Source organism: Paraliobacillus sp. X-1268, assembly GCF_003426095.1.
Classification (GTDB): domain Bacteria; phylum Bacillota; class Bacilli; order Bacillales; family Amphibacillaceae; genus Paraliobacillus_A; species Paraliobacillus_A zengyii.
Map to the genome: position 1 here is coordinate 57672 of NZ_QJSK01000009.1, position 51823 is coordinate 109494.

Genomic DNA, 51823 nt, shown 5'->3' on the forward strand with positions numbered 1-51823 from the left:
CAAAATGATAAGGTTCGCTCACTGAATCTCTCTAATACTGCAGCAATAATTGTCTATGATGTTTTAAAACAACAAGGGTTTCCAAATATGCATTAATAAAATAAGTGCGATTCATTTAGTGACAGACTAAATGAATCGCACTTATTTTATGCTAACAAGCATTCATTTTCTTTCGTCACCCGACATAGAATAAAAGTATCTAGTGAAAGGGATACTTAGGGAGGCAATTGGATGGACATATTGCGTAAAGTTAGAGAATATCGTGAAGAACAGGAAACATTAAAATGGGAAGGCACATTGGAAGATTATTTAGAACTTCTAAAGGAACGGCCTTATTTGGCTCAATCGGCACATTCACGGGTATATCAGATGATTCAGGATCAAGGAATAGAAGAAATAGATGGCCACAAACAATATAACTTTTTTAAAGATCAAATTTTTGGTTTAGAAGAGTCATTGGAACGGTTAATTGAAGAATACTTTCATCCAGCTGCAAAAAGACTTGATGTAAGAAAGCGAATACTATTATTGATGGGCCCTGTTAGTGGTGGTAAATCAACATTGGTTACTTTGTTGAAAAGGGGACTAGAGGAATACACTTTTACAGATAAGGGTGCAGTTTATGCTATCAAAGGTTGCCCAATGCATGAAGATCCGCTTCATCTAATTCCACATCATCTACGAGCCGAATTCGAACAAGATTATGGAATTAGGATAGAAGGTAATCTATCACCGCTTAATGTGATGCGTTTAGAAGAAGAGTATAAAGGTAGGATTGAAGATGTCTTAGTGGAACGAGTCTTCTTTTCAGAAGATAAACGTACCGGGATTGGTACTTTTAGTCCATCAGATCCTAAATCACAAGATATTGCTGATTTAACTGGTTCAATCGACTTCTCTACAATCGCAGAGTATGGTTCAGAGTCTGATCCGCGTGCTTATCGCTTCGATGGTGAATTAAATAAAGCAAATAGAGGGATGATGGAGTTTCAGGAGATGTTAAAATCTGATGAAAAATTCCTTTGGCACTTATTATCTTTAACACAAGAAGGAAACTTTAAAGCGGGAAGATTCGCACTGATTTCTGCAGATGAATTGATTGTTGCTCACACAAATGAATCAGAGTATCGCTCCTTTATTTCTAACAAAAAAAATGAAGCATTACACTCACGGATGATTGTAATGCCAATTCCATATAATTTAAAAATGAGTAAGGAAGAACAAATTTATCAGAAAATGATTCAAGAAAGTGATATCAAAGATGTGCATATCGCACCGCATACTTTGAAAGTTGCAGCTATGTTTACTACCCTAACGCGTTTAAAGGAATCAGCAAAAGGTAGTATAAGTTTACTAAAAAAAATGTATCTATATGATGGTCAAACCGTTGAAGGTTTTAGTGATACAGATGTACCAGAGTTGAAAAAGGAATTTAATGATGAAGGAATGAGTGGGATTGATCCAAGGTATGTTATTAATCGTATTTCATCTACTATTATAAAAAAAGAGATGAATTCCATTAATGCCTTAGATGTGTTGCGTTCTTTAAAAGATGGTTTAGATGCCCATGCTTCTATTTCAAAAGAACAAAGGGAAAGCTATTTAAACTTTATTTCTATTGCGCGCAAAGAATATGACGAATTAGCGAAAAAAGAAGTACAAAAAGCATTTGTTTATTCATACGAAGAATCAGCTAAGACGCTTATGGATAATTATTTAGATAACGTGGAAGCATTTTGTAATAAATCAAAGTTAGAAGATCCTTTAACGGGCGAGGAAATGCAACCAGATGAAAAGCTAATGCGATCTATTGAAGAGCAAATTGGTATCTCTGAAAATGCAAAAAAGGCGTTTCGTGAGGAAATTTTAATTCGGATTTCTGCCTATGCGAGAAAAGGAAAGAAATTTGATTATCAATCACATGAACGCTTACGTGAAGCAATTCAGAAAAAACTTTTTGCGGATCTAAAAGACGTAGTGAAAATTACCACTTCATCGAAAACACCAGATGAACAACAATTGAAAAAAATGAATGAAGTTGTTGCAACATTGATTGATGAATATGGATATAATTCAACGTCTGCAAATGATTTGTTACGTTATGTTGGAAGTCTTTTAAATCGTTAATCCTCCATATTGGGGGATTTTTTTTATTGTTTACAAAAAACACAAAAATTTGGACGAATATCACATTGTTTCCATGAAAAGAATAGGTTATATTAAGAAATAAGAGTTACTTAGAAGACATGGAGGGATTTCACGTGACGAAAAGAGAATCAAAGGAGCGATTCTGGCGCAATATTCATGCTGCTAACAGAAGCTACATCGAAGAACAATATCGCATGTTTTTACAAAACGCTACTAGCGTTCCTACATCCTTTCGTGACATGTTTGAGCAATATGGTGCCCCTAATTGGGCTGACCAGTCTATAAATGAAGAAAATAGAAAAGATATATCGTTTGATATGATAAAAAAGGTAACTGCCACCATACAACTTGTTGAAGCCATTCGGCGATATGGACATCTAGCAGCTAAGATCTATCCTGTAGGGAGAAAGAAAAATCGACATTCGACATTAATATTACCTGTGAGCTATGGTTTGACTGAAGAAGATTTAATGGCTATTCCTGCAACACTAATTTGGGAAACACCTCAACTTGGGCTTGAGACAGCACATGATATTATTGAGATGTTAAAAAGCTGTTATTCTAATACGATATCTTTTGAATATGATCATGTAAATCAACATGAAGAGCGGAAATGGTTACAGGACCAGATTGAATTAGGAGATTATAGGGTTCCTTTTTCAGAAAGTAAAAAAAAGAATTTATTAACAAATTTAATTGAAGTAGAGGGATTTGAAAAGTTTCTTGGGAAAACATTTGTTGCACAAAAAAGATTCTCTATTGAAGGTTTAGATGTTATGGTCCCGATGTTAAATTTACTTGTTCAACAATCTTTATATGATGAGACAGAAAATGTCATGATTGGTATGGCCCATCGTGGCCGATTAAGTGTCTTAACACATATTTTAGGTAAACCATTTGATTTGCTATTCTCTGAGTTTCATCATGCACAGAACAAAGCATTACTTCCAATTTCTAATACGCATTCTATTACGTATGGCTGGACTGGAGATGTTAAATACCACTTTGGGGCAAAGCGTGATATTGGTAAAGAGAAACCTTCTCCAACTCGAATTACGTTAGCGCATAATCCATCACATTTGGAATTTGTAAATCCAGTGGTAGAAGGTTTTACACGTGCTTGTCAAGATTATCGATTTCAATCGGGATACCCAAAACAGGACCAAGATAAAGCATTTAGTATTCTAATCCATGGTGATGCTGCATTTATTGGGCAAGGTGTAGTCGCTGAGACACTTAATTTAAGTGCTTTACCGGGTTATCAAACGGGTGGAACCATTCACTTAATTGCTAATAACCAAATCGGCTTTACAACAAATCATGAACAGAGTAGATCGACGCGTTATGCTAGTGACTTAGCCAAGGGATTTGAGATTCCAATTGTTCATGTTAATGCGGATGATCCAGAAGCGTGTCTTTCAGCAATGAAGTTGGCATGTGCTTACCGTAAGAAATTTCATAAAGATTTCTTGATTGATCTTGTTGGTTATCGTCGCTACGGCCATAATGAAATGGATGAGCCTAGAGCAACGCAACCAGCACTTTATCAAGAAATTGATCAGCATCCAACAGTCACAGCACTTTATGCTAATAAGTTAATAAAAGAATCGATTATAGATGCTGATGCATTCCATTCTATCCAACAAAAAGTATGGAATGATCTGCAAGAGATATATGAAAACATGAAAGAAAATAATAACGATACGTATGAACCAAAAGCTGCTCCAACAGCGTTAGCTTATGGATTGGAACAATTTAATACTGCTGTGCCATTTCAATTACTAGATCAATTAAATAGTAAGTTACTAAATCGTCCAGAAGGCTTCACTACATTTCAAAAGCTGGAAACAATTTTAAAGAAGCGAGCCAGAGCATTTGATCAGAATCAAACAGTTGATTGGGCAAGTGCAGAGGTTTTAGCCTATGCTTCGATTTTGACAGATGGTATTCCAATTCGTTTGACAGGTCAGGATACAGAACGTGGAACATTTGCGCATCGTCATCTCATGTTACACGATGTGCATACTGGCGATCGTTATTGTCCATTGCATGGTTTAGGTAATAGCACCGCATCATTTTCTATTCATAATAGTCCATTATCAGAAGTTGCAGTATTAGGATTTGAATATGGTTATAGTGTTGAAGCACCAAAAACACTGGTTATATGGGAAGCCCAGTTTGGCGATTTTGCAAATGTGGGTCAAGTTATGTTCGACCAGTTTATTTCGTCAGGCCGAGCGAAATGGGGAGAAAAATCAAATATGGTATTTTTATTACCACATGGTTATGAAGGGCAGGGGCCTGAACATTCGAGTGCTCGACTGGAACGTTTTTTATCCTCAGCTGCAGAAAACAATTGGATTATTGCAAACGTCACAACAAGCGCACAATACTTCCATCTATTACGAAGGCAAGCAGCCCTGGTCGACAGTGACGCAGCTCGTCCGCTCATTGTGATGACGCCTAAAAGCTTGTTACGACATGCTGCTGTTGTTTCGCACATCGATCTATTGTCAGAGGGTCAATTTGAAACTTGTATGTCAACTAGTAAAGTAGACGGGGATTATAGTAGCGTTAAACGTATTATAATTGGTAGTGGTAAAGTTATGATTGATTTGAATGAAGCGTTAATCAAATTAGACAATACAGATTGGGTACATGTGATTCGTCTAGAGCAAATCTATCCATTTCCAAAGAGTGAAATTGATTATATTTTCGCTGCTTGTGAAGGTTTAGAGGAAGTGATTTGGATTCAGGAAGAACCAGAAAATATGGGTGCATGGAATTTTGTGAAAGATAGGTTATACCGTCTATTGCCAGAAACAGTCAGACTACGATTTGTTGGCAGATGGGAAAGATCAGCACCTGCTGTAGGTGACTTGTCTATTCATAAAAACGAACAAAAGCATATTATTGAAACTGCTCTAGAAGACAGAACAAGTGCTTTTCAGAAACCTGCATATTTTGTTAAATAATCTTAGGCGGGAGGATGTCCTGATGATCGAATTGAAAATTCCAGAGTTGGCTGAATCTATTACAGGTGGAACAGTTGTAGAATGGCTTGTAGAAACAGGAGATACAGTAAAAAAGGGAGATCCTGTTTTAGAAATAGAAACGGATAAAATTAATGTAGAAATACCCGCAAATGCTAGTGGTGTCATAACATCTATTCATAAGCAAGTGGAAGAAGAAGTACTAGTCGGTGACATTGTTGCTATCATCAATGATAAGAAAGAATTAAGTGCTAGTAAACCAGGTAAAGATGAAAAAGAATCTACATTACGAGAGCGTGCCATTCATACTGGCGAATTTAAAAAGGCTGAGGATTACATTGTAGCAACGCCTTCAGTTAGGAAAAAGGCGCGACAGTTAGCTATCGATCTAAGAGAATTAAATGGACAAGATCACATTAAGAGGATTCAGCATAGCGACATAGAAGCGTTTGCTAAACAAAAAGATTTAATAGTAGGAAATAAACCTCTAACAAACGCTTCTGAAGAAGGAGAAAAACAAGTAACGAATACATTCATAAAAGAATCTACTAAAGAAATCGAAAGAGTTAAAATGAGTCCTCGTCGTCGTACGATTGCTAAACGATTAGTGGAAGCACAACAAGAGGCAGCGATGCTAACAACATTTAATGAAATTGACTTATCAGTCGTGATGGAGATTCGTGCTAAACGAAAGGATGCATTTTTTAAGAAACATGGTGTTAAGCTAGGTTTGATGTCATTTTTTACGAAGGCAGTTGTTATGGCACTCAAGGAATTCCCTATTTTAAATGCAGAGCTACAGAGTGATGAAATTTTATTGAAGAAGTTTTATGATATTGGAATAGCAGTATCTACTAATGATGGTTTAGTTGTACCAGTACTTCGCGAAGCAGATAAACTTGGATTTGCTCAAATTGAATCAGAAATAAGCCGATTAGGTGAGAAAGCAAAGGCAAGAAAGTTAGAAATAAGCGATTTACAGGGGGGAACGTTTACTATAACAAATGGTGGTGTATTTGGTTCATTATTTTCAACACCTATTCTAAATGCACCCCAGGTCGGGATTTTGGGAATGCACACCATTCAGAAAAGGCCGGTTGTATTAGAAGACGATACCATTACAGTTAGACCAATGATGTATGTTGCACTTTCATATGACCATCGTATTATTGATGGAAAAGATGCTGTTCAATTTCTGATGTATGTAAAACAATTACTTGAAACACCATATGATCTTTTATTAGAAAGTTAATTTCAAGAGTCACATTAGATGTGACTCTTTATTTTTATGTTAATTAAATTAATTGATTTTTCTAAAATCTTAATCAAAACAATATCTACTGCATATAATAAGGAAACACACACAATAAGGAGGGGATTTACACATGTCTAAAAGTTTCTTGATTTCAGAAGATGACTGGTCACTTCATCGCAAGGGATATGATGATCAAAAGCGTCATCAAGATAAGATTAAAGATGTTCTTAAGCAGAAGCTCCCCGACCTCGTAAGTGAAGAAAGTATTGTTATGTCTAGAGGGAAAAATATTATTCGAATTCCAATTCGTTCATTAGATGAATATAAAATCCGCTACAGTCAGGAGAAAAATAAACAAGCAGGGCAAGGTGATGGTGAAAGTAAGGTTGGTGACACTGTTGCAAAGGGTGGAAAGCCTAAACAAGGTAATGGAACAGGTGAAGGAGCCGGTGATCAACCTGGAACGGATTATTATGAGGCTGAAATATCTATGGAAGAGTTACAAGAAGCTTTTTTTAGTCAACTAGAGTTACCTAATTTACAAGAAAAAGAGAAAGATAATATCGTACTAACTGATGTAACCTTTAATGATATTCGGAAAAAAGGTTTAGAAGGTAATATTGATAAGAAACGTACATTATTAGAAGCCTACAAACGAAATGCAAGGCAAGGAAGTGCTGTATTTCATCCAATTTATCCCGATGATTTACGATTTAAAACGTGGAATGAAATTGAAAAACCACAATCTAAAGCAGTTGTCTTAGCAATGATGGATACGAGTGGAAGTATGGGGCAATTTGAGAAATATATGGCACGTAGCTTCTTTTTTTGGATGACACGTTTTCTACGGACTAACTATGCAACAGTAGATATTGAATTTATAGCGCATCATACGGAGGCGAAAGTAGTAGATGAAGAAGCGTTTTTTTCTAGAGGTGAAAGTGGAGGAACCATCTGTTCATCAGCTTATAAAAAGGCATTAGAATTGATTGAATCAAAATATGATCCTGCGCAATATAATATTTATCCTTTTCATTTATCTGATGGTGATAACCTTACCTCAGATAACAGACGTTGTGTAGCGTTGGTAAAAGAACTGTTATCATACGCAAGTTTATTCGGTTATGCGGAAGTAAATCAATATCAGCGTCATTCTACATTAATGCAAGTATTTAAAGAATTTGATCAACCAAATCTTGATCATTTTATTTTGCGAAAAAAAGAAGATGTTTATTATGCGATGCAACACTTCTTTAAAAATGATAAAAAGGAAGTATATGCATAATAGATTTGTAATAATATATCAATTTAAAAGACCAAATCGAACATTGATTTGGTCTTTTATTGATTGATAATAAATAGATAAGTTTCCTATATATATATGCTAAAATAAATTTAAAAGAAAACAAGGGAGAGCGAAAAATGTTAATACATAGGATTGATGGAGAAGTCTCATTGAGAATGTTTAATGAAAGTGACGCTGAAGAATTTTACAATTTAACGATTAGCTCAAAAGACTATCTAAGAGAATGGCTTGGATGGCTTGACTATATTGAAAGTATAGAAGATACTACTCAAAATATCAAAACGAGATTAAAGGCTTTTGCAGAAAATGGTGGCTACCCAAAATCTTTTGCGATAATTTATAAGGGAGATATTGCAGGAACAATTGGATTTAATACTCTTAATAAAAACGATAAAATGGGTGACATTGGTTATTGGTTAGGTAAAGATTTTCAAGGTAAAGGTATTATGACAAGGGCTTTTATGGCTATAATTGATTATGGATTTAACGAACTTGGACTTAATAGAATTGAGATAAGCGTCGCTACTGATAACAAAAAAAGTAGAGCTCTTCCTGAACGTTTTGGTTTTAAAGTAGAAGCTGAATTAAGACAAGCAGAATGGCTGTATGACCATTATGTAGACCACGTTATTTATGGACTTTTGGCGGAAGAAATAGAAAAAATCCATGTTTAAAAATAAAAACGCTCAACGTACTTGAAGAATTCCAAGTGTGTTGAGCGTTTTTCTAGTTTTTAAGGTGTCCAATATGTGTAATCATCGCTTTCCCATAAAGTAAGGAATAAATCATTCCATTCTGTTGCTAATGTAGTATTTTCAATGGAAAAAAGAAGTTCTTGATTTTCTTCACTAGAGTTGTCTGTATAATTAAATGAACCAGCCACTACTGTTGTTTGATCTGCAATTGTTAATTTTAAATGCATTTTAGTTTCGGTATTTATCTTGATTGGAATACCAGCTTCCCAAAATGAGGTAAAAATCTCCTCACTATCTTCATTCGTTATCTTCTCTTGATCTGTTATTATCTGAATAGCTACACCACGCTGATTTGCCTCAAGTATAGCCTCTGAAATAACTGTATCATCAAGATTATAAATAGCTATATCAAGGCTTTCGGTTGAATTGTTAATGATATCTAGCAATTGTTGTTCGGGATCTCCCTCCAAATTACTGAGAGAATAGGAGATTTTGCTTCCAGTTGCATCTATTTCATTTGTATTATTATCAAAGATGAAATAGACATTTAACAGGATGGAAAGTGCCAAAAAGACACTAATAATTTTATTCATAAAATGTTCCTTTCTTAGGTGAGATGATATCCTCTACATTACCGATTATAAGATTCATTTCTTAAAAATCCCTTAACTGCCAATAGTATATTTATTTAAAAGATAGTTTTTTCAGAATATTGTATTTACTTTTTGTCAGAAAGTGTTACTATATGTATACTTTACGATTTTAACAGGGGGAAATGGATATGGTAACATTTTTACTTGCATTATTTGCACTTATACTTGGTTATATTTTTTATTCTAAATTTGTCGAGAAAGTTTTTGTAGTAAACGATGAAACAGTTACACCTGCATATAGTAAGCGTGATAATTTAGACTTTATTCCAATGAGTTGGTGGAAGGGAAACTTGATTCAATTGCTAAATATTGCGGGATTAGGTCCAATATACGGAGCGGTTGCTGGCGCTCTGTATGGGCCAGTAGCATTCTTTTGGATTGTGTTAGGTAGTATATTTGCAGGGGGCGTACACGATTATTTTTCAGGAATGATGTCCTTACGTCACGGTGGGGCACAATTTCCAACGCTTGTTGGCCGATATTTAGGAAAGTATATCAAGTCATTTATTAATGTTATTTCACTTGTTTTAATGATTTTGGTTGCAGCAGCATTCACTGCTGGACCTGCACAATTGATTTCGCAAATTACACCATTAAGCTTTTTTGTTTCCTTAGTAATTATCTTTGCTTATTTTGTTATAGCAACTGTATTGCCAATTAATCGTGTTATTGGACGAATCTACCCAATTCTAGGAGCGATCTTGTTAATAATGGCAGCTTCTGTTGGAATTGCCTTGCTGTTTTCAGGAAAACCAATCCCTAATATTACATTGCAAAATTTGCATCCTGGTGATTTACCTATTTGGCCTTTATTAATGGTTACAATATCGTGTGGAGCAATTTCTGGTTTTCACTCGACACAAAGTCCAATTATTGCGAGTACAATGAAAAAGGAAACAGATGGGCGTAGAATTTTTTACGGAGCAATGATCACTGAAGGAGTTATTGCATTAATTTGGGCAGCTGCAGGGATGACTTTCTTTAATGGAACTACTGGATTACAAGAAGCATTAGCCGCTGGAGGTCCGTCAGGTGTTGTTAACGAAATTTCAACGTCATTACTTGGAGTTACTGGTGGGATTCTAGCGATATTCGGTGTAATTATTCTGCCAATAACAACTGGGGATACTGCATTACGATCATCACGAATGATTTTAACAGATATGCTTTCGAATATATTTGATATGAATAATAAAATTAAAGTACTACTTATTGCAATTCCAGTTTCTATTCCTGCATTCTTTCTAGCGACCATTGATTATACATTTTTATGGCGGTATGTTGGCTGGACAAATCAAGTGGTTGCAACAGTAATGCTTTGGACAGCTGCAATGTATCTAGTTGAAAGTCATAAATTTCATTGGATAGCAGCAATACCGGCTATTTTTATGACTGGTGTATCGACAACATACATTTTTTATGCTCCTGAAGGATTGGGACTTGATTATAGTCTTTCTTTAACAATTGGTTTTATTTTAACTTTATTAGTAGTAGCGTGGTATATAATCCAATTAGTTAAATATCAAAGAATTAAAAAAAGAAGTGCACAATTAAACATAGCATAACTAAAAGGTACCTTCTAAAGGTGCCTTTTTAAAGTTAATTTATTTAAATTAGAACTACTAATTTAGAACATATTATGATATTATATTTAAGCAATTATAACTATATACTTTGGCAAACTTATTGAAAAATGAGGACGCAAAGCCACGAATCTAAAGCTTTAGAGCAAAGATAGTCGAGCTGCATTTAGTCATTTAGCACGTATTAAAATGATTGTGAGCCTACAAATGTTTTTGTAGGCTTTTTTGCGTACATGGTATAAAACAGGGGGAAAGTGTAATGGAAAAGTATAGTATTAAGGTTGATGAAACAAATAAGAAAGTAGACATGATTGTAAGTGGTTCGTTTGAGCCTGCAGATGTGGAGCAGTTCGTGAAAGATTATCAAACAAAAATAGGTGCTATTACAACTAATCAATATACATTAGATGTTGATTGTACCACTATGAATATACTGACAAAAGATATGGTGCCGAGTTTAGAAAATTCATTTAAAATGTACAACCAATCAGGATTCGAAAAGATTCTTTTCACAATCAAGAAAAATCCTGTAATAAAAATGCAGTTGAAACGAATTGCTAAAAATTCAGGTTTAACAAATTCTGAAGTAGTCGAGATTGCGTAAAACTATTTAAATGATATTGGTTTAAAGGTGGGTATTGTTAGTGGAAAACATTAGAATTAAAGGGGTAGATGTTTATCATCCGGATAAGATTCTGGATAATGCATATTTCATTAATCATTTTGCTGAGAGAGATAAAGATATAGAGAGATTTTTAACACATATGGGTAGAGATAAGAGATATGTGATTGATAATTCAGAAGAAAATGGATTGACAATGGGAGTCGCTGTTGCACGAAAATTATTAAAAAAGCTAAATCTCACTGGTAAGGATATCGATATGATTGTATTTTCAACGCAAGTACCAGAAACTACTTTTCCTACTAATACGATGTTTTTACATGCTGCAATTGAGGCAGATAGTGAGACGATAATATTTGACTCTAATGCTAATTGTGCTGGCATGACAGTTGCTGTAGAACAAGCGTCTTATTATATGAAAGCAAATGCTCGAATAAATAAAACACTTGTTGTAGGCTCTGACTATAATTCGCTTATTAGCAATCCAGAAGATGAGATTACATATGCTAATTATGGTGACGCTGCTGCCGCTGTAGTGTTGGAGAAAACAAAAGAAGATTCTGGTTTTATTGATGCTATCTACCATACTGATTCAGTTAATCATGATAAAATTATGTATCCTGGAAATGGCTTATCGAATATAAACAGTGAAGAAGATAAATATATTAAATGGCTTCCTTTTAATGCCGATTTGGCAATGCCACCAACTTATAGAATGTTAGATAGACTATTAGAAAGAAACAATCTAACAACAAATGACATAAAAGCCTACTGCTTATCCCAATTCTCTTTAGCTAATATCTTGAAAATTCAAAATAAATTTGCTTTAGATCAGAAACAATTGATTTATGTTGGAGATCGCTTTGGTTATACAGGTACCAGTAGTCCATTTATTGCTTTACATGAAGCAGTAGAAACTGGAGTTGTAACACGTGGAGATTATGTTGTTTTTTGGACGATAGGTGCAGGTTTTCAACTTGTCGCAATGTTGTTTAAATATTAGTTTAAATGATAGAATGTTGTTAGAGGTGAATTATGTATGCGAGCAGTTCTTTATATATGCCATGGTAGTAAAAATGATCAAACGAATAAACAATTTCAATTAGAATTGGAACAGATGGAACAATACATCAATGCTCCAATCCAGATCACTGCTTTTCTAGAAGCAGAGCCATCAATTATTGAAGGTGTTACAAAATGTTCGGAGCAAGGTGCGACAGAAATTATTCTTGTGCCTATTTTTCTATTACCTGGAGTGCATGTAATAAAGGATATTCCTAATGAAGTGAAAATTGCACAACGCACATTTCCCGAGATACCTATCCATTTAGGGGAACCATTAGGTGCTAGGGAACAACTTATTTTAAATACTCAAAAGCGTATAGTAAATAAGCGTTTGAAGGGTAAACAAAAAAGAGAAGCAGTTCTCCTTGTTTCACACGGTAGTAGGTATTTAGAAGCAAGTAATACATTTACTTATTTTGCACGTGAATTAGAAAATAGATTGCTAGAATTACCTGTCTTCGAATCTTATTTGAATTCGAACAAACCAAATTTCGAATCTGAATTAAGACGTTTATTGGCAGCTGATTATGAGGTTATTTATCTAGTGCCACACTTTTTTTCAATAGGGTTTTTCCCTGAAAAGATAAAACAAACAGCATCATATGTTCAGGGGAATCAAGAACAGACAGAAGTTATTTATGTAGATCCTATTACGTTTGATCAGGATATTTATGCAAATATCAAAACTAATTATAACAGAACAATTATCCGATAAATGGATATTAGTTCTGTTTTTTTTATATAAACTGAAACGGATCGAACGATTTCTACGTCTAATAAATAACATGTTTTTTGTTGAAAAAATAGAAGGAGGGACGAAAATTAATGAAAAAATATGTTTTCTTGTGTATGATAAGTTTTTTTACACTGATTGGTTGTAAACAACAGGTAGCGATTCCTGAAGGTTATTATGCTTATGAAAATTCGGAAGTAGAAAAAGCTTTAGAGGGACTTTCATTCAATCCTGAAACACCGGAATTCGTCCCTATTCAAGTGGATTTTATTATTTCAGATCAGTATGTAGTTAATGATACAAATCAAGAGGCTGTAGATATTAGTTTTTATTCCCAAGAAAATGATCTTTTAACGTTTCAAGCAGTTGAGGGAGAATTTAAGAATCTTATTGACGGGGATCCGATTAAATTGGAAGGAGAAATAAGCGGCTCTTACATTGATAATAACTTCGCAAAAACACTTCATTGGAGTAAAGCAGGTATATCGTATAAATTAGTTTACCGTTCTGGTATTGTTAAAAAAGAAGAAGTTTCCAATAAAATAACAAAAAGTGAATTAGTAAGAGTGGCAGAATCATTTCAATCATAAAAATATCAGTTCTTTTTTCTAATAGTAATTGTTTCATACATATTTGCGTTCCTTTTATGATAAAATCCGTATAGAGCACTGTGAAAAAAGAGAGGATTTTATTAATGAGTAAAAAGTCTATTGTATTTACTGGTGGCGGAACAGCTGGTCATGTTATGGTGAACATTGCAATTATTCCTACCTTTTTAGAACAAGGTTGGAAAGTTGATTATATTGGATCGAAAACGGGAATTGAGCGTGAGCTAATTGGGAAATTAGAAGGTGTTACATATCACCCAATTTCAACAGGAAAGTTACGTAGATATATGTCTATGGAAAACTTTAAAGATCCATTTAAAGTATTAATAGGTATAGAGCAAGCGTATCGAATTTTAAGAAAAGTAAAGCCACAAGTTATTTTTTCTAAAGGTGGATTTGTTTCTGTACCGGTCTTAATAGCAGCTCGAATGAGACGTGTGCCAGCTGTGATACATGAATCAGATATTACCCCTGGATTGGCGAACAAACTGGCAATGCCGTTTGCTAAAAAAATTCTTGCAACCTTTCCTGAAACGATGCAACATTTACCTGAGAAAAAAGCTGAATGGATTGGAGCAGTTGTGAGACCAGAGCTTTTGCAGGGAAGCAAACAAAAGGGATTAGCATATGCTGGACTACAAGGTATAAAACCTACACTACTAATTATGGGAGGTAGTGCGGGAGCGCAGCAAATCAACCAAACTGTAAGAGCTGAATTAACGACACTAACCTCAGAATTTGAGATTATTCACATTTGTGGAAAGGATAATGTTGATCACACTATAAGTGTTTCAGGGTATAAACAGTTTGAATATGTCCACGAACAATTAAGTGACCTATTTGCTGCTACTGATTTTGTTTTATCACGAGCTGGCGCCAATGCGATTTTTGAATTTTTAGCATTGCGAAAACCGATGCTTTTAATACCATTATCTCGTCGAGTAAGTCGTGGTGATCAAATATTAAATGCTGATTCCTTTAAGAATCAAGGCTATGCACATGTATTAGAAGAAGAAGAATTAACGGGAGACACGCTAGTAAATGCCTTGCAAAAATTAAAAGAAGAAGGCCCGATTTTTGAAAAAAATATGCGCAAGTATGAAAGTCGTCAAGCAAGAGACGAAGTAATTACTATCATTAAAACTACAGCAAAATAGTAAGTAAATATAAACTCGCAAACGATTGGTTGCGAGTTTGCTATTTTTTTCATAGGATAAGTTCGATAATTCGTTTTTTTTCTGATAAAATTGTTGTTTATGATTAAATTTTTTTAGACACTGACGTAACAATCTGGTCTTACTCGCTACGTCAGCAAATAGTTTCGCTTTCCGTGGGCACAACCTCAGCTATCTATAGAAGCAAAGAACGCTTCTATAGAGGATCTTCGGTTCGTGCTATTCCCACAGGAGTCTCAACCATTTGCTTCCTTCGCTGATTAGTGGATCTATTTTTAAGTATAAGAGAGAATCATGTCGAAACATTTTCAAGAAACTAATGATTAATGTGTTTATTTGTAATTGATAAAATGTTTAATGACAAAACTAGCGGATCAAGCGAAATGGGCGAGACTCCTGCAGGAACAGCATGGGCTGAAGATCCACTCGGAAACGTTCTTAGTTTCCGAGTTAGCTGAAGCCGTGCCTGCGGAAAGGGAGCCCATTTCGCTTGAGGAGCGGGGCGAAAATTCTATTGCATTGCAATTTATATAAAGAATGCTATGTCGCAGTTTTATTTCTATTTCGATTTAAAAGTGATTAAAATTTAAGTGCAAGAAGGTTTTTTGATAGTTAATTGATTTCAGGAAGTTATTTAATTTTTAATAAGTTTAAAAAGATTGTTATAATTAACAGATTGAAGGGAGAAAAGTGATGAAATTAATTATATGTCCATATTGTAAGAAACCAATTGAAAAACGAGATGAACTTGTTACCGTAAGTAACATGTTTCGTATTCGACCTTATCATTATGTTTGTTATCAAAAAGTAGAACTAGAAATAAAGGCTATTTGGAGTCTTTGGACACCTTTAAATGGTATTTCAGGAACTGTCCGATTTATAATATTGTTAGGTATAGCCATCTGGTTACTAACGACTAACAAATTCGGTCTAGGTGGGGAATTATTAGGTTTATTTGCTATGTATAATGTTATTGTGCACATTACTGCTTACTTAATGTATGACCGACGTCTACCAAAGTTATAACTATACTTTAGCTAATAGCTTGTTACATAAAAATAAAAGGTGACATGCATAAATATAATATGCATGTCACCTTTTATTTTCTGATTAACTTTTAGTATCCTTTGATAACTAAATCCAACTTACCTGTATGAGGATCTATTACTAACCCATGAACAGGAATATCTTCAGGTAATAGGGGATGACTCTCTATAACGGAAACAGAACGTTTAACGGATTCGTCTACATGACTAAAACCTTCTAACCACTCTGAAGCGTTTACTGGTAATTGTTCTAAATTATCTTCTGTAATTCCTTTTGATTTCATTTTTGTTATTAGTGTCTCTGTGTCTAGGTTATTCATTCCGCAATCATGGTGCGCAACAACAAAAACTTCTTTTGCCTGCAATGCGTGAATAGCAATTAGGATGCTTTTCATTACACTGTCATAAGGATCTGTAAGGATTGCTCCTGCCGATTTAACTATTTTGACATCACCATTTTTAAAGTTTAGTGCTTTTGGTAATAATTCGACTAAACGTGTATCCATGCATGTCAAAATAACTGCCTTTTTATTTGGCAGACTGTCTGTTGCATATTGTTGATAGGATTTACTTTCAACAAACTTTTGGTTAAAAGTAAGTATTTCTTCTAATAACATATTTAGCCCCCCTTTAATTTAACACTCCTTATATAATAGTTGATACAGGCTATATGTTTCAAGTTTTTTGTCTTAAATTCTCATTATGGTGAATTTTTGCAATTTTCATTGACTGAAGAAATAGTTAAGCTTATAATATGTATATTGAATTCATGAGAGGAGGTCATTAAAATGAAAATGCATAAAACTTATTCAGTTGTAGTTTTCACTAATTTTATAAAAAACGTGACCTCCAAAGCGAAATTAGGATTTGATTGAATTGTTTGATCAATTCTATTGAATAAGTAATTGTATTACTTTGGTCACGTAACTAGTCCGTGACTTTATAGGTATTTGTGATAAGCACATACGTCTTCGGGCGTATGTGCTTTTTATATTATGTAAAATTTTTCTAATAATAGGTACAAAACTGGTAATGCAGTTTTTATCATAAATAAACAAAGAAGGAGTGAGGGTAAATGTTTAAATTTATTGGTTTACAACAACATGTAATGGTGAGGAAAGATGGCGGTTGACTAAATTGAATATTGGATGAAACGGGTGATTTTGTGATAGTTGAAAAAGAAAATAAAGAGTTTGTTTTAAATCGACTACTTAAACGATATGTATTGATATGCGTGATTTTCAGAAAAGAAAACCGAATAGGAATAGATAGAATTATTTTTATTATATGTCGAAAATAATAATTACAAAGGAGATATAAGAATGGAAACAGGTCATTTAATAAAAAGAGGAATAACAAAAACAAAATGTTGGAAAGATAGTGGCTAGTAACCCTCAACCATTCTATTTCCCAGGAAATAAATGTCGAAAGTATTATTAATAACTCGAAAACAACAGTCATATTAAGTTTAATCTGTTAATGTTAGAATGAAGCTAGAGTTTGTTAATAATGGGGTGAGACTTTTTGAATGGTGATAAAGACAAATCCGATATGATTGACAAGGATTTATATGAAGACATAGATGAAGAAGAATTAATAGAAATTTTTGATGAAAATCGTCAAGAAGTGAAAGATGATGATGTAGAAGAAAAAAAGACAAAACGTCCTTTTCCTAAATGGGCATTTTGGCTAATTGCAGGTTCATTGTTTTTGAATGTAATAGCCATACTTCCCCAAACATTTTCTATACCGGCAATTGAATTTTTGATAACATCAACAAAGTTGTCTGCTGATTCATCTATTAGCACTTATAAAAAGGCAGTCGTTGTAGTAGAAGCTGGTGATAGTAAGGGCACTGGTTTTTCGATTACCTCTGATGGTGTGATTCTTACTAATAATCATGTGATTGATGAAGAAGAACAAATTTCTATTTCATTCCCTGATGAGGGGTTGTTTGCAGCCGAGGTAATTGAATCTTATCCTGCGATCGATTTAGCCGTTTTACAAGTAGAAGCAAAAGACCTACCTTACTTAGAATTAGCTGAGGATGTAGATTTTGAAGTAGAAGAGAAAATTAATTTTATTGGTAACCCGCTCCGCTTTAATGGGATAGCCAATCAAGGGAATATAATCGGTTATACGAATTTGGAAAGTTGGGATCAAGAAGTACTTATGTTAAAAGCACCAGTATATCGTGGTAACAGCGGTAGTCCAGTTATCAATAGTCAAGGGAAGGTTATAGGTGTTATTTTTGCTACTATGAATCATGAGCAACATGGTAAAGTCGGATTAGCTGTTCCAATTGATTATTATAAAAATATAGAAAAAGAGTGAGAAACCCCGCAGACAGCAAGGATAAATTGTCTGCGGGTTTTTAAATGGATAATTTTAGTGTTGTTCTCTATTTATGACTAATTATTTTCATTTAGATGATAAAATAGGTGAATGGCACTATTTTTTGATATACACTTTTAAGAATTTGTAAAGTTCCTGTGATGGTTTCCTTCCTATTTCTCTTGTATCATTTGATTAGATAGAAAATTACTGAGAACAATAATTCGATATAAGTAAACTGGAGTTGAATCAAGATGAAAAACTTAATAGATATGGAAACTGATACATTAGAAAAACAAGTTCATCTTGTACAATTAGGTGACCGTAAGTTACAGAATAAACTATTGAAAGCTTATAAGCCGTATATTGCGAAATGCGTTTCAGAAGTGTGCAAAAGATATATTAATCCTACTAGTGATGACGAGTTTAGTATTGGTCTGTTTGCTTTTAACGAAGCAATGAATTGCTATTCACAGGATAAAGGAAGTTCTTTTTTAAGTTTCGCTAAATTAATTATTAAACGAAAAACAATAGACTATATCAGGAAAGAAAGTGCAAGGTTAAGGGTGACCTCATTAGATGAAAACTTTGACGAAGTAATGGTAGATAAACCAATTGAAATACAAGTTGCTAATGAGATGAATAAATTTAAAGTGGATCAATGGAATTGTCGTAATGAAATTCTTGTGTTTGCAACACATTTAAGTTATTATAACCTATCATTTTCGGAATTAATGCGGATATCACCAAAACATAAAGATGCCCGTGAATCAGCTATTCAAGTTGCACGAACTTTGTATCAAAATGAAAAAATGCGCCAATTTGTTCAAAGTAAAAAGAAGATACCTATTACAAAATTAATGGAATACGTTACGGTAAGTAAAAAGACGCTGGAGCGTAATCGTAAGTATATTTTAGCAATATTTATCGTATTGGATGGGGACTTTCTTTATATCAAGGAATATATAAATGGAGTTGGCTGCTTGAATTAAAAGATAAATAAAAATGGCAATTCCTTCATAAGTTCATGCTATACTGTGCTTATCTATTGATTACAGGAAGGTGAATGCAATGAAAAGGAAAGTTCGTGTTGGTGTAGTTGGGCTGGGAGGAATAGCACAAAAAGCGTATTTACCAATCTTAACGAAACAGGAAGATTGGGATTTAATTGGTGCGTATACACCAAATCAGGAAAAGTTAAAAAGAATATGTACGAGCTATCGTTTACAACCTTTTTCGAGTATGGAAGCTTTAAGTAAGGAATGTGATGCTGTTTTTGTTCACAGTTCAACAGAGACACATTATCAAGTAGTTGATTATTTATTAGATCAAGGCAAGGATATATATGTTGATAAACCTTTAGCATCAAGCATTGAAGAGGCGGAGCTATTAGTAGAAAAAAGTGAGAAACTAGGCTTGAAGCTGATGGTTGGTTTTAATCGAAGGTTTGCCCCAGTTTATCAAGAAGCGAAAGAATTGGCAGGGGATTTTGACGCAGTGCACATTGAAAAGCATCGTCCTTTTGGAATAGGCCCCATGTCTTTTAATGAGACCATGTTAGACGATTACTTACATGTAGTGGATACGGTTCGTTGGTTAGCAGATGATGATGATCTTTTGGTTAAAAATTTTTTCGCCAAGCAAACAGCTCAAAAGGAAATGATATTTGCTAATCACATTTATGAAAGTAAAACTAGTTTATTTACAACATCCATGCACCGTCAAGCTGGTTTGGATTTGGAGAAATTAGAATTTGTATCAGATCGTTCGATTATTCGTGTGTGGAATATGCGTGATTTAGAAATTAATGAAGAGAAGCTCACAAAGAAAAGAACTTCTGGATCATGGCAAACAGTGGGTGATATTAGAGGGTTTGAAGGTGCAATAAAACACTTTATTTCGTGTGTTGAAAACAATACAACGCCAATTGTAGATGGAGTGGAAGCTCTTAAATCACAACGTTTACTGCAACTAATGTTAGATCATGCCAGATAAAAATTTAATTATAAAGAAGGGAAGAATACTTCTCCTGAGTACTCTTCCCTTGTTAATTTTACAGCATCTCTATTTCAGCAATTGGTGTATACCCCATCGCATGATCAATATAATGCAATAAGGAATCATGATCGGTCATGATTTGCTGCTCATTGTGACTATAATGAAAGGCGTGTAGAAATGCCTCGATTTTTTTTGACAAGATATCATCATGGGTGCGTACCATTAGCACTAGTAGATCATCCCACTGGCCCCAAAGCGTAAAGTATAATGCTTTATCATAATCGGGTATTCCCATCATCCGTCACCCCTCTTTCAAGTTTATTCCATGGTATTTGGAACAGTATCTAAAGGGCTACTGTTAGTATGGCTTACTTCTTTAAATTAACGATGCCACATTCTTGGTTCTCTTACCATTTATTAAATCATATGCAGAGAATAAGTATTAAGTGCAAATATTTAGTGTAAGATGAAAGGTTTTACTGTTCGTCATAGATGAATAAAGAAATACTTCATTCACATACTAGTCATGACTCTTAAAAAATAAGGAGGAGTTAAGTATGGAATGGAAAAAAGTAAGTATCGCATTATTAACTGTATCAACGTTAGTTGCTTGTGGTGCACAAGATAATAATGAACTGGGTCAGCGTGGTACAAACAACCTTGAACCCGTTCGTAATGAAAGTACGTTAGATGCGCCGTTCGGAAATCGAAATGTACAAAACGGGCAAATGAACAATGGTACAAATGGTAATAATGGAACTACCTATGATGGTACGTATCAGCGTGGTACAGATTTAACAGCAGATAATGTTAGACAGAATAATACAAACGGAAATCAAAATAACACTAGTAGTAGACATAACACGAGTGGCAATCAACAGGGAAATAATGAATATGAAGTAGCTGACAAAGCTGCAGATCGTATTGCCAAAGAAGTAGATGGTGTTGATCGTGCTTATGTTTTAACGACTAATAATAACGCATATGTAGCAGCTGAATTGAATGAAGGTAATGGAGAAAATGGTAACAACAATGGTGAAGTAAGTGACGAAGTGAAAAAACAGGTTACAAAAGCTGTGAAAGCTGAAAATGATGATATTGATAATGTGTATGTTTCAACAAATCCGGATTTTGTTAATTTAACAACAGGCTATAGAAATGACGTTGAAAATGGTGAACCAATTGAAGGTTTTTTTGATCAATTTGGTGAAATGATTCAACGTGTATTCCCGAATCAAGCAGATTAATTAATATCAGAAAAGTGACTGTTATATACAGTCGCTTTCTCTTTACATACAGCTTATTTCCACGATTGCCTTTTTTGTGTTATCTTATTTCTATAGTAAGATAAATGCTTAAAGGAGCTGAGGAGAAATGGTCGAAAAAATGAATGTAGAAAGTTTTAATTTAGATCACACAAAAGTGAAAGCCCCTTATGTACGTTTAGTTGGTGTTACTACTGGTCAAAGTGGGGATAAAGTATATAAATATGATGTTCGTTTTTGTCAACCGAATAAAGAACATATGGATATGCCAGGCTTGCATTCAATTGAGCATTTGATGGCAGAAAACATTCGCAATAATATAGATGATGTCTTGGATATCGGACCAATGGGGTGTCAAACAGGTTTTTATTTAGCGATATTAAATAATGACAGTTACGATGCTATTTTAGTTGCTCTAGAAAAGACGTTAAATGATGTACTAGATGCTACTGAAGTGCCTGCTTGTAATGAAGTACAGTGCGGTTGGGCAGCTAATCACAGTTTGGAAGGTGCAAAACAGATTGCTTCACGTATGTTAGAACAGAAAAATGAATGGCACATTGTATTTGCTGAGTAAATAATCATAAAAGAAAGAAGAGCTGGTACATGATTGTGCTGCTCTTCTTACGTTTATTATGAAAAGGAAGTGTATGGAACATGACAGAAAACGTCCTACAATATTTAAAAGAAAATAGGGAAGCACAACTAGATGTTTTACATAAATTTTTATCAATTCCTAGTGTTAGTACGGAAAGTTCGCATAAACAAGATGTGAACAAAGCTGCTCAGTTTGTGGCTGATTATTTAAAAAGTATTTCGTTTAATAATGTAGAAGTAAAAGAAACAAAAGGTCATCCACTTGTATATGGAGAGTGGCTTGGTGCTGGTGAAGATGCTCCAACTGTTTTGTTGTATGGTCATTATGATGTGCAACCCGCTGAGCCTTTAGAGTTATGGGAGAGCAAACCATTTGAGCCGGAAGTGCGGGATGGCCGTTTATATGCTCGTGGAGCGAGTGACGACAAAGGACAGGTATTTATGCATTTAGCTGTCTTTGAAGCATTTATCAAGACAGAAGGTGCTATACCAATTAATGTAAAGGTTTGTATAGAAGGAGAAGAAGAAATTGGTAGTGAGAATTTATATGCTATCTTGAAAGAGAAAAAAGAATTGTTTCAGGCTGATTTTGCAGTTATTTCTGATTCCGGAATGGTGGCAAGTGGACAACCTACGATTTTATACGGTTTAAAAGGTTTCACAGGACTTGAATTTACATTGGAAGGTCCATCTAGTGATCTTCACTCTGGATTATATGGTGGTGCTGTAAGGAACCCTGCTATGGCAATGGCTCATCTTTTAGCATCCTTAAAGGACCAGGATGAAGTAGTCCAAGTAGATGGTTTTTATCATGATGTAGAGCCATTGACAGAAGAAGAGAAACTGTTAATTGCGGATGTTCCTGGTGAAGATTATCAACAATCCACCGGTGTCACAAAAACAATATCTGAAAAAGGCTATACTGCAAAAGAACACACAATGGCACGTCCAACTTTAGAATTAAATGGAATATATGGTGGTTATCAAGGTGAGGGAACAAAAACAATAATCCCAGCTTCTGCAACTGCAAAAATTACTTGTCGTTTGGTTCCGGGCCAAGAACCTGAAAAAATTCAAGATTTACTAATTAAACATTTGGAGAAATATGTACCAGATGGAGTGAGATTGCATGTGAAGCGCGAAGCATTATCAGCAAAAGCATATAAAGTAGATCCTAATCATTATCTTATTAAAAAGGCGGCAGAAAGTTATACAAAAGCGTTTGGAAAGGAAACGGTCTTTGTAAGAATGGGTGGTTCTATCCCAGTTGTAGAATGGATTGATGCCATTTATAAAATGCCAATTGTTCTATTAGGCTTTGGTACTCCAGAAGATCGGTTACATTCACCGAACGAGAGCTTTCCTCTAGAAAGCTTTGATAAAGGTTTAGAAACGCTTGTGCATTATTGGAATGCAGTGAAGCTAAAATAATGTAAATGTTGGGGTCCTAAGATTAATTTAGGGCCCCTTTTATAACGTAACGCACAGATAAGTTAAAGCAACATAAAATAGGAGGAAAAATCATTTTTATTGACCTTATACCTATAAGGGTATAAAATAAATTACGTATGATAAAGTATTAATAATTGGAGTGATATAATTGATGATACTAGTGGTATTTCTGTTAGTGATTATAGGATATATGCTATATGCTCGATATTATCCTGTCAAAGGTGTGCCGTGTATGGACGAAAAGGAATCAAAAGGTAAAAACTCTAGTATTACTTTAGATATTCGAGATTATAATACTTCATCAAAAGAGTCGTTAAATGATTCGATTTTTATTCCTATAGCATATTTAAAAAGATATCATCATGAAATACCATCCAAGTATATATATTTAATTGCCTCTGATAAAATAGAAAAGAATTTAGGTATTCGATTATTGAGTCAAAGAGGATATCAAGTAATTGGGTATAAACTGGCTAATTGCAACTGCAAAGATAAACTAAGGAATTTAATATAATCACGGAAAGAGACGGAGGAAATATGATGGAATATACAGATCAAATGAAAAATAGAGTGAAGCGGATAGAAGGACAGTTACGTGGAATTTTAAAAATGATGGAAGAAGGAAATGATTGTAAAGATGTGATTACACAAATGTCTGCTGCTCGTACAGCGATGGATCGTACGATGGGAGTTGTGGTAAGTTCTAACTTAGTTGCTTGTGTTAAAAAGGCTGAGGAAGAAGGAGAAGACACAGCTGAGTATGTTAACCAAGCTGTTAATTTATTAGTGAAAAGTAGATAAAGAAGTATTAATTGCAATCCATTTAAAAAAACAAGTCCAACACTCTTCATCATTCATGCGCGCGAATCATATACTGAGGATAATCCAGTCAAAGGGAGCGATCATGAATGAAACAATCAGATCAGAAACAATTGGAATACGCGATTGACGAGATCACAGAAATTGCGAAAGGTTTTGGACTTGATTTTTTTCCTATGCGTTATGAAATTTGCCCCCCCGAAATAATCTATACATTTGGTGCCTATGGCATGCCTTCTCGATTTTCCCATTGGAGTTTTGGCAAACAATTTCATATGATGAAATTACAATATGATCTGGGATTGAGTAAAATATACGAACTGGTAATTAACTCAAATCCCTGTTATGCATTTTTGTTAAACTCAAATAGCCTTGTTCAAAACAAACTAATTGTTGCACATGTTTTAGCACATTGTGATTTTTTTAAAAACAATGCTCGTTTTCAGAATACGCAACGTGATATGGTAGAAAGTATGTCAGCAACAGCAGAACGAATAGCTACTTATGAAAAACAGTACGGTGTCCATGAAGTTGAAATTTTTCTAGATGCAGTATTAGCTATTCAAGAACATATTGATCCTTCTTTGATGAAATCAAAATTCGATTGGAAATTAGATGGGATAGAAGAAGAGGAAGAAGTAAAAAGGGAAACTGTTTATGACGATTTATGGAAATTAGATGAATCATCAAAAATTGGAACTGAACCGATTAAAAAGAAAAAAAAGCAGTTACCGCCTAAGCCAGAAAAGGATATCGTTTTGTTTATTGAAGAATATAGCCCTCACTTAGAAGATTGGCAACGGGACATTTTAACGATGATGCGAGAAGAAATGCTATATTTCTGGCCGCAATTAGAAACGAAAATTATGAATGAAGGATGGGCTTCATATTGGCATCAACGAATTCTAAGAAGTTTGGATTTGACAAGTGACGAAGCTGTCGAATTTGCTAGTCTGAATGCAGGAGTTGTTCAACCTTCTAAAACCCAAATTAATCCTTATTATTTAGGAGTTAAAATGTTTGAAGACATTGAAAAAAGATTTGATAACCCTACAGAAGAAATGAAAAAGTGGGGAGCGGTTCCTGGAAAAGGACGAGAGAAAATGTTTGAAGTTAGAGAAATCGAATCAGATATTTCATTCTTACGTAACTATTTAACAAAAGACTTTGTTGAGAGAGAAGATTTATACTTATTCCAAAAACAAGGGAATGACTATAAAGTTAGTGATAAAAATTGGGAAAACGTCCGAGATCAATTAATTTCAATGCGAATCAATGGAGGTTTTCCTTTTATTACGGTTTTAAATGGTGATTATGCTGGTAATGGAGAGCTTTATTTGAAACATAATTATGAAGGTGTTGAGTTGGATATGCGTTATCTTGAAAGAACGATACCATATATTTATCAACTATGGGGAAAATCCGTGCATATGGAAACAGAGTTGGAGGATAAACGCGTTGTATTTAGTTACGATGGGAAAAAGGTAAGTAAAAAACAATTGTAATGTGGAAAATGAAAAGGGAAGCAGTTTGAAAACAACTGTTTCCCTTTTATTCATGTAAAGCATGATCTATAGTTTGTTGTAATGTTTTCATGACATGTTCGTCGTCATGTTCATAATACATTGTTTTACCATCACGTCGATATTTAACTAAACGTAAATTTTTCAAGAACCGAAGTTGATGTGAAACGTTTGATTGCTTTAATTCAAGGCATTCTGAAATCTCGGTAACAGAGCATTCCTTTTTAGAGAGTAAATGTAAGATGCGTATGCGAGTTGGATCAGCTAATGCTTTAAATGTTTGAGAAACAATAAATAAAGTTTCTTCATCAAGACCGTTATAATCCTTCTTTATTAATTCATCCACTACGAACAACTCCTATTTCAATCTAATTACAGCAATCTTCATGATCTTGTATCGCGGAACCTTCTCCTTCAATTTGGATGGTTGTGTGGTTTAATTTAAAATTCTCCAATAATAACTTTGAAGCTACTTGTAAGATCACATCTCTATTGTGGTTTTGATCGACAATTAAATGACAACTAAGGGCAGGGAAGTTAGATGTTATTGTCCAAACGTGCAAATCGTGCATATCTACTACACCATCGATTGACAGTAGGCATTTTTCTACTTGCGTAATATCAATTTGATTTGGTATGCCTTCCATTAAGACATGGAATGAGTCCTTCGTTACGCGCCAACCACTAAATAAAATTAAGCTAGCAACAATTACACTTGCAATTGGATCAGCAATATTCCAATTAAATAATAGGATGAGTATCCCTGCAATAATAGCTCCAACTGATCCAAGTAAATCTCCAAATACATGTAACAGCGCACTACGCATATTTAAATTCTCTTCTGTATCTCCACGCATTAGAATCCAAGCAACTAAAATATTAACCAAAAGACCAATAATGGCAATTATCATCATGCTTCCATCTACATTTGGAGGCTCTAAGAAACGATTATATGCCTCCCAAAAAATATAAACGGAAATGGCTAGTAATGTAATGCCATTGATAAATGCTGCTAATATTTCAAAACGTTTATAACCATAAGTTTTAGTAGAAGTTGCAGCTCTTTCACCAAACTTAAATGCGAATAAACTTAATCCCAAGGCGGCAGCATCGCTTAACATATGCCCTGCATCAGATAATAATGCTAAGCTATTCGTTAGTATTCCTCCGATAACTTCAACAACCATGAAAGTAGCAATGAGAATAAAACTTAATAATAATGCTTTTTTATTTGCATGATGTCCGTGTTGGTGGTCATGTCCATGACTATGCTCATGTCCCATACTTATCTCTCCTATACATTCATATGTTCATGTATTCATACTATAATATTTTAAATTAGAATACAACCGACTTCGGCTAAAATACATTTAATTATTAAAAGGATTTGTTGGTTAAAATGAAAAAGATAATTTAAAATTGATTTAAAAGAAAACCGCCAAAAGCCCCAATTAATACAATCAACCAAGCGGGAAATTTCCAATATACTAACATACTGAATAAAACTGCAGCAAATGCAAAATCAATAGGGGTAATAATCGCAGTTCTCCAAATTGGTTGATAAAATGCAGCAATTAAAATGCCGACAACAGCAGCATTAACACTTATAAATGCTGCTTTCATTTTAGTGTGATTGCGTAGTTGATCCCAGAAAGGCAATGCTCCGAATATTAATAAGAATGATGGCAAGAAAATAGCAACTGTTGCGATCAAGCCTCCTAACCAACCTGATTTTATAGCCCCAATATATGCAGCAAACGTGAACAACGGACCAGGTACAGCTTGTGCAGCACCATATCCAGTTAAGAATTGTTGTTCTGTTAAAAATCCATTGGGTACAAATTCTCTTTCTAATAAAGGCAATACAACATGTCCACCACCAAAGACTAGCGCTCCGGATCTATAAAAACTATCGAACATTGCAATCCAATTGGTTCCAATTACTTCGCGAAGTAACGGTAAGACACCTAACAATCCGATAAATAGTACAAGACAAATGCCTGCAACTTTTTTTGAAATGGCAACAGTAATCAATGTTCTATCTTCTTCTATTTCATTACTAAATAAAAAAAGGCCAGCAAAAGCTGCTAATAGGATAACAACCACTTGTGATAGAGTGGTTTGCCATAAAAGTGTAGTAAGAAGTGCAAGTAATGCAATTAACTTATGGGTGAGTGTAGGTGTTAGTTTTTTCCCCATATTTAAAATAGCATGTGCAACTACCGCGACTGCTACAATTTTCAAACCTTGGATAGCTCCTGATTCTGCGATTGAAAAAGCATTCAAAAAGTAAACAAAAAGAATAAGTGCTATCACAGATGGTAATGTAAAACCAATGAATGAAACAATACCACCTAACATACCGCCTCTAATAATACCGATTCCCATACCAACCTGACTACTTGCTGGTCCAGGTAGAAATTGGCATAAAGCAACCAAATCAGCATAACTTTTATCGTTCAACCATTTTTCCTTTTTTACGTACGTATCGTGAAAATAGCCTAAATGTGCAATTGGACCACCGAACGAGGTTAAACCCAATCGAGTTGATATTTTTAAAATTTCCCATAAGGTTGCAATTTTTGTTTTATTTTTAATCGTAATCACTCCTAATCATTAATTAATAATCTTTTTATAGGTAACGCTTTTCGTTTAAAGTGTAAGGCAGTGCTGGTATTTTATCAATAACAATAATGTAAATTATAATTTATTAAATAAAGCGTAACGATTACTATTTACAATACGTAATGATTACGATATAATCCATATAAAGCAAATATACGGGGGAGAGACTTAAGAAATGAAATTATTAATGCGATTTACATTATTTATGTTAGTTGGTGGACTATTGGTAGCTTGTGGTAGTGAGGAACAAGCGGAGTCTGAGTCAGAAGCAGTATCTGGAACCGATTCAGAAGAGGAAAAACTACAAATTTATACGACCTTATATCCATTAGAATATTTTGCAAACGAAATTGGTGGCTCATATGTTGAAGTAACTTCTATCTTACCCGCTGGAGCAGACGCACATACATATGAACCAACATCGAAAACGATGGTTGATATTGCAACAGCAGATTTATTTATTTACAATGGTGCTGATTTAGAGGCATACGCTGAAAAGATTCAACAAGCTTTAATTGATGAAGATGTAGAAATGGTTGAAGCTGCAGAAGGTTTAGATCTATTAAACTACGAACACGAACATGAAGAAGAAAGCGAAGAACACGCGCACGATGAAGAAGAAAGTGAAGAGCATACACACGAAGAGGAAGAAGCAGAAAGTACAGAGGATGATGGTCACGATCACGGAGATGTTGATCCACACGTATGGCTAGACCCAATGCTTTCCGTTTCGCTGGCAGAAAACATTAAAGAAGAATTAGTAGCAAAAATGCCAGAACAAGAAGAAACTTTTGAAGCGAATTATCAAGACTTAGTTTCAAGATTGGAAAGTTTAGATAGTAATTTCCATGACACGATTGAAGGTTATGATCAAAATGAAATTTTAGTCTCACATGCAGCTTACGGATATTGGGAAAAGGCATATGGAATCGAACAATTGGCGATTTCTGGTATAACTTCTTCAGATGAACCATCACAAAAGGAATTAGAGAATATCATTGAGGAAGTTGAAGAAAATGACATTCACTATTTGTTTTTTGAGCAAAATATCACACCAAAAGTAGCAACTGTTATCCAACAAGAAACTGGTGTTGAGTCATTAGAATTGCATAATCTTTCTGTATTAACTGAGGAAGATATAGATAATAGTGAAGATTACTTTACATTAATGGAACGGAATTTAAAAGCAATTGAAACAGCGTTAGCTGAATAATAAAAGCGTGTATCTTCTTAAAAGTAGAGGGTACACGCTTTTTGTCGAACAAATAGAACTTTGTACCTAATTAAACCTATTTAAGTTAATTTAGCTTGTAGATTACGCCTTTTTTGAACAATTTATGCAAGAAAATTTGTAAATATGATTTTATAATAGGTCATTTTACCTAATTATGTTAAAAGTATTCAAAAAAATTGATTTGAATTATCTTATAATTAGCATTAATGTATAAATATATACAAATTTGTATTTAGATTTAGATTTTTGATGTATTGTTTCTTATTAAAGTTCAGTATTGGAGAAAATTATATGGTATATGATGGTATTTTATTTGCTATAATTGTTGGATTTATCCGAAAAGGTAATTTAAAGTTTTTAACAGAGCCGTTATTTCGTTGGGGATGGATATTCCCAGTCATCTTTATAACTCAAATTTTAGTTTTTAACTTTCAAAATCAACTCCCTATTCTAGGTGAATGGAGCAACACAATATTTATCTTTGTCTATATAGTTGGTTTGTTCTTCCTTTGGCTTAACCGGAAAAATGCCGGTTTTAATCTAATAATGATTGGTGTGTTATTAAATTTCATTGTTATGGCCATAAATGGTGGACGCATGCCAGTTTCTGAAGAGGCTTCTACTATATTAGATCCAATGTATATGGAAGCAATTAAAAATGGATTCTATGGAAAGCATGCGCTTATGACTGAATCTACTAAACTAGCATTTTTGGGTGATATTATTCCTATCACATCACCTTATCCAAGAGATCAAGTTATTAGTATTGGTGATGTAATTATGAATATTGGTATTTTCTTCTTTATTCAAGATAAAATGTTGAAGGACAAGCCAACAGAAGAGGAAATTATCTCAATGCAACTTAAGGGAGGTGAAATTAGATGAAAAAAGCAATGCAAAGCAACACAGGAATTAAAATTACTGGAGTAGTAATCAATGCTATTATTATTGGTACACTTTTGGTAGGATTAACGTCAGGATTTAAATTAGGTTAATATTTTAGTAGTGGAGAGTTTAGACTCTCCATAGTTTTTTTAAAGAGAGTTGATAAAATGATAATGGAAAAAAGAAAATTAAATATATTAATATTTCTTTCATTTATATATCTATTTGGTGTATTCTCTTTTTTAATTTATATTGATTTTTCTTATCAATCTAATTTAGAATGGATTCTTTTGTACTCTCTTGTAGGTGCTTCGCTTATATTAAATCACTATAAAATACAACTTTTACCTGTTGGTAACTTTTTGTCATTAGATTCTTCTATTTATTTAGCAATACTATTTACATTTGGTATAAGTTTAACCCTAACTGTTTTATTGATAAATAGCATTATTTATTTCTTTTATGAAAGAAGATTAATTTGGTGGAAACATAGTTTTAATTTTTCGATTTATACAATTATGTTATTTTTTGCATTTCATGTTTTTCAATTACTAGGTGGTAGTGTTGGATTTGTAAATTCGCAAAATGCGATTGCCTATATAGGTTCATTGCTCAGTTATTTTATTGTGAACACTCTTTTAGTCAGCATATATTTTTGGTTATTTGAAAGAAAAAACTTATTAGAAGCACTAAGAGGTTTAATGAAAGGTACAATTGAAAGCTATGCCACTACAATGTTACTTTCGATTGTATTAAGCATTTTATTACAAAGGACACCAATTTTTGGTCTGTTTCTTTTTGTAACCATAACATTACTGCTATCATTTACTTTCAGGCAACAATTTGCTCTTTACGAATCAGTAAAAACCAAGGCAAATATTGATCACTTAACGGGTCTTTATAACCATGGTTATTTTAAAGAAATACTAAATGAAAAGTTTGAGCAAATGAAACAGATTACTATCAATAAACCGTTATCTATGGCTATGTTGGATATTGATGATTTTAAGATATTTAATGATAGTAATGGACATATGAAGGGTGATCATGTATTAACTTTATTTGGCGAAATATTGATAGAAAAATGTAAAGAGAAAGATTATGTAGTGGCAAGGTATGGTGGGGAAGAATTTGTGATTTTAATGCCCGAAACAACCGAAAATCAGGCGAATGATTTAATTGAGTGCATTAGAAAAGAATTAAATAATACATATGTAGATGGAGTAGAAAGATTACCATACGGATGTTTATCATTCTCAGCTGGTATTATAGAGTGGAATATAGAAATGTATAATCCGACTGAATTTTTAACGCATGCAGATCAAGCGATGTATTATGCAAAAGAACAAGGAAAAAACAATACACACATATACGGTCACGAATTTGAGCCATTGGAAATTACAGCTTCTCTAGAAGAATTGGAACAGCAGTTAAAATTACTATTAGCAAAAGATATCTATACATATAGACATAGTAAACGTGTATTTAAGTTTGCAGTAGAGTTTGGTAAATATCTATTACTTAATGAGCAAGATAAAAAGATACTTTCCCTAGGGGCACTCGTTCATGATATAGGGAAACTAGAGGTACCTAGAGGTATTATTAATAAAACTGGTAAATTAACAGCTGAAGAATGGAATGCTGTGAAAAAACATGTTACATGGGGAAGAGAAATTATACAAGTTGATAAAAAAAATGCTTCATTAGTACCTTTAGTTGAATTACACCATGAACGATTTGATGGAAAAGGTTATCCATATGGTAAAAAAGCTGATGAAATACCTAAGTTAGCTAGGATATTATGTGTTATTGACTCATTTGATGCAATGACTACTGAAAGACCTTATCAAAAGACGAAATCATATAATGATGCATTAGATGAATTACGTGATTGCGCAGGAACTCAATTCGATCCATTTTATGCTAAAGCTTTTATAGATTATTTTAATAAAGAGTATATGCAGGTTGAGGAAGATATAACTACTATATAAGAATGGAAATGTTGCTTGGATTAATTTATCCAGGCTTTTATTATGGGAAGAAATCTGTCTTTTTTTGAAGTCTTGTTTTTGTTTCTAAAAAAATTTAAATACTAATTCTATAAATATTATGGTTTAGTTTTTTTAAAACTTTTTCTCAAATATGAACTTTTTGTGACACTTTAATGTAATGTGTTACTTATTTGCGGATAATTGTTAGAATAAGATTTGGCAACACTATTATTTACACTTTGTGTTCATTTAAGTATAATAACTCTTGTTATGTGCAAAAATCTGTAATAGATTACTATTTGGTTGAAAGAAAGGAGAAGATGTAATGAAGCGTATTCGTACTATATTTTATATCACGGCAATACTATTAGCTACATTAACGTTAACTGGTTGTGAATCAACGCTTACGGTTTTTGATCCACAAGGACCAGTGGCACGAAATTTAACTGAATTAATTATATTCTCTATTATTTTCATGCTATTAATTGTTATAGTAGTATTCGTTTTATTTGGTTTCATTGTTTGGAAGTATCGTGCAAAACCAGAAAATGAAGATTATGAACCTCCACATGAGGAGGGAAGTACAGCGTTAGAAATCACATGGTTCTTAATTCCTGTGTTGATCGTTGTTGCTTTAACTATACCAACTATAATTACAATTTCAGATGTTGAAGATATTCCAGAGGGTTATGATGATCAAGAACCTCTAGTTATTCACGTTACTTCTGCAGACTGGAAATGGATTTTTAGCTATCCAGAGCAAGATATTGAAACAGTAAATTATGTTAATATTCCTGCTGATCGCCCTATTCAATTTAAAATGACATCTGCTGGAACAATGCAATCGTTTTGGGTTCCGTCTCTTGCAGGCCAGAAGTATACAATGGCTAACATGCAGACACAACTGTATCTAGTAGCTGATCGTCCAGGTGAATATATTGGAAGAAACACAAACTTTAATGGTGAAGGTTATGCACATATGTCTTTTGAAGTTGTTGCGGAATCAGCAGAAGACTTTAACGAATGGGTTTCTGATGTAAAAAACACGGCAAATGTCTTAACAGAAGATGAATATCGAGAAATTCTTACGCCAAGTATTATTGGACGTAAGACATATAATGAAACACATCTACAATGGATTGACCACGCACATGGTGGTTCAGAAGAATACATTAATCCAGAAGATTATGAAACACATCTTTATGAACAAGAAGGCGAGATAGATGAAGAAGATTCGGACGTATCTATTACAGATACTGAGACTGACCAAGAGCAAGATGAGTCTGAATCAGAACAAAGTAATGAAGAAATGGATATGGATGAATCAGAACATGAAGGACATGATGGACATTAAGTTGGGGGTGAGAAGCATATGAAATTAGATGAATTTTTTGTAACTGGTGATCCGATTATTTTCTTATCCCAAATTGCGATTGGTTTAACAATTATCGGATTGGTTGCACTTATTAGTTATTTAAAAAAATGGAAGTATCTTTGGCAAGAGTGGTTTACTACAGTAGATCATAAGAAAATCGGAATAATGTATATTATTGCCGGTGTGTTAATGTTTTTCCGTGGTGGAGTAGATGGTCTGATGATGCGCGCACAAACATCACGGCCTGGATTGGAACTTTTAGACGGACAGCATTATGATGAGATATTTACAACACATGGTGTCGTAATGATTCTATTCATGGCTATGCCTCTACTGATCGGTATTATGAACGTGGTTCTACCTTTACAAATTGGAGCGCGTGACGTTGCATTCCCGAAATTAAATGCTTTAAGTTTTTGGTTGTTTTTCGGTGCTGCAATGTTATTTAATATTTCTTTTGTAATTGGTGGTTCTCCCGATGCAGGTTGGACAAATTACTTTCCGTTAGCAGGTGTGGAATTCTCTCCTGATATAGGAAATAACTTCTATGCAATTGCACTTCAAATTGCTGGTATTGGAACACTTGCAACTGGAATTAACTTTATTGTAACGATTCTTAAAATGAGAGCTCCAGGAATGACATTGATGAAGATGCCAATGTTTACGTGGACTTCATTAGTTACATCGGTTTTAATTGTAGCTGCATTTCCGATTTTAACAATCGCTTTATTAATGATGACACTTGATAGAATGTTTGGGGCTCATTTCTTTACAGTAGCAGCTGGAGGAGACCCAATGCTATGGTTAAATCTATTCTGGCTTTGGGGACATCCTGAAGTGTATATTGTAGTTTTACCTGCATTTGGTATGTATTCAGAAATTATTGCAACTTTCTCTAGAAAGAACTTGTTTGGTTATAAAACAATGGTAATTTCTATTGTAGCTATTGCATTTTTAAGTATGCTAGTTTGGGTACACCATTTCTATACAATGGGTAATAGTGCAGCAGTAAACTCAGTCTTTTCGGTAACAACGATGATGATTGCGATCCCTACTGGTGTCAAAATATTTAACTGGCTATTCACGATGAGGAAGGGCCGAATCCAATTTACCAACGCGATGATGTGGTCGCTAGCATTTATTCCTTGTTTCACTATTGGTGGGGTAACTGGTGTTATGTTAGCAATGGCAGCGGCTGATTATCAGTATCACAACACAATGTTCTTAGTGGCACACTTTCACTATGTATTAATTCCTGGTGTTGTATTCGCAGTATTTGCTGGTTTATATTATTGGTGGCCAAAAATGTTTGGATTCACTTTGAATGAAAGAATTGGTAAATGGCATTTCTGGTTATTTGTAATTGGATTTAACATGACATTTATGCCAATGTTCTTTGTTGGATTAGATGGAATGTCACGTCGTATGTACACTTATTCAGAGAGTACAGGTTGGGCACCGTATTTAGGATTCTCAGCTATTGGCTCTTTAGTGCTAGCAGCAGGTTTTGCTGCCTTAGTTTATAACATTTATTGGAGTTTCCGTTATGCATCGCGTGATATCGGAGGAGATCCTTGGGATGCGCGTACCCTAGAATGGGATACAGCATCACCTGTTCAAGAATATAACTTTGCTGTAACGCCTGAAGTAACTGAATTAGATCAGTTTTGGAAAAATAAAAAAGAAGGCAAGAACAAGCTGAAGAAAGAGGAGATAAAAGATATTCATATGCCAAGTAACTCAGGAATTCCAATTATCATGAGTGTGGCATTTGGTATTGTCGGTTTCTTCTTAATATTTGAATGGTTTACCTTAGCAGCTATTTTCTCTATTGCGATAATTGCTGGTTTGATTGCTAGTTCATTTGATTATGATGACGGTTATCATATCCCAGCTAAAAAGGTATTAGAAACAGAACGTAAGTGGAGAGGTGATCTATAATGGCATCACAAACATCAACACCGTTAGAGTATAGTACGCATCAAAATGAAATGAATATTTTAGGTTTTTGGTTATTCCTAGGTGCAGAGATTGTCTTGTTTGCTACTCTATTTGCTGGCTACTTTGTATTAGAAGGTGGCACAGCTGATGGACCAACATTAGCTGAAATCTTTGTCTTAAATGACGTATTAATTGAAACCTTTTTACTTTTAACAAGTAGTTTCACAATGGGATTGGCGCTGCATCAAATGCGTCATAACAACCTTAAGGGTATGCTCATTTTTACTGTGATTACCTTGTTACTTGGAGCTGGCTTCATGTATATGGAAATTAATGAGTTCATCCATTATGTACATGAAGGTGCGACGTTGCAAACAAGTGCATTTACATCTGCTTTCTTTACCTTATTAGGTACACACGGGGCACACGTATCGTTTGGTATTGTTTGGATCACGATGTTAATCATTCAATTGGTTCAAAGAGGTATTACACCAGTGACTTCTCGTAAATTCTTTATAGCAAGTCTATATTGGCACTTTTTAGATGTTGTTTGGATCTTCATCCTTACCTTTGTCTATTTGAGAGGAGTGTTGATGTAAGATGAAAAAACAAACTTTATTTCCGATGAATCACGTAGTTGGTTTTGTTTTGTCAATTGTATTAACAGTCGCAGCAGTATTAGTTGTTTATGAAACTACTTTTGCAGCATCGGTTAAGATGGTCATTATCGGTATTCTAGCTATTTTTCAAGCCTTAGTTCAGCTAATTATGTTTATGCATGTTACTGAAGGTAAATCAGGTGGTATTAACATTATTAATGTTGCATTTGCTGTTTTCATGGCGCTTGTTATCGTAGCAGGTTCAATATGGGTCTTAACTACTGGACATGCAGCACATTAATTTAATCAATAACCCGTTGTTATCTCAATGAGATAACAACGGGTTATTTTTTTGGTATGAGAAAAAAATCAGTCCACAGACGTAATCTAATTCAAGCTTACTATGGTTTTGAAAGCTATTCATAAACGATACACTTATATTATCAAGAAAAGGAAGGAGGTTAAATCTTATGTGTAATGTTTATGAATTAGAGAATCAGATTAATGACAGGCGACCGAAGTAGAAACCTAATTTAGGAATGGAGGTACATTGATATGACGGCCGTCATAAATAGGAGTAAATAAAAGCTATTTCCATGTATTATTTGAGGAAATGGCTTTTATTTATTTCTATTTTTAATCGTGATATACTAGTGTGAAAGTATTAAGAAAAGGGACCGATCAAAGAATGGAAGACTTCACACATGTTATTATTGATATCATTCGAAATATACCAGAAGGAAAAGTTATGTCTTATGGTCAAATAGCACGTGTAGCAGGAAATCCAAGAGCGGCAAGACAAGTATCCCGTATTTTACATAGTATGAGCAAGAAGTACAAATTACCTTGGCACCGTGTGATAAATAGTAAAGGTGAAATTAGTTTGCAAGGAGAAGGTTATGCATCACAAAAGTGGTTACTTGAACAAGAAGGTATTCTATTTCATAAAACATCTAAAATTGACTTAACTGTCTATCAGCATCAGATGGAAGAAAAGATGTAAAGAATGGTTTTATTCTTCATAGTAGGATAAAGTAGTAACTAACACGTTAAAAGGGGAGAGAGAATAGTGGGTCAACAATTCGATACAAAGTCCGTGCATTTAGCTTTAAAAAATAAGAATGTTATAGATAGCAAAGTAACACCAATTTATCAAACAACAGCTTTTAAGTTTTCTGATTTAGATGATTTAGAGGGTTTTTATCAGGGGGAAAAAGACTATTTGTATTCAAGAGTGGGTAATCCGAATACTGATGAACTTGGATCTGCTGTTGCCCAATTAGAAAGTGCACCTAAAGGGCTTGCAACTTCTTCTGGTCTTTCAGCTATTTTAGTCGGAATTTTAGCTATCGCTAAATCAGGGGATCATATTCTAGCATCTACAGATATTTACGGTGGGACTTATCAGTTGTTAGCACATGAATTAGCTGATTTTGGGATAGAAGTTACCTTTGTTAATTTTGAAAAGGTTGATGAGTTGGAACAACATATCCGTGAGAATACGAAGCTATTATATTCCGAGTCTGTAACAAATCCGTTACTTCGTGTTGAAGATATAACGTCTCTTGTTAAGCTCGCTAAAAAGAATGATATATTTACCATGATTGATAATACATTTGCTACACCCTATTTATGTCGTCCATATACAGATGGAGTTAACTTAGTTGTACATAGTGCGACTAAATATTTAGGCGGTCATAGCGATGTAACAGCAGGAGTACTTGTTGGTGATGTAGATTTAATTGATAAGGCCAAATCAAAGGTCGTGAATATCGGTACGAACTTAAGTCCGTTTGAGGCTTGGTTAGCATGTCGTGGTATTAAAACACTTAGCGTACGAATGGAACGGCATGTAAAAAATGCACAGGCATTAGCTGATGCATTAGCTAAGAATAATGCTGTTACTAAGGTTTATTATCCTAAAAATGTTGCAACTAATGGAAATGGAGCAATTGTTTCTATTGATGTTACAGGTAATTGTGATATTAATAAGTTCTTTCAATCATTAGATTGGGTAAAGATTGTGCCAACTTTAGCGGGTGTAGAAACATCGGTTTCTTATCCATTGACCACATCCCATCGCGCTTTACCTAAAGAATCACAGGATGAGTTAGGTATCACAGAGGGACTAGTTCGTATATCTGTTGGTATTGAGGATGCAGCAGATATTATTGATGTATTTGAACAAGCAATTAAAGTTTCAAAATTATAAAGGAATGCATCTCCCAAAATTTGGAGGTGCATTTTTAACTGGAAGTTGTTTCACCAAAGTATTACCATTATGTATAATAGAATGAACTAGGAGGTTGAAGGATGAAATATGCAGTTATAACAGGTACTTCAAGAGGTTTAGGAGCGTCCCTCGCTAAACTATGTATTGAACAAGGAATGCATGTATTTGGGATTTCTAGAAAAATGGATAGTTCATTAAAGAAAATGACTGAAAGTTTACCAGGAACGTATGAACACCATGCATGTAATTTAGCGAATGCAGAACAAGTAGAAAAAGTGTTTTCAACAATTGCGGAACAGCTGTTTAAAAGAAAGACTGCCTACGTATACCTTATTCATAACGCAGGAGTAGTTAATCCTATTGCCACTTCTGATAAACACACAATGGAAGCTATAAATTCCCATATGCATGTTAATTTAATTGCACCAATGATAACGACTAGTTTATTTTTAAATAAAGCCCAAAAAACAGATATTCCACTAATTATTGCTACTGTTACATCTGGTGCAGCAGATCGTTCTGTCTATGGCTGGAGTGCATACAGTGCAAGTAAAGCAGGATTAAATCGTTTTACGGAATCTGTTGCATTAGAACAAGCACAATTGAAAACGAAAAATAAAGTCATTTTATTTGATCCTAGTATTATGGATACAGAAATGCAAAGCGAAATCCGTTCATCAAGTAAAGAAGCATTTCAAGATGTTGAACAGTTTAAGCAATATAAAACCGAAAATCAATTAAGAAATACTGATGCAGTTGCAGAAGTTCTAACTTCGATCTTATTTAAACCAGAACAAGTAATCAATGGTAAATATTATAGTGTAAAAGACTTCCTTTGATTGGTAAATATACCATATAATACCCTTATGAAGGGCTAGAAACGTTTAAAACTAAGTAAAACACCCATTTTTTTCGTTTAGACTTCCATTCTGGGGCTTATTACATATTCTATAAGTGTAATAAACAAAGGAGGGGTTATAAAGATGAGTGCAGGATATAGTTATGGTTCTGGATTTGCGTTGATTGTTGTTTTATTCATCTTACTAATTATCATTGGTGCTTCATGGGGCTTCGGTGGATACTAAACTACCATAAAAGCATCTAGAAAAATAGAGGGCTCTTTCATTAGAGTCCTCTATTTTTATGTGTTACTTGGTAATTTTGATTGAGATACACAGACGGTGCCATTCCTGTAACTTTTTTAAAAACACGGCTAAAGTAAAAGGCATTTGAAAAACCTAATTTTTCACTTACCTCCGAAACATTATTTACTTCCGTTTTGAATAAATCCATCGCTTTTTCAATTAATATTTCATTCTGAAACTGTGTAATACTTTTACCTGTTTCTTTTCGAAATATAGTCGATACATAAGCATAATTCATATCCATTGCTTGACTAATTTCTTTACCAGATAGTTTCTTTGAGGCCTGTCTGCATATTTTTGTTAATTGCGCAATTATCCGCTGTGTTCTTGGATGAACTTTTGATTCCTTTGAGTGCTTATATAAGTTAATAAATAATGCATAAGTCATTTGTGATAAAAGAAGGGGTCTAATTTCATCTTGGCTTTTATCTTGCTCAATTAATTTATCTAATTGCAATGTGTAGAAATCAGGTTGAGTTACGCTACCCTTTTTTGGTAACTGTAGTTGTTGGTTATATGTTTCTTCTGCAATTAATGAGGTTTGTTGGAAATTATGATAATCCTCTAACGGAACTATTACCGTTGGTGGATCATAAAAGTGAATATAATACCAACTTGTCCCTGGAAGATAGGATCCAGCACCCCAATGAGTTATGTTTTTTCTTAAAAAAAGATAGGATCCAGCTGATAGTTCATAGAAATTATCATCTTCAATTACTTCTATTTTTCCTTTAACAACAAAAATAAAGACATTAATATTATCTAGTTTACGATGGGGATGGTTTAAAACCCCTTTTTCATCAGTCATAAAACCAACTTCTCTAACTAAAGGTAATTGATAGGTAGGTAGTTTTATTGCGTACATATAAAGCCTCCACGTTTCTTTTTAGTATAGCATATAAAAACAAAAATAAGATATGTTTTCTATATTTAGGTGTATTCCAATCATGTATGTTAACACGCATAATAGAAGTAAATTATGGTGTGAGGAGAATAGATATGAATAAGGTCGTTTTAAATAGTGGTCTTTTTAAGCAGTCAGAAGAAAAAGGTAAAAGTTATTTATTATATTTAGATGTTGATCGATTAGTGGCCCCTTGTTATGAGGCGATTGGTAAAGAACCAAAGAATAAGCGATATGGTGGTTGGGAATCGATGGAGATTGCTGGTCATTCAATAGGTCATTGGCTCTCTGCTGCAGCCATGATGTATCATGTAACTGGTGATGAAAAGATGAAAGAGAAATTAGATTATGCTGTCGCTGAGTTATCCTATTTGCAATCATTTGATTCGGAAGGATATGTAAGCGGATTCGCTAAAGATTGTTTTGAAGAAGTATTTACTGGTGATTTTCGAGTTGAAAGCTTTGGATTAGGTGGCTCTTGGGTTCCTTGGTATAGTATCCATAAAATTTATGCTGGTTTAATTGATGCATATCGCCTAACAGGTAATATTCAGGCACTAGCTGTAGTTAAGAACTTATCTGATTGGGCATATAAAGGTTTGTCAAAGTTAACGGATGAACAGTTTCAAAGAATGTTGACTTGTGAATATGGTGGTATGAATGAAGTGATGGCTGATATGTATGAGATTACGAATGATCCTCGATATCTTGATCTGGCTATCCGTTTCTGTGATCAAAGTATTCTCAACCCATTAATTGAGGGTGTTGATCATTTAGAAGGACAACATGCAAATACACAATTTCCAAAAGTGATAGGTGCTGCGAAATTGTATGATGTAACAGGAGATGAAGTTTATAAAAAACTCGTAACCTTTTTTTGGGAGCAAGTGATTAATCACCGCTCATACGTAATAGGTGGCAATAGTAATGCAGAACATTTTGGTCCAATTGATACAGAGCCACTAGGTGTTCTGACAACAGAAACATGTAATACGTATAATATGTTAAAGCTTACCGAGCATTTATTTGATTGGAGTCCAGATAGTAGGTATATGGATTATTATGAAAATGGTCTATATAATCACATTTTAGCTTCACAAGATCCTGATTCTGGAATGAAGACTTATTTTGTCTCAACAGAACCAGGACATTTCAAGGTATATTGTTCACCAGATGATTCGTTTTGGTGTTGTACAGGATCAGGTATGGAGAATCCTGCACGATATACAAAAAATATATATACAAGAAAAGACAATGCACTTTATGTGAATTTATTCATTAATTCTACTATTACCCTAGAAGACAAAGAAATTCAATTAGTACAAGAGACAACTTTTCCAACAGGAAATAAGAGTGAAATTCTAGTTAAAGAGGCAAATGGAGCAGAATTATCAATAAAAATTCGTGTTCCGTATTGGCTAGCAGGTAATATGAATACGCGTATAAACGGTGAGTTAGTTAATGGAGAAGTTATAAATGGTTATCTTGAGTTGAAACGGGAATGGACTGCAGGAGATCGGATTGTATTTGATTTACCAATGAAGTTACACAGATACGTGTCGAAAGATGATCCGCAAAAACAAGCATTCATGTATGGACCAATTGTTTTAGCAGGTGCGTTAGGAAAAGAAAACTTCCCTGAAACAGATATTGTCGCTGATCACCAGCAATTTAATAATTATAAATTGATAGATGTTCCCACACTTGTAACAGCAGAAGATGATTTAGATAAATGGATTAAGCTAATTGATGATAAAACATTGACCTTTGAGACAAAGGCTATTGGTCAACCTGGATCTGTCGTAGTGAAAATGGTTCCGTTTTATGCACTTCATCATGAACGATATACATTGTATTGGAAAGTGATGAATGAAAAAGAATTTGCTTCCTTTGTGGATCACGAAAAAGAAGCAATGGAAAAATTGCGTGCGATCACTGTTGACCACGTGCAACCTGGAGAACAACAGCCTGAAAAGGATCATCAGGTAAAAGCGGAAAACTCAGAAACGGGTTATTTAAATATTGTACATCAAAGCTGGCGTGACGCCAAAGATGTTGGCTATTTTAGTTATCAAATGGCTGTTGACGGTAAGTTGCCAATGTTTTTACTTGTAACGTATTATGGTGGAGATGGTAAGCATTATATCGACGGTAAAGCCTATCAAAGAGATTTCACTATCGAAGTGGATGGTAGTCACGTTGCGAAACAAACATTAATATCGAGTAAAGCTGGTGAATTAATAGATGTTTGTTATCCAATTCCAACTGTGCTAACAAAGAATAAAGAAAAAGTAGAGGTGAAATTCACTTCTACCGAGGGAAATATTGCTGGAGGTATTTATGGGGTTCGTATAATAAATGCAAATACAGAAATATAATAATAGACTTAAACTGCTAATTGATGCACTTTCATCAATTAGCAGTTTTTTGTGCAAAATGGTCATGGAAATATCTATTTTGTGATAAACTTATTGTAATATTGGATACATAATAGAAATAAGAAAATATGATATAGTAAGTAATGAATGAAAGGGAGTATGAACGATGATCACACGAAAAAGTACAAGAGAGGTAGCTATGATGGAAGAGGCAGGTAAGCTATTAGCATCTTGTCATAAAGAAATAGCTAAAATGATGAAACCTGGTGTCACAACAAAAGAGATTGATGACTTTGTTGAAAAATATCTAGCAGATAATGGTGCAACTCCTGAACAAAAGGGATATAACGGTTATGAATATGCAACATGTGCATCTGTAAATGATGAAATTTGCCACGGATTTCCCCGAAATGAGCCATTAAACAATGGTGATATTGTAACAATTGATATGGTAGTTAATTTAAATGGTGGTTTGGCGGATTCTGCTTGGACGTATGTTGTTGGAGAGGCGGATGAAAAGACAAAACGGTTTTTGGATGTCACCAAAGAGTCACTTTATAGAGGGATCAAAGAGGCAAAAGCGGGAAATCGTATTGGAGATATAGGACATGCGATTCAGCAATATGCTGAGGCTGAAGGTTATGCAGTAGTACGCGACTTTACTGGGCACGGGATTGGTCCAACTATTCACGAAGAACCACATATTCCGCACTATGGTTTAGCTGGTAAAGGCCCTCGTTTGAAAGAAGGTATGGTGATTACGATTGAGCCAATGTTAAATGAAGGATCTTGGCATAGTAAGATGGATAATAATAATTGGACAGCAAGAACTGTAGATGGAGAAAGATCAGCACAATTTGAACATACAATTGTAGTAACAAAAAACGAACCACTAATTCTTACAGATCAAGAATAGTATAAATCTAGGAAGTGAGGTAATAATTACCTTACTTCTTTTTAAATTTTCAACTGAGCAGTAGACAAAAAATGCGACGGAGTTAGGCTTTATTACCCGCTACGTCAGCAAAATGGTTTCGCTTTCCGTGGGCACAACCTCAGCTATCTATAGAAGCAAAGATCGCTTCTATAGAGGATCTTCGGTTTGTGCTGTTCCCACAGGAGTCTCAACCATTTGCTTCCTTCGCTTAATAGTGTACCTTTTCGATATGTAATAAATTTATTCTCTTCTAATATTGCAGTGTAATAAACTAGCGGATCAAGTGAAATTGACGACACTCCTGCAGGAACAGCGCGGGCTGAAGATCCACTTGGAGGCGTTCTTTGCTTCCAAGTTAGCTGAAGCCGTGCCTGCGGAAAGGGAGTCAATTTCACTTGAGTAGCGGGTCATTCAGGAGATTCTGTGGTGTCGCAGTTGATGGTTATACCGAAGTGTTTGAGGAAAGTGTCGTGTATTTTTAGAGCCAGGTAAGAGTTTAGTTGGGTATTTTGAGAAAGGTATTATTTTTCACAATTTCACATGGTGCAATAATATGTTAAAGTATCATACATAAAGCAACACAGGGGGTATGGTAATGGCCAAAGTAATGATTGAGCGCCATTCATCACAAAAAATAAAAATGATTCAAAATGGTTTTTTGACTGGTTTACCTATAATGTTCGGTTATTTACCGATTGCGATTACATACGGTGTTCTTGCCTCACAGTCAGGTATGACATTAATGGAGTTAACAGCAATGAGTGTATTTGTTTATGCAGGAGCAGCACAGTTTATGGGCGCTAATATGATTGCGATTGGTGCTGGTTCTATTGAAATCATTATTGCAACATTTGTACTAAACTTCCGTCATTTTGTAATGAGCTTATCTTTTATGAATAGGTCTAAAAATCTTGACTTAAAATGGAAGGCTCCGCTTTCTCTGGGACTAACAGACGAGTCGTTTTCAGTAGTGTCTTTACATACTAAAGAAGCAAACGAAAAGAATGGTGGATACTTCTATGCAAGCTTAATGCTAACTGCTTATTTATCATGGGTGTTAGGGTCTGTTTTGGGTGGTATATTGGGCGATGTTATACCTGAATCTCTAAGTATGAGTATGGGAATCGCATTGTATGCTATGTTTATTGCGCTGTTAATTCCATCAGTTAAGGTCGAAGTGCGTTATGGTGTTATTGCCGTTTTGGCAATGATTTTTAATTATTTGTTTAGTATGCAAATGGATCAAGGTTGGGCCATTGTATGTAGTACATTATTAGCCAGTTTTATTGGTACACTTTTCGTAAAGGTGGTAGAAAAATGATTATGTTTACGATTATTGGTATGGCACTTGTGACAATTATACCAAGGCTGATTCCTGCTTTCATAGTGGATAAAATAATTTTTCCTGGTTGGGTTAACAAATGGCTCAATGTAATACCTTATGCTGCATTAGGGGCATTAATTTTTCCAGGTGTTTTAACCGTCATACCTGAAGAACCTTGGATAGGTTTTTTTGGCGGGCTAATTGCGGTAGTATTAGCTTTATTTAGATTAAATATAATTCTTGTTATATTGGGTGCTTCAACTACAGTATTTCTATTAACTATCTAAAAAAAGTAACGAGAGATTATCTCCTCGTTACTTTTTTTTAGATGGATAGGGTTCAATATGAATGTGTGCATGTGGTACGTCATGTTTCTCAGATAATAAATCTTCAATTCGATCTGTAATGTGATGACTTTGTTTTACAGTTAATTCTGGATCGACATAGATAGTGATCTCGATTAATGCTTGGTTCCCATGCAAACGTCCTTTCATATCCTTCACTTCTATCACTTCTTCATCACTTATTATACTCGCTCGAATGATATCTAGCTTTTCTTCGTCAAATCCATCCGTTAATGTATGACTTGCGTTTTTAAAAATATCCCAAGCTGTTTTACATATGATGAAACCAACAAGTAGTCCTGTGACAGGGTCAAGCCAATATAAACCAATTTGTGCACCGACAATGCCGATAAATGCACCAATACTAACAAGTGCATCCGCTCTGTTATCTTGTGCAGCGGCATATAATGATGTGCTATTTACCTTTTTTGATAGTTGCAAGTTGTAGTGATAAACACCAAACATGACAAACGCTGCGGTTAAAGCAGTCCAAGCAGTTAACCAACTTGGCTGAGTATAGTTTGTTTCAATTATAGATTGAAATGAACCAATGATAACTTGTAATCCAACGCTGATCATAATAAACGCTGCTACTAGTGACGCAATTGTTTCAGCACGAAAATGACCATAATGGTGATCTTCATCTGGAGGCTTTCTCGATATACGAAGACCTATTAAAACAGCAATTGACGCAATGACATCAGTTGTATTATTTAGTCCATCCGCTCTTAAAGCAGCTGAACCACCAATTGTTGCAATGATCAATTTAGAAGAGGCTAGAGAGAGGTATGCGATGATACTTACCCAAGCTCCTTTTTCTCCTTTTTTATAATTATCATACTGGCTCATGACGTCTCCTCCAATAGTTTCTAACTAGCATACATAGCTTACCAAATATACTATTAATGAGTCTAGAGAAAAAAAGCTTCGGCAGGCAATATCAATTGGGATATAGCAAGGATGTTTGCTTTACGAAACAAATTCCATAACCTATAGCTTTTTTGTTGTTATGGTGAGAGTTTGTATCTTTTTTCATAAAAAATACATGAAATAGATAGGAAGAAAGCATAATAGCTTATAGTAAAACGCATGTTAATATATATTACTTTATAATTAAGATTAGGAAGGGATGACTTTATGGCTCGAAATAAATCGGGAACTGGTCAAGATGAAGTACACGAAAAAAGGTGGGCAATTGTTTCGTTAGCCTCTATCCCCCTTATCATGACATTAGGAAATTCAATGCTTATTCCGATATTACCGTTAATGGAAAAAGAGCTAGATATTTCAAAAATTCAAACAAGCTATATCATAACGGTTTATTCTCTGGTTGCAATTGTACTTATTCCAATAGCAGGTTTTTTATCCGATCGGTTTGGAAGAAAGGCAGTTATTATTCCTTCGTTGTTAATATCAGGTGCAGGAGGATTATTGTCAGGTTATGCTGCTTGGAAAATGGAATCACCATACATGGTCATTATAATCGGAAGGATATTGCAAGGCGTAGGTGTATCTGGTACTGCACCGATTGTTTTACCATTGGTAGGAGATATGTTTAAACGTGAAAAGGACGTCAGCGCGACATTAGGACTTGTAGAAACATCGAATACATTTGGGAAAGTATTAAGTCCAATTTTAGGTGCTGGGTTAGCAAGTTTTTTTTGGTTTTTACCATTTTTATCTATACCGATTTTCTGTGTAATTTCTGCAATTTTAGTGTTGTTTTTAGTGAAAAAACCAAAGAATGAACAAAAACCAGTAGCAGTTAAGATTTTTTGGAAAGATACAAAAAAAGCTTTTAAGAAACATGGAAGATGGCTAATTGCTGTGTACATTATTGGTGCAATCTTAATGTTTATCTTATTTGGAATCTTATTTTACTTATCGAGTATGTTAGAAGATAAATATGCTATTACGGGTATAAAAAAAGGTTTTTACTTAGCTGGGCCATTAGCTGCTTTATGTTTGGCATCATATCTGACAGGTAAACGAATTAAGTCTCATGTAAAAGTAATGAAATGGACAGTGTTTTTTGGGCTTCTTATATTAGCAACTGCAGTAGTTGCTATATATTTTTCGGATCATTTCATTTATATTTTAATCGTTTTTTTAATTGGAGGAGTTGGAATTGGTGTTGGATTGCCATGTTTAGATGCGATTATTACGGAAAGTATTGATAAAGAAGTGAGAGGAACAATCACTTGTTTCTATAGTTCAGCACGTTATTTAGGTGTAGCAGTCGGACCTCCAGCAACAGCTTTTTTAATGCGCTATGACGTAATTTGGATGGTAATAACATTCAGTGTGTTTATTGCAATTGCAATCTATTTTGCTTTAGTGAAAATAAAACCTAAGCGTAAAAGTTCATTATTTTAATGTTTAATTATTTATATTCTGGGGTAATATTTAAATAAATATTCTGAAAATTGTGCGTTAAACTATTGCATTTAAACCTGAAATCTAGGATAATGGAAAAAAGGGACTAGGAGGCGTGTTCCATGAAGAAGCAAAAAGTGAATTACACGTTGAGAGCATTTAATGGTAAGAAAGACAAACCAATTGAAGCAAAACGAGAAATTTCATTTGAGATCAAACTTGCATCAACATTAATCTTGGATTCATTGGTTTCACAATGGAATAAATCTAATTTAGAGAACAAAATTAATGATTCAATTGACAAGCAGGATAAAGAGACGTTTCTTCATTTAAGCAAAGAATACCAAGCATACTCATGGGAATATTAAAATAGTCAGTCCTTGTCCATTAATGACAGGGGCTTTTTTTGTGCAAAAAAAAATGCTTTAAATTTCCTCTCTCACGAATATTAGAATATGTTATAGTAAGTAAGAATTTAAAATAGTAATCGAAGGGATTTTTAGTATGCGTTTATGGTTATTTCCACTTATTTTATTTAGCCTTTTGTTTATTACTGCGTGTGAAGAGAGTAATAACGAGCAAGAACCTATAACTCAAGATGATACAAATCAAAATGAAACTGTTCAAGAGGAACAAGAAGAGAATACGTTAGAGGAAGAAAACGATAGTATGGAAGAATTAGAAGAAGAGCAAGAAGATGAAGTAAATAAACATATAGCAGAGGTAGAAGATGACACAGGTCTACATGTAGTAGATAATCCGGAAAGTAACCAAGTTTATCTTAATAAACAACGTAAGCTTCCAGATGGTTATGAACCAGCTGATTTAGTTGTTCCAAATGTGCAACATTATGCAGCAGAAGGTGATCCAAAACGTCAAATGCGAGAAGAAGCGGCTAAGGCATTGGAATCATTATTTACCCGTGCTCAAGAACAAGGAATTGAACTAATTGCTGTATCAGGCTATCGTTCTTATGATCGACAGAAACAAATTTATGATAATAGTGTTGCAACTAATGGACAAGAATACGCTGATAAATACTCCGCTAGTCCTGGTACAAGTGAACATCAAACAGGTTTAGCTATGGATATAGGTTCTTCGACCGAAACAGTGGCAACTTTATTAGAAGAATCATTTAAACAAACGAGTGAAGGAACATGGCTAGCAGAAAATGCCCACCAAGAGGGATTTATTATTAGATATCCAGAAGGAAAAAGTGAAATAACTGGATATAATTATGAACCATGGCATATTCGTTACGTTGGTAAGGAAATTGCTACTGAAATTCATGATCAAGATCTTACATTAGAAGAATATTTTGGTTATGACTATTAATTTATAATGAAATCCTTTCTCAAAAATATGAGGAAGGATTTTTGTGTGTAGTTATCAGAGAATAAACACGGTAGAATAGAAAGTAAATAGTGAATATAGAGGGAGTGTTGTTAACGTGGATTACCGGGTAGAAAAAGATACATTAGGAGAGGTTAAAGTACCAATAGATAAATTTTGGGGAGCTCAAACACAACGAAGCATAGAGAACTTTCCAATTGGAACAGAGAAAATGCCAATAGAAATTATTACAGCTTTCGCATTATTAAAACGAAGCGCGGCCATTGCGAATCATAAATTAGGTATATTAGAAGCGGATAAAATGGAAGCGATTGTTTTTGCAACAGATAAAATAATTACCGGCGAGTTATCTGCTCACTTTCCATTAGTAGTATGGCAAACAGGCAGTGGAACGCAAACAAATATGAATATAAATGAAGTAGTTGCCAATGTGGGAAACGAATGGTTACAGGCTAAAGATAGTAAATATACGATTCACCCAAATGATGATGTTAATAAATCACAAAGTTCAAATGATACGTTCCCGACTGTTATGCATATAGCTGCTATTCAACAAATTGAAAACCAATTATTACCTAGTATAGACAATTTAATAACCACATTAGTGGGCAAGATGGAAAAATATCAACACGTGATTAAAATTGGTCGAACGCATTTACAGGATGCAACACCATTAACATTTGGACAAGAGATAAGCGGTTGGCATCATATGCTCATCAAAACGAAAAAAATGATTGAAGATAGTAGTAGTTATTTATTAGAATTAGCAATTGGCGGTACAGCAGTAGGAACTGGCTTAAATGCACCTGATCAATTCTCGGAAATTGTATGTGAAATTATTAGTGATTACACAAAAATACCATTTAAAGCAGCACCAAATAAGTTTCATGCATTAACAAGTCATGATCAAATTGTACATACGCATGGAGCGCTAAAAGCATTAGCTGGTGATTTAATGAAAATCGCTAATGATATCCGTTGGCTAGGGAGTGGACCTCGAGCAGGTATAGGAGAAATCAAACTTCCTGTTAATGAACCAGGAAGTTCGATTATGCCAGGTAAAGTAAATCCGACACAGGCTGAAGCAATGACGATGATTGTCTCGCAAGTAATGGGAAATGATACAACAATTGGCTTTGCAGCAAGTCAAGGTAACTTTCAGCTTAACGTATTTAAACCTGTAATCAGTTATAATTTTTGGCAATCTGTACGGTTATTAGCTGATGGTGTGGCATCTTTTGATAAACGATGTATCCAAGGGATGGAGCCAATTGAAGCACAAATGGAGGCACATCTAAATAATTCTTTAATGCTTGTTACGGCATTAAATCCTCATATTGGTTATGAGAATGCAGCTAAAATAGCAAAAAAAGCCTTTCAAGACGAATTAACCTTAAAGGATGCGGCCGTAATGTTGAAAATAGTAACAGAGACTGATTTTGATAAATTTGTTGATCCAAAAAAAATGATTTAACCAGTTAAGGTTAATTTTCCAGAAATTGAGTTTAATAAGATTAGCGATTCTGTTTACACTATTTATTGTAGGAGGTGAACAGTTGATATGGCACAAAGTAACCAATCAAATCAATTACTAGTACCGGGAATCGAGCAAGCTCTTGACCAAATGAAATTTGAAATTGCACAAGAATTTGGTGTATCTCTAGGAGCTAACGAAACATCTAGAGCTAACGGTTCTGTAGGTGGCGAAATCACCAAGCGTTTAGTTCAACAAGCAGAACAACAATTTAACACTCCACAACAATAATTAAATAAAATATGGCAGTAAAAAAGGGGCACATTATGTGCCCCTTTTATTTTAAAATTGTTAAAACAAAAAAAAGGTTTTACGTTGACAGTACTTGAAAGAAGTTGATAACTTGTATATGTGTCCTATCTGTAATGGATTAACAAAAATTGATACGATTTGTTCAACATGTGACACACAAATGAATGAGAAAGGTCGTTTAATTGAACAGTTAGGTGATTATGCTCCTTACTTAGATAATGAAGGTATGAAACTCTTTGATGGAGATATTAAATCACAAGCTAATCATACCTGTGTACATGTATTTTTTTGTCCCACGTGTGAGAAAGAACAACTAAAATCGATTCAAGAAGTAATTATATAATGTAGAATAAGAACAAAAACATAACGGATTCGTAACAAACTTTTTACATGAAAAAAAAGAGGCTGGGACAAAACTCAGATAAACAATAAAAAGTTGCATCTTCCAACGGTAGTTGGAAGATGCAACTTTTTTATAAAATCGAAAATTTTAGTAAGTAAAAAAGGATACCTTCTGATAAAA

At 34.3% G+C, this 51823-nt stretch carries 51 protein-coding genes and 1 riboswitch (1 of these 52 running past the window's edge); of the genes, 43 read left to right on the forward strand and 8 right to left on the reverse strand.

Going from position 1 to position 51823, the window contains the following annotated elements; genetic code table 11:
• The 6 genes from trmL to D2K62_RS11635 form a co-directional block, all read left to right on the forward strand.
• Nucleotides 1–96, forward strand: the final stretch of a protein-coding gene (trmL, locus tag D2K62_RS11610; RefSeq protein ID WP_112180027.1) for a tRNA (uridine(34)/cytosine(34)/5-carboxymethylaminomethyluridine(34)-2'-O)-methyltransferase TrmL. The gene continues 384 nt to the left of window position 1, outside the view; the window shows 96 of its 480 coding nt (coding positions 385–480); the start codon falls outside the window, past its left edge; its stop codon occupies nucleotides 94–96.
• Between the two features lie 135 nt (nucleotides 97–231).
• Nucleotides 232–2127 carry a PrkA family serine protein kinase gene (locus D2K62_RS11615; protein ID WP_117161515.1) on the forward strand — a complete coding sequence of 632 codons (1896 nt, stop codon included), beginning with the start codon at nucleotides 232–234 and terminating at the stop codon, nucleotides 2125–2127.
• A gap of 134 nt (nucleotides 2128–2261) precedes the next feature.
• A complete protein-coding gene (locus D2K62_RS11620; protein WP_232828011.1) occupies nucleotides 2262–5123 on the forward strand; it encodes a 2-oxoglutarate dehydrogenase E1 component in 2862 nt (953 codons plus the stop codon).
• Between the two features lie 22 nt (nucleotides 5124–5145).
• Nucleotides 5146–6393: a 2-oxoglutarate dehydrogenase complex dihydrolipoyllysine-residue succinyltransferase gene (odhB, locus tag D2K62_RS11625; protein ID WP_117161517.1), complete on the forward strand. Its 1248-nt coding sequence runs from the start codon at nucleotides 5146–5148 to the stop codon at nucleotides 6391–6393.
• Between the two features lie 133 nt (nucleotides 6394–6526).
• Nucleotides 6527–7681: a sporulation protein YhbH gene (yhbH, locus tag D2K62_RS11630; RefSeq protein WP_112180031.1), complete on the forward strand. Its 1155-nt coding sequence runs from the start codon at nucleotides 6527–6529 to the stop codon at nucleotides 7679–7681.
• Nucleotides 7682–7818: 137 nt separating this feature from the next.
• Entirely contained in the window at nucleotides 7819–8376 is a 558-nt protein-coding gene (locus tag D2K62_RS11635) for a GNAT family N-acetyltransferase (protein WP_117161518.1), read from the forward strand.
• 59 nt (nucleotides 8377–8435) lie between these two features.
• Here the strand turns inward: D2K62_RS11635 and D2K62_RS11640 are convergent, their stop codons facing one another.
• The gene (locus D2K62_RS11640; protein WP_117161519.1) at nucleotides 8436–8990 is read right to left on the reverse strand and encodes a phospholipase D-like domain-containing protein; all 555 of its coding nucleotides are present in this window, start codon (nucleotides 8988–8990) and stop codon (nucleotides 8436–8438) included.
• Between the two features lie 188 nt (nucleotides 8991–9178).
• Between D2K62_RS11640 and D2K62_RS11645 the strand changes: the two genes are divergently transcribed.
• The 7 genes from D2K62_RS11645 to D2K62_RS11675 all read left to right on the forward strand — a co-directional run bounded on the left by D2K62_RS11645 (nucleotide 9179) and on the right by D2K62_RS11675 (nucleotide 15862).
• On the forward strand, nucleotides 9179–10615 hold the full coding sequence (locus D2K62_RS11645; protein ID WP_117161520.1) for a carbon starvation CstA family protein: 1437 nt from the start codon (nucleotides 9179–9181) through the stop codon (nucleotides 10613–10615).
• Nucleotides 10616–10716: 101 nt separating this feature from the next.
• A riboswitch (cyclic di-GMP riboswitch) is annotated at nucleotides 10717–10801 on the forward strand.
• Nucleotides 10802–10892: 91 nt separating this feature from the next.
• Nucleotides 10893–11237 (forward strand): hypothetical protein, encoded by a 345-nt coding sequence (locus D2K62_RS11650; protein ID WP_112180035.1) that lies wholly within the window; start codon nucleotides 10893–10895, stop codon nucleotides 11235–11237.
• A 40-nt stretch (nucleotides 11238–11277) separates the two neighbouring features.
• Nucleotides 11278–12258, forward strand: coding sequence for a ketoacyl-ACP synthase III (locus tag D2K62_RS11655; RefSeq protein WP_117161521.1), 981 nt, complete (start codon nucleotides 11278–11280; stop codon nucleotides 12256–12258).
• Between the two features lie 36 nt (nucleotides 12259–12294).
• Nucleotides 12295–13035: a sirohydrochlorin chelatase gene (locus D2K62_RS11660; RefSeq protein WP_117161522.1), complete on the forward strand. Its 741-nt coding sequence runs from the start codon at nucleotides 12295–12297 to the stop codon at nucleotides 13033–13035.
• 110 nt (nucleotides 13036–13145) lie between these two features.
• Nucleotides 13146–13643, forward strand: coding sequence for a hypothetical protein (locus D2K62_RS11665; RefSeq protein WP_112180038.1), 498 nt, complete (start codon nucleotides 13146–13148; stop codon nucleotides 13641–13643).
• 104 nt (nucleotides 13644–13747) lie between these two features.
• Nucleotides 13748–14818: an undecaprenyldiphospho-muramoylpentapeptide beta-N-acetylglucosaminyltransferase gene (locus tag D2K62_RS11670; RefSeq protein ID WP_112180039.1), complete on the forward strand. Its 1071-nt coding sequence runs from the start codon at nucleotides 13748–13750 to the stop codon at nucleotides 14816–14818.
• A gap of 711 nt (nucleotides 14819–15529) precedes the next feature.
• Nucleotides 15530–15862, forward strand: a complete 333-nt coding sequence (locus D2K62_RS11675; RefSeq protein WP_112180040.1) for a hypothetical protein — start codon at nucleotides 15530–15532, stop codon at nucleotides 15860–15862.
• A 91-nt stretch (nucleotides 15863–15953) separates the two neighbouring features.
• On the opposite strand, the gene D2K62_RS11680 is transcribed toward D2K62_RS11675, so the two are convergent.
• Nucleotides 15954–16499, reverse strand: coding sequence for a beta-class carbonic anhydrase (locus tag D2K62_RS11680; protein WP_112180041.1), 546 nt, complete (start codon nucleotides 16497–16499; stop codon nucleotides 15954–15956).
• A 907-nt stretch (nucleotides 16500–17406) separates the two neighbouring features.
• Here D2K62_RS11680 and D2K62_RS11685 point away from each other — a divergent pair.
• The 3 genes from D2K62_RS11685 to D2K62_RS11695 all read left to right on the forward strand — a co-directional run bounded on the left by D2K62_RS11685 (nucleotide 17407) and on the right by D2K62_RS11695 (nucleotide 20211).
• Entirely contained in the window at nucleotides 17407–18216 is an 810-nt protein-coding gene (locus D2K62_RS11685; RefSeq protein ID WP_232828012.1) for a S1C family serine protease, read from the forward strand.
• Between the two features lie 254 nt (nucleotides 18217–18470).
• On the forward strand, nucleotides 18471–19208 hold the full coding sequence (sigI, locus tag D2K62_RS11690; protein ID WP_112180042.1) for an RNA polymerase sigma-I factor: 738 nt from the start codon (nucleotides 18471–18473) through the stop codon (nucleotides 19206–19208).
• Between the two features lie 79 nt (nucleotides 19209–19287).
• Entirely contained in the window at nucleotides 19288–20211 is a 924-nt protein-coding gene (locus D2K62_RS11695) for a Gfo/Idh/MocA family protein (RefSeq protein WP_112180043.1), read from the forward strand.
• A 58-nt stretch (nucleotides 20212–20269) separates the two neighbouring features.
• Here D2K62_RS11695 and D2K62_RS11700 read toward each other — a convergent pair whose 3' ends face one another.
• The gene (locus tag D2K62_RS11700; RefSeq protein ID WP_112182653.1) at nucleotides 20270–20509 is read right to left on the reverse strand and encodes a YhdB family protein; all 240 of its coding nucleotides are present in this window, start codon (nucleotides 20507–20509) and stop codon (nucleotides 20270–20272) included.
• A 262-nt stretch (nucleotides 20510–20771) separates the two neighbouring features.
• On the opposite strand from D2K62_RS11700, the gene D2K62_RS11705 reads away from it, so the two are divergent.
• The 6 genes from D2K62_RS11705 to D2K62_RS11730 all read left to right on the forward strand — a co-directional run bounded on the left by D2K62_RS11705 (nucleotide 20772) and on the right by D2K62_RS11730 (nucleotide 25852).
• Nucleotides 20772–21461, forward strand: a complete 690-nt coding sequence (locus tag D2K62_RS11705; protein WP_112180044.1) for a YhcN/YlaJ family sporulation lipoprotein — start codon at nucleotides 20772–20774, stop codon at nucleotides 21459–21461.
• A gap of 127 nt (nucleotides 21462–21588) precedes the next feature.
• A complete protein-coding gene (locus D2K62_RS11710; RefSeq protein WP_112180045.1) occupies nucleotides 21589–22056 on the forward strand; it encodes an S-ribosylhomocysteine lyase in 468 nt (155 codons plus the stop codon).
• An 80-nt stretch (nucleotides 22057–22136) separates the two neighbouring features.
• On the forward strand, nucleotides 22137–23507 hold the full coding sequence (locus tag D2K62_RS11715) for a dipeptidase (RefSeq protein ID WP_117149252.1): 1371 nt from the start codon (nucleotides 22137–22139) through the stop codon (nucleotides 23505–23507).
• A 169-nt stretch (nucleotides 23508–23676) separates the two neighbouring features.
• Nucleotides 23677–24042 (forward strand): sulfurtransferase, encoded by a 366-nt coding sequence (locus D2K62_RS11720; RefSeq protein WP_157967366.1) that lies wholly within the window; start codon nucleotides 23677–23679, stop codon nucleotides 24040–24042.
• A gap of 26 nt (nucleotides 24043–24068) precedes the next feature.
• A complete protein-coding gene (locus D2K62_RS11725; protein ID WP_112180048.1) occupies nucleotides 24069–24329 on the forward strand; it encodes a metal-sensitive transcriptional regulator in 261 nt (86 codons plus the stop codon).
• Between the two features lie 107 nt (nucleotides 24330–24436).
• A complete protein-coding gene (locus D2K62_RS11730; RefSeq protein WP_117161523.1) occupies nucleotides 24437–25852 on the forward strand; it encodes a SpoVR family protein in 1416 nt (471 codons plus the stop codon).
• 46 nt (nucleotides 25853–25898) lie between these two features.
• Here the strand turns inward: D2K62_RS11730 and D2K62_RS11735 are convergent, their stop codons facing one another.
• The 3 genes from D2K62_RS11735 to chrA all read right to left on the reverse strand — a co-directional run bounded on the left by D2K62_RS11735 (nucleotide 25899) and on the right by chrA (nucleotide 28468).
• Complete coding sequence (locus D2K62_RS11735) at nucleotides 25899–26216, reverse strand: ArsR/SmtB family transcription factor (protein WP_269813839.1); 318 nt, start codon at nucleotides 26214–26216, stop codon at nucleotides 25899–25901.
• 22 nt (nucleotides 26217–26238) lie between these two features.
• Nucleotides 26239–27159, reverse strand: coding sequence for a cation diffusion facilitator family transporter (locus tag D2K62_RS11740; RefSeq protein WP_232824249.1), 921 nt, complete (start codon nucleotides 27157–27159; stop codon nucleotides 26239–26241).
• 124 nt (nucleotides 27160–27283) lie between these two features.
• Nucleotides 27284–28468, reverse strand: a complete 1185-nt coding sequence (gene chrA / locus D2K62_RS11745; RefSeq protein WP_112182655.1) for a chromate efflux transporter — start codon at nucleotides 28466–28468, stop codon at nucleotides 27284–27286.
• A 202-nt stretch (nucleotides 28469–28670) separates the two neighbouring features.
• Between chrA and D2K62_RS11750 the strand changes: the two genes are divergently transcribed.
• The 11 genes from D2K62_RS11750 to D2K62_RS11800 all read left to right on the forward strand — a co-directional run bounded on the left by D2K62_RS11750 (nucleotide 28671) and on the right by D2K62_RS11800 (nucleotide 39838).
• Nucleotides 28671–29708, forward strand: a complete 1038-nt coding sequence (locus tag D2K62_RS11750; protein WP_117161524.1) for a metal ABC transporter solute-binding protein, Zn/Mn family — start codon at nucleotides 28671–28673, stop codon at nucleotides 29706–29708.
• A gap of 312 nt (nucleotides 29709–30020) precedes the next feature.
• On the forward strand, nucleotides 30021–30614 hold the full coding sequence (locus D2K62_RS11755) for a DUF5317 domain-containing protein (protein ID WP_117161525.1): 594 nt from the start codon (nucleotides 30021–30023) through the stop codon (nucleotides 30612–30614).
• Between the two features lie 167 nt (nucleotides 30615–30781).
• On the forward strand, nucleotides 30782–32605 hold the full coding sequence (locus tag D2K62_RS11760; RefSeq protein ID WP_232828013.1) for a bifunctional diguanylate cyclase/phosphohydrolase: 1824 nt from the start codon (nucleotides 30782–30784) through the stop codon (nucleotides 32603–32605).
• Between the two features lie 325 nt (nucleotides 32606–32930).
• Nucleotides 32931–33959, forward strand: a complete 1029-nt coding sequence (gene qoxA, locus D2K62_RS11765) for a cytochrome aa3 quinol oxidase subunit II (RefSeq protein ID WP_117161526.1) — start codon at nucleotides 32931–32933, stop codon at nucleotides 33957–33959.
• Between the two features lie 18 nt (nucleotides 33960–33977).
• On the forward strand, nucleotides 33978–35921 hold the full coding sequence (gene qoxB, locus D2K62_RS11770) for a cytochrome aa3 quinol oxidase subunit I (protein WP_112180054.1): 1944 nt from the start codon (nucleotides 33978–33980) through the stop codon (nucleotides 35919–35921).
• Nucleotides 35921–36520, forward strand: a complete 600-nt coding sequence (gene qoxC, locus D2K62_RS11775) for a cytochrome aa3 quinol oxidase subunit III (protein WP_112180055.1) — start codon at nucleotides 35921–35923, stop codon at nucleotides 36518–36520. Before qoxB ends, qoxC begins: the two co-directional genes overlap by 1 nt.
• Nucleotide 36521: 1 nt before the next feature.
• Nucleotides 36522–36821, forward strand: coding sequence for a cytochrome aa3 quinol oxidase subunit IV (qoxD, locus tag D2K62_RS11780; RefSeq protein WP_117149248.1), 300 nt, complete (start codon nucleotides 36522–36524; stop codon nucleotides 36819–36821).
• Between the two features lie 387 nt (nucleotides 36822–37208).
• Nucleotides 37209–37523, forward strand: a complete 315-nt coding sequence (locus D2K62_RS11785) for an MGMT family protein (protein WP_117161527.1) — start codon at nucleotides 37209–37211, stop codon at nucleotides 37521–37523.
• A gap of 66 nt (nucleotides 37524–37589) precedes the next feature.
• Nucleotides 37590–38732, forward strand: a complete 1143-nt coding sequence (locus D2K62_RS11790; RefSeq protein WP_112180058.1) for a trans-sulfuration enzyme family protein — start codon at nucleotides 37590–37592, stop codon at nucleotides 38730–38732.
• Between the two features lie 101 nt (nucleotides 38733–38833).
• Nucleotides 38834–39592: a (S)-benzoin forming benzil reductase gene (locus D2K62_RS11795; RefSeq protein WP_117161528.1), complete on the forward strand. Its 759-nt coding sequence runs from the start codon at nucleotides 38834–38836 to the stop codon at nucleotides 39590–39592.
• A 144-nt stretch (nucleotides 39593–39736) separates the two neighbouring features.
• The gene (locus D2K62_RS11800) at nucleotides 39737–39838 is read left to right on the forward strand and encodes a YjcZ family sporulation protein (protein WP_112180060.1); all 102 of its coding nucleotides are present in this window, start codon (nucleotides 39737–39739) and stop codon (nucleotides 39836–39838) included.
• Nucleotides 39839–39878: 40 nt separating this feature from the next.
• Here D2K62_RS11800 and D2K62_RS11805 read toward each other — a convergent pair whose 3' ends face one another.
• Nucleotides 39879–40763 (reverse strand): AraC family transcriptional regulator, encoded by an 885-nt coding sequence (locus D2K62_RS11805; protein WP_117161529.1) that lies wholly within the window; start codon nucleotides 40761–40763, stop codon nucleotides 39879–39881.
• Nucleotides 40764–40897: 134 nt separating this feature from the next.
• Between D2K62_RS11805 and D2K62_RS11810 the strand changes: the two genes are divergently transcribed.
• The 4 genes from D2K62_RS11810 (at nucleotide 40898) to D2K62_RS11825 (ending at nucleotide 45728) form a co-directional block, all read left to right on the forward strand.
• Nucleotides 40898–43180, forward strand: a complete 2283-nt coding sequence (locus D2K62_RS11810; RefSeq protein ID WP_117161530.1) for a glycoside hydrolase family 127 protein — start codon at nucleotides 40898–40900, stop codon at nucleotides 43178–43180.
• A gap of 166 nt (nucleotides 43181–43346) precedes the next feature.
• Nucleotides 43347–44096, forward strand: a complete 750-nt coding sequence (gene map, locus D2K62_RS11815) for a type I methionyl aminopeptidase (protein WP_117161531.1) — start codon at nucleotides 43347–43349, stop codon at nucleotides 44094–44096.
• Nucleotides 44097–44712: 616 nt separating this feature from the next.
• Nucleotides 44713–45438, forward strand: a complete 726-nt coding sequence (locus D2K62_RS11820) for an AzlC family ABC transporter permease (RefSeq protein WP_232828014.1) — start codon at nucleotides 44713–44715, stop codon at nucleotides 45436–45438.
• Nucleotides 45435–45728: an AzlD domain-containing protein gene (locus D2K62_RS11825; RefSeq protein ID WP_117161532.1), complete on the forward strand. Its 294-nt coding sequence runs from the start codon at nucleotides 45435–45437 to the stop codon at nucleotides 45726–45728. The genes D2K62_RS11820 and D2K62_RS11825 overlap by 4 nt, the downstream gene beginning before the upstream one ends.
• A gap of 27 nt (nucleotides 45729–45755) precedes the next feature.
• On the opposite strand, the gene D2K62_RS11830 is transcribed toward D2K62_RS11825, so the two are convergent.
• Nucleotides 45756–46634, reverse strand: a complete 879-nt coding sequence (locus D2K62_RS11830; protein WP_112180066.1) for a cation diffusion facilitator family transporter — start codon at nucleotides 46632–46634, stop codon at nucleotides 45756–45758.
• Between the two features lie 288 nt (nucleotides 46635–46922).
• On the opposite strand from D2K62_RS11830, the gene D2K62_RS11835 reads away from it, so the two are divergent.
• From D2K62_RS11835 to D2K62_RS11860, 6 genes are all read left to right on the forward strand, one after another.
• Nucleotides 46923–48161, forward strand: coding sequence for an MFS transporter (locus D2K62_RS11835; RefSeq protein WP_112180067.1), 1239 nt, complete (start codon nucleotides 46923–46925; stop codon nucleotides 48159–48161).
• A gap of 122 nt (nucleotides 48162–48283) precedes the next feature.
• Nucleotides 48284–48529: an IDEAL domain-containing protein gene (locus D2K62_RS11840; protein ID WP_112180068.1), complete on the forward strand. Its 246-nt coding sequence runs from the start codon at nucleotides 48284–48286 to the stop codon at nucleotides 48527–48529.
• 136 nt (nucleotides 48530–48665) lie between these two features.
• On the forward strand, nucleotides 48666–49496 hold the full coding sequence (locus D2K62_RS11845; RefSeq protein WP_117149627.1) for a M15 family metallopeptidase: 831 nt from the start codon (nucleotides 48666–48668) through the stop codon (nucleotides 49494–49496).
• A gap of 115 nt (nucleotides 49497–49611) precedes the next feature.
• Nucleotides 49612–50988 carry a class II fumarate hydratase gene (gene fumC / locus D2K62_RS11850; RefSeq protein ID WP_117149626.1) on the forward strand — a complete coding sequence of 459 codons (1377 nt, stop codon included), beginning with the start codon at nucleotides 49612–49614 and terminating at the stop codon, nucleotides 50986–50988.
• Between the two features lie 87 nt (nucleotides 50989–51075).
• Nucleotides 51076–51279 carry an alpha/beta-type small acid-soluble spore protein gene (locus tag D2K62_RS11855; RefSeq protein WP_112180071.1) on the forward strand — a complete coding sequence of 68 codons (204 nt, stop codon included), beginning with the start codon at nucleotides 51076–51078 and terminating at the stop codon, nucleotides 51277–51279.
• A 181-nt stretch (nucleotides 51280–51460) separates the two neighbouring features.
• On the forward strand, nucleotides 51461–51643 hold the full coding sequence (locus D2K62_RS11860; protein ID WP_157967417.1) for a hypothetical protein: 183 nt from the start codon (nucleotides 51461–51463) through the stop codon (nucleotides 51641–51643).
• The last annotated feature ends 180 nt before the right edge of the window (nucleotides 51644–51823 follow it).

Coding starts and splice junctions, on each gene's coding strand:
- D2K62_RS11855 (WP_112180071.1), top strand. CDS start 51,076: ATGGCACAAAGTAACCAATCAAATCAATTACTAGTACCGGGAATCGAG.
- D2K62_RS11750 (WP_117161524.1), top strand. CDS start 28,671: ATGAAATTATTAATGCGATTTACATTATTTATGTTAGTTGGTGGACTA.
- D2K62_RS11800 (WP_112180060.1), top strand. CDS start 39,737: ATGAGTGCAGGATATAGTTATGGTTCTGGATTTGCGTTGATTGTTGTT.
- D2K62_RS11650 (WP_112180035.1), top strand. CDS start 10,893: ATGGAAAAGTATAGTATTAAGGTTGATGAAACAAATAAGAAAGTAGAC.
- D2K62_RS11665 (WP_112180038.1), top strand. CDS start 13,146: ATGAAAAAATATGTTTTCTTGTGTATGATAAGTTTTTTTACACTGATT.
- D2K62_RS11840 (WP_112180068.1), top strand. CDS start 48,284: ATGAAGAAGCAAAAAGTGAATTACACGTTGAGAGCATTTAATGGTAAG.
- D2K62_RS11635 (WP_117161518.1), top strand. CDS start 7,819: ATGTTAATACATAGGATTGATGGAGAAGTCTCATTGAGAATGTTTAAT.
- sigI (WP_112180042.1), top strand. CDS start 18,471: ATGAAAAACTTAATAGATATGGAAACTGATACATTAGAAAAACAAGTT.
- D2K62_RS11710 (WP_112180045.1), top strand. CDS start 21,589: ATGGTCGAAAAAATGAATGTAGAAAGTTTTAATTTAGATCACACAAAA.
- D2K62_RS11825 (WP_117161532.1), top strand. CDS start 45,435: ATGATTATGTTTACGATTATTGGTATGGCACTTGTGACAATTATACCA.
- D2K62_RS11725 (WP_112180048.1), top strand. CDS start 24,069: ATGGAATATACAGATCAAATGAAAAATAGAGTGAAGCGGATAGAAGGA.
- D2K62_RS11705 (WP_112180044.1), top strand. CDS start 20,772: ATGGAATGGAAAAAAGTAAGTATCGCATTATTAACTGTATCAACGTTA.
- D2K62_RS11645 (WP_117161520.1), top strand. CDS start 9,179: ATGGTAACATTTTTACTTGCATTATTTGCACTTATACTTGGTTATATT.
- D2K62_RS11830 (WP_112180066.1), bottom strand. CDS start 46,634: ATGAGCCAGTATGATAATTATAAAAAAGGAGAAAAAGGAGCTTGGGTA.
- D2K62_RS11730 (WP_117161523.1), top strand. CDS start 24,437: ATGAAACAATCAGATCAGAAACAATTGGAATACGCGATTGACGAGATC.
- D2K62_RS11820 (WP_232828014.1), top strand. CDS start 44,713: ATGGCCAAAGTAATGATTGAGCGCCATTCATCACAAAAAATAAAAATG.
- D2K62_RS11785 (WP_117161527.1), top strand. CDS start 37,209: ATGGAAGACTTCACACATGTTATTATTGATATCATTCGAAATATACCA.
- D2K62_RS11760 (WP_232828013.1), top strand. CDS start 30,782: ATGATAATGGAAAAAAGAAAATTAAATATATTAATATTTCTTTCATTT.
- D2K62_RS11695 (WP_112180043.1), top strand. CDS start 19,288: ATGAAAAGGAAAGTTCGTGTTGGTGTAGTTGGGCTGGGAGGAATAGCA.
- qoxD (WP_117149248.1), top strand. CDS start 36,522: ATGAAAAAACAAACTTTATTTCCGATGAATCACGTAGTTGGTTTTGTT.
- D2K62_RS11715 (WP_117149252.1), top strand. CDS start 22,137: ATGACAGAAAACGTCCTACAATATTTAAAAGAAAATAGGGAAGCACAA.
- qoxA (WP_117161526.1), top strand. CDS start 32,931: ATGAAGCGTATTCGTACTATATTTTATATCACGGCAATACTATTAGCT.
- D2K62_RS11755 (WP_117161525.1), top strand. CDS start 30,021: ATGGTATATGATGGTATTTTATTTGCTATAATTGTTGGATTTATCCGA.
- qoxB (WP_112180054.1), top strand. CDS start 33,978: ATGAAATTAGATGAATTTTTTGTAACTGGTGATCCGATTATTTTCTTA.
- qoxC (WP_112180055.1), top strand. CDS start 35,921: ATGGCATCACAAACATCAACACCGTTAGAGTATAGTACGCATCAAAAT.
- map (WP_117161531.1), top strand. CDS start 43,347: ATGATCACACGAAAAAGTACAAGAGAGGTAGCTATGATGGAAGAGGCA.
- D2K62_RS11835 (WP_112180067.1), top strand. CDS start 46,923: ATGGCTCGAAATAAATCGGGAACTGGTCAAGATGAAGTACACGAAAAA.
- D2K62_RS11810 (WP_117161530.1), top strand. CDS start 40,898: ATGAATAAGGTCGTTTTAAATAGTGGTCTTTTTAAGCAGTCAGAAGAA.
- D2K62_RS11680 (WP_112180041.1), bottom strand. CDS start 16,499: ATGTTATTAGAAGAAATACTTACTTTTAACCAAAAGTTTGTTGAAAGT.
- D2K62_RS11845 (WP_117149627.1), top strand. CDS start 48,666: ATGCGTTTATGGTTATTTCCACTTATTTTATTTAGCCTTTTGTTTATT.
- yhbH (WP_112180031.1), top strand. CDS start 6,527: ATGTCTAAAAGTTTCTTGATTTCAGAAGATGACTGGTCACTTCATCGC.
- D2K62_RS11700 (WP_112182653.1), bottom strand. CDS start 20,509: ATGGGAATACCCGATTATGATAAAGCATTATACTTTACGCTTTGGGGC.
- D2K62_RS11795 (WP_117161528.1), top strand. CDS start 38,834: ATGAAATATGCAGTTATAACAGGTACTTCAAGAGGTTTAGGAGCGTCC.
- D2K62_RS11805 (WP_117161529.1), bottom strand. CDS start 40,763: ATGTACGCAATAAAACTACCTACCTATCAATTACCTTTAGTTAGAGAA.
- D2K62_RS11675 (WP_112180040.1), top strand. CDS start 15,530: ATGAAATTAATTATATGTCCATATTGTAAGAAACCAATTGAAAAACGA.
- D2K62_RS11640 (WP_117161519.1), bottom strand. CDS start 8,990: ATGAATAAAATTATTAGTGTCTTTTTGGCACTTTCCATCCTGTTAAAT.
- odhB (WP_117161517.1), top strand. CDS start 5,146: ATGATCGAATTGAAAATTCCAGAGTTGGCTGAATCTATTACAGGTGGA.
- D2K62_RS11860 (WP_157967417.1), top strand. CDS start 51,461: ATGAATGAGAAAGGTCGTTTAATTGAACAGTTAGGTGATTATGCTCCT.
- D2K62_RS11670 (WP_112180039.1), top strand. CDS start 13,748: ATGAGTAAAAAGTCTATTGTATTTACTGGTGGCGGAACAGCTGGTCAT.
- D2K62_RS11615 (WP_117161515.1), top strand. CDS start 232: ATGGACATATTGCGTAAAGTTAGAGAATATCGTGAAGAACAGGAAACA.
- D2K62_RS11660 (WP_117161522.1), top strand. CDS start 12,295: ATGCGAGCAGTTCTTTATATATGCCATGGTAGTAAAAATGATCAAACG.